The organism is Collinsella sp. LCP19S3_D5, assembly GCF_052121415.1.
Lineage (GTDB): Bacteria > Actinomycetota > Coriobacteriia > Coriobacteriales > Coriobacteriaceae > Collinsella.
On record NZ_JBQKEH010000012.1, the window covers coordinates 1 to 57,671 of the forward strand.

46 protein-coding genes, 1 tRNA gene and 1 pseudogene (1 of these 48 running past the window's edge) are annotated in these 57,671 nt (G+C 61.0%); 6 read left to right on the forward strand and 42 right to left on the reverse strand.

The genetic code is table 11. From position 1 onward, the window contains the following. Positions 1-432: 432 nt before the first annotated feature. The 3 genes from ACTQXO_RS06180 to ACTQXO_RS06190 all read right to left on the reverse strand — a co-directional run bounded on the left by ACTQXO_RS06180 (position 433) and on the right by ACTQXO_RS06190 (position 4,286). Complete coding sequence (locus tag ACTQXO_RS06180; RefSeq protein WP_441038987.1) at positions 433-1,401, reverse strand: SIS domain-containing protein; 969 nt, start codon at positions 1,399-1,401, stop codon at positions 433-435. A 144-nt stretch (positions 1,402-1,545) separates the two neighbouring features. After that, positions 1,546-2,301, reverse strand: coding sequence for a GntR family transcriptional regulator (locus ACTQXO_RS06185; protein ID WP_441031739.1), 756 nt, complete (start codon positions 2,299-2,301; stop codon positions 1,546-1,548). Between the two features lie 2 nt (positions 2,302-2,303). Beyond that, positions 2,304-4,286: a RecQ family ATP-dependent DNA helicase gene (locus ACTQXO_RS06190; RefSeq protein WP_441038988.1), complete on the reverse strand. Its 1,983-nt coding sequence runs from the start codon at positions 4,284-4,286 to the stop codon at positions 2,304-2,306. Positions 4,287-4,594: 308 nt separating this feature from the next. Between ACTQXO_RS06190 and ACTQXO_RS06195 the strand changes: the two are divergent. Further along, positions 4,595-4,660: pseudogene (locus tag ACTQXO_RS06195) on the forward strand (hypothetical protein); the annotation flags it as partial. A 24-nt stretch (positions 4,661-4,684) separates the two neighbouring features. Here ACTQXO_RS06195 and ACTQXO_RS06200 read toward each other — a convergent pair. From ACTQXO_RS06200 to ACTQXO_RS06240, 9 genes are all read right to left on the reverse strand, one after another. Further along, positions 4,685-5,404 carry a GntR family transcriptional regulator gene (locus ACTQXO_RS06200; protein WP_427796210.1) on the reverse strand — a complete coding sequence of 240 codons (720 nt, stop codon included), beginning with the start codon at positions 5,402-5,404 and terminating at the stop codon, positions 4,685-4,687. 142 nt (positions 5,405-5,546) lie between these two features. Then, entirely contained in the window at positions 5,547-6,554 is a 1,008-nt protein-coding gene (locus tag ACTQXO_RS06205; protein WP_441038990.1) for a YitT family protein, read from the reverse strand. Positions 6,555-6,760: 206 nt separating this feature from the next. Then, complete coding sequence (locus ACTQXO_RS06210; protein ID WP_154518552.1) at positions 6,761-7,390, reverse strand: HAD family hydrolase; 630 nt, start codon at positions 7,388-7,390, stop codon at positions 6,761-6,763. Between the two features lie 156 nt (positions 7,391-7,546). After that, complete coding sequence (locus tag ACTQXO_RS06215) at positions 7,547-8,530, reverse strand: SIS domain-containing protein (protein ID WP_229770738.1); 984 nt, start codon at positions 8,528-8,530, stop codon at positions 7,547-7,549. 198 nt (positions 8,531-8,728) lie between these two features. Continuing rightward, positions 8,729-9,562, reverse strand: coding sequence for a PTS system mannose/fructose/sorbose family transporter subunit IID (locus ACTQXO_RS06220; RefSeq protein ID WP_441038992.1), 834 nt, complete (start codon positions 9,560-9,562; stop codon positions 8,729-8,731). 13 nt (positions 9,563-9,575) lie between these two features. Beyond that, entirely contained in the window at positions 9,576-10,370 is a 795-nt protein-coding gene (locus ACTQXO_RS06225; RefSeq protein WP_154518546.1) for a PTS mannose/fructose/sorbose/N-acetylgalactosamine transporter subunit IIC, read from the reverse strand. 36 nt (positions 10,371-10,406) lie between these two features. Beyond that, on the reverse strand, positions 10,407-11,330 hold the full coding sequence (locus ACTQXO_RS06230) for a PTS mannose/fructose/sorbose transporter subunit IIAB (protein WP_154518543.1): 924 nt from the start codon (positions 11,328-11,330) through the stop codon (positions 10,407-10,409). Between the two features lie 183 nt (positions 11,331-11,513). Then, on the reverse strand, positions 11,514-12,596 hold the full coding sequence (locus ACTQXO_RS06235) for a DMT family transporter (protein ID WP_195838625.1): 1,083 nt from the start codon (positions 12,594-12,596) through the stop codon (positions 11,514-11,516). 429 nt (positions 12,597-13,025) lie between these two features. Then, positions 13,026-14,021, reverse strand: coding sequence for an SIS domain-containing protein (locus ACTQXO_RS06240; protein ID WP_441545564.1), 996 nt, complete (start codon positions 14,019-14,021; stop codon positions 13,026-13,028). 203 nt (positions 14,022-14,224) lie between these two features. Between ACTQXO_RS06240 and ACTQXO_RS06245 the strand changes: the two genes are divergently transcribed. Then, positions 14,225-14,947, forward strand: a complete 723-nt coding sequence (locus ACTQXO_RS06245; protein WP_441545565.1) for a GntR family transcriptional regulator — start codon at positions 14,225-14,227, stop codon at positions 14,945-14,947. 21 nt (positions 14,948-14,968) lie between these two features. Here the strand turns inward: ACTQXO_RS06245 and ACTQXO_RS06250 are convergent, their stop codons facing one another. The 8 genes from ACTQXO_RS06250 to ACTQXO_RS06285 form a co-directional block, all read right to left on the reverse strand. After that, positions 14,969-15,559, reverse strand: a complete 591-nt coding sequence (locus ACTQXO_RS06250; RefSeq protein WP_441049011.1) for an N-acetyltransferase family protein — start codon at positions 15,557-15,559, stop codon at positions 14,969-14,971. Positions 15,560-15,637: 78 nt separating this feature from the next. After that, positions 15,638-16,663: a threonine aldolase family protein gene (locus ACTQXO_RS06255; RefSeq protein WP_441545566.1), complete on the reverse strand. Its 1,026-nt coding sequence runs from the start codon at positions 16,661-16,663 to the stop codon at positions 15,638-15,640. 45 nt (positions 16,664-16,708) lie between these two features. Next, the gene (locus ACTQXO_RS06260) at positions 16,709-17,572 is read right to left on the reverse strand and encodes a phosphatase PAP2 family protein (RefSeq protein WP_441545567.1); all 864 of its coding nucleotides are present in this window, start codon (positions 17,570-17,572) and stop codon (positions 16,709-16,711) included. A gap of 56 nt (positions 17,573-17,628) precedes the next feature. Beyond that, positions 17,629-21,261 carry a transcription-repair coupling factor gene (mfd, locus tag ACTQXO_RS06265; protein WP_441545568.1) on the reverse strand — a complete coding sequence of 1,211 codons (3,633 nt, stop codon included), beginning with the start codon at positions 21,259-21,261 and terminating at the stop codon, positions 17,629-17,631. Positions 21,262-21,381: 120 nt separating this feature from the next. Continuing rightward, positions 21,382-22,047: an endonuclease III gene (gene nth / locus ACTQXO_RS06270; protein ID WP_427719497.1), complete on the reverse strand. Its 666-nt coding sequence runs from the start codon at positions 22,045-22,047 to the stop codon at positions 21,382-21,384. Between the two features lie 63 nt (positions 22,048-22,110). Beyond that, positions 22,111-23,913 carry an ABC transporter ATP-binding protein gene (locus ACTQXO_RS06275; RefSeq protein ID WP_441537361.1) on the reverse strand — a complete coding sequence of 601 codons (1,803 nt, stop codon included), beginning with the start codon at positions 23,911-23,913 and terminating at the stop codon, positions 22,111-22,113. A gap of 127 nt (positions 23,914-24,040) precedes the next feature. Further along, a complete protein-coding gene (locus ACTQXO_RS06280; protein WP_427747827.1) occupies positions 24,041-25,396 on the reverse strand; it encodes a DNA recombination protein RmuC in 1,356 nt (451 codons plus the stop codon). Between the two features lie 119 nt (positions 25,397-25,515). Then, entirely contained in the window at positions 25,516-25,938 is a 423-nt protein-coding gene (locus ACTQXO_RS06285; RefSeq protein ID WP_154518493.1) for a hypothetical protein, read from the reverse strand. Between the two features lie 26 nt (positions 25,939-25,964). Between ACTQXO_RS06285 and ACTQXO_RS06290 the strand changes: the two genes are divergently transcribed. Continuing rightward, positions 25,965-26,150, forward strand: coding sequence for a hypothetical protein (locus ACTQXO_RS06290; RefSeq protein WP_441038974.1), 186 nt, complete (start codon positions 25,965-25,967; stop codon positions 26,148-26,150). Between the two features lie 241 nt (positions 26,151-26,391). Here ACTQXO_RS06290 and rbr read toward each other — a convergent pair whose 3' ends face one another. The 14 genes from rbr to ACTQXO_RS06360 all read right to left on the reverse strand — a co-directional run bounded on the left by rbr (position 26,392) and on the right by ACTQXO_RS06360 (position 40,871). Further along, positions 26,392-26,931, reverse strand: coding sequence for a rubrerythrin (rbr, locus tag ACTQXO_RS06295; RefSeq protein ID WP_154518486.1), 540 nt, complete (start codon positions 26,929-26,931; stop codon positions 26,392-26,394). 113 nt (positions 26,932-27,044) lie between these two features. Continuing rightward, positions 27,045-27,950, reverse strand: a complete 906-nt coding sequence (locus ACTQXO_RS06300) for an adenine glycosylase (RefSeq protein WP_441038894.1) — start codon at positions 27,948-27,950, stop codon at positions 27,045-27,047. A 21-nt stretch (positions 27,951-27,971) separates the two neighbouring features. After that, a complete protein-coding gene (locus tag ACTQXO_RS06305) occupies positions 27,972-28,457 on the reverse strand; it encodes an RrF2 family transcriptional regulator (protein WP_154518481.1) in 486 nt (161 codons plus the stop codon). 340 nt (positions 28,458-28,797) lie between these two features. Next, positions 28,798-28,875: transfer RNA gene (locus ACTQXO_RS06310), tRNA-Asp, on the reverse strand. 412 nt (positions 28,876-29,287) lie between these two features. Continuing rightward, on the reverse strand, positions 29,288-29,755 hold the full coding sequence (locus ACTQXO_RS06315; RefSeq protein ID WP_441031870.1) for a YfcE family phosphodiesterase: 468 nt from the start codon (positions 29,753-29,755) through the stop codon (positions 29,288-29,290). 93 nt (positions 29,756-29,848) lie between these two features. Beyond that, complete coding sequence (locus ACTQXO_RS06320) at positions 29,849-30,565, reverse strand: LytR/AlgR family response regulator transcription factor (protein WP_154518646.1); 717 nt, start codon at positions 30,563-30,565, stop codon at positions 29,849-29,851. 72 nt (positions 30,566-30,637) lie between these two features. Beyond that, on the reverse strand, positions 30,638-31,981 hold the full coding sequence (locus tag ACTQXO_RS06325; RefSeq protein ID WP_427794496.1) for a histidine kinase: 1,344 nt from the start codon (positions 31,979-31,981) through the stop codon (positions 30,638-30,640). Then, positions 31,978-33,165: a glycosyltransferase gene (locus tag ACTQXO_RS06330; RefSeq protein ID WP_441031873.1), complete on the reverse strand. Its 1,188-nt coding sequence runs from the start codon at positions 33,163-33,165 to the stop codon at positions 31,978-31,980. The genes ACTQXO_RS06325 and ACTQXO_RS06330 overlap by 4 nt, the downstream gene beginning before the upstream one ends. A gap of 170 nt (positions 33,166-33,335) precedes the next feature. Continuing rightward, positions 33,336-34,595, reverse strand: a complete 1,260-nt coding sequence (locus ACTQXO_RS06335; RefSeq protein ID WP_427728898.1) for an MFS transporter — start codon at positions 34,593-34,595, stop codon at positions 33,336-33,338. 101 nt (positions 34,596-34,696) lie between these two features. Next, complete coding sequence (locus ACTQXO_RS06340) at positions 34,697-35,641, reverse strand: zinc dependent phospholipase C family protein (RefSeq protein WP_441031877.1); 945 nt, start codon at positions 35,639-35,641, stop codon at positions 34,697-34,699. A 92-nt stretch (positions 35,642-35,733) separates the two neighbouring features. Further along, positions 35,734-36,468, reverse strand: coding sequence for a LytR/AlgR family response regulator transcription factor (locus tag ACTQXO_RS06345; RefSeq protein ID WP_427728894.1), 735 nt, complete (start codon positions 36,466-36,468; stop codon positions 35,734-35,736). Positions 36,469-36,507: 39 nt separating this feature from the next. Continuing rightward, positions 36,508-37,893: a sensor histidine kinase gene (locus ACTQXO_RS06350; protein WP_441031879.1), complete on the reverse strand. Its 1,386-nt coding sequence runs from the start codon at positions 37,891-37,893 to the stop codon at positions 36,508-36,510. A 117-nt stretch (positions 37,894-38,010) separates the two neighbouring features. Further along, complete coding sequence (locus ACTQXO_RS06355) at positions 38,011-39,288, reverse strand: metal-dependent hydrolase family protein (RefSeq protein ID WP_154518625.1); 1,278 nt, start codon at positions 39,286-39,288, stop codon at positions 38,011-38,013. 131 nt (positions 39,289-39,419) lie between these two features. After that, positions 39,420-40,871, reverse strand: a complete 1,452-nt coding sequence (locus tag ACTQXO_RS06360; protein ID WP_441031882.1) for an APC family permease — start codon at positions 40,869-40,871, stop codon at positions 39,420-39,422. Positions 40,872-41,594: 723 nt separating this feature from the next. Here ACTQXO_RS06360 and ACTQXO_RS06365 point away from each other — a divergent pair. After that, positions 41,595-42,227, forward strand: coding sequence for a C39 family peptidase (locus tag ACTQXO_RS06365; protein ID WP_441031884.1), 633 nt, complete (start codon positions 41,595-41,597; stop codon positions 42,225-42,227). A gap of 311 nt (positions 42,228-42,538) precedes the next feature. Here ACTQXO_RS06365 and arcC read toward each other — a convergent pair whose 3' ends face one another. From arcC to dnaX, 8 genes are all read right to left on the reverse strand, one after another. Further along, positions 42,539-43,501: a carbamate kinase gene (arcC, locus tag ACTQXO_RS06370; RefSeq protein WP_006235166.1), complete on the reverse strand. Its 963-nt coding sequence runs from the start codon at positions 43,499-43,501 to the stop codon at positions 42,539-42,541. A gap of 684 nt (positions 43,502-44,185) precedes the next feature. Beyond that, positions 44,186-47,725, reverse strand: a complete 3,540-nt coding sequence (nifJ, locus tag ACTQXO_RS06375; RefSeq protein WP_441031887.1) for a pyruvate:ferredoxin (flavodoxin) oxidoreductase — start codon at positions 47,723-47,725, stop codon at positions 44,186-44,188. A 477-nt stretch (positions 47,726-48,202) separates the two neighbouring features. Then, positions 48,203-49,138, reverse strand: coding sequence for an FHA domain-containing protein (locus ACTQXO_RS06380; RefSeq protein WP_441031889.1), 936 nt, complete (start codon positions 49,136-49,138; stop codon positions 48,203-48,205). Positions 49,139-49,141: 3 nt separating this feature from the next. After that, positions 49,142-50,983, reverse strand: coding sequence for a serine/threonine protein kinase (locus ACTQXO_RS06385; protein WP_441537350.1), 1,842 nt, complete (start codon positions 50,981-50,983; stop codon positions 49,142-49,144). Beyond that, entirely contained in the window at positions 50,980-51,882 is a 903-nt protein-coding gene (locus ACTQXO_RS06390) for a hypothetical protein (RefSeq protein WP_441083519.1), read from the reverse strand. Before ACTQXO_RS06390 ends, ACTQXO_RS06385 begins: the two co-directional genes overlap by 4 nt. A 243-nt stretch (positions 51,883-52,125) precedes the next feature. Continuing rightward, entirely contained in the window at positions 52,126-52,722 is a 597-nt protein-coding gene (recR, locus tag ACTQXO_RS06395) for a recombination mediator RecR (RefSeq protein ID WP_099432550.1), read from the reverse strand. 13 nt (positions 52,723-52,735) lie between these two features. Next, complete coding sequence (locus ACTQXO_RS06400) at positions 52,736-53,056, reverse strand: YbaB/EbfC family nucleoid-associated protein (protein WP_427719331.1); 321 nt, start codon at positions 53,054-53,056, stop codon at positions 52,736-52,738. Between the two features lie 221 nt (positions 53,057-53,277). After that, the gene (gene dnaX, locus ACTQXO_RS06405; protein ID WP_441545569.1) at positions 53,278-55,779 is read right to left on the reverse strand and encodes a DNA polymerase III subunit gamma/tau; all 2,502 of its coding nucleotides are present in this window, start codon (positions 55,777-55,779) and stop codon (positions 53,278-53,280) included. 115 nt (positions 55,780-55,894) lie between these two features. Here dnaX and ACTQXO_RS06410 point away from each other — a divergent pair, with 115 nt between their 5' ends. Further along, complete coding sequence (locus tag ACTQXO_RS06410; protein ID WP_441537347.1) at positions 55,895-56,620, forward strand: hypothetical protein; 726 nt, start codon at positions 55,895-55,897, stop codon at positions 56,618-56,620. A 144-nt stretch (positions 56,621-56,764) separates the two neighbouring features. Then, on the forward strand, positions 56,765-57,671 hold the 5' portion of the coding sequence (locus ACTQXO_RS06415) for a serine/threonine-protein kinase (RefSeq protein ID WP_441031900.1). Its footprint extends 947 nt past the window's final position; 907 of the gene's 1,854 nt are visible here — the first part of the coding sequence; its start codon is at positions 56,765-56,767; its stop codon lies beyond the right edge, outside the window.

Below are 57,671 nucleotides of genomic sequence, written 5' to 3' on the forward strand. Positions count from 1 at the left end.
CTCGAAGAGCCCGATCGCCGCCTTCCTGGCCTCGATGTCGTGTTTCACTCTCAAGTCGACACGCATAAAAAGCCTCCCATTTCTCGTGTCCAAGAAATGGGAGGCAGTTCAAACCCACCGGCGTGGCCCGCTTTTTGACTCACGCGACACGCTTGCAGATTTAGGTCTAATACTATTCCCGAGAAGTGAACGAGCAAAAACGAGCCCCCGAAGCATCGGCACTTTGTGGAGACCATTTACTGCAGTTTCATTAAGATTTTCCTGCTGTTTTGGCGTCAAAAAATGTCGATGCTTCGGGGGTCCAAAATAGGTCGTTCACTTCTCGGGAAAAGTATTTGACTTCGTTTTCGACAAACAGAAAGGGGCACCGTAACGCAAACGGGGCCCGCGCTTGGCGAAGGCCCCGTCATGAAAAATCGCGTTCCCCGTTACCTAGTACTGCTCGACGCCCATGTAGCGGCGAACCTCGGGACTGTGGTCAAATACCTTGCCGCGGGCGGCGCGCAGCTCACAGCTCATCGCATAGAAGAAGATCGGCTCCAGGTACGAACGCACGCTGGCAGGCACCTCGCCCACGCCGTACTCAAGCGCATCGAGCACCATAACTGTATCGGTGTGCGTGTTGAGAAATGCCAGTGCGCGCTCCTCCATGGGGCGGCACTCACCAGCGCCAAGCTGCACAAAGTAGAACACGCCGGGCTCGGTAGCCTCGAAGGGACCGTGGAAATACTCGCCGGAGTGGATGTAGCAGCAGTGCTGCCACTGCATCTCCATGAGCGAGCAGATGGCCATGGCGTAGGTCTGGCTAAAGTTGGGGCCGGAGCCCAGGATATAGAAGAACTTGTGCTGCTGGCAGAGCTCGGCAAAGCGATCGCCCAGCTCGGCGTTGACCTTCTCGCGGGCAGCGGGCAGCAGTGTGTCCATCTGCTTAAGGCCGGCATACATGTCGGCGAGCGCCTCGTAGCCCTCCTGCTGGTCGAGCAGCTCGGCGGCGATCAGAGCGCCGATGCCCTGCGGAACTTCGGCTTGCGACTCGCCCTTGCCCCACGGGTAAACCCAGGTGGTCCACTTGCCGTTATCGATCTTGGAGCCCGCGTAGTCAGTCATAGTCACGACCTCGGCACCGGCGGCCAGCGCCATCTCGCAGCCGTCGACGACCTCTTGCGTGTTGCCGCTGTGGCTACAGGCTATGACGAGTGACTTCGGCCCTAGGCTCTTGGGGGCCATAAGGCAAAACTCGCGCGCCGTGTAGACCGTCGAGGTAAACGTGGTTGCCTCGCGCTTGAGCAGCTCATTGGCCGGCATAAGGTCAATCATCGAACCGCCGCAGGCGATCCAAAAGACATTCTCGATCTTACCCTTGCGCTCGATAATTCCCTGAACCAGATCGTGTGCGTTCACGGTGACATTCCTCCCTGTGTGGCGGCTTTGAGCGACGAAAGCTCGTACCTGCGGTCGTTCTATGTTGTCCTATTTATAGCACGCAAGCTGTCGCAGGTGAATTCATTTCACCGAACTTGTTCTGTATTGTTCTATCTATGGACGTTAGATGTCGAACACGTAGCGCGAGCCCACGATCTTTTGGCGCCCGAGCAGCAAGGGCCGCTCGTCCGCATCGGTAAAGTACGCCTCCATATAAAAGAGCGGCTCGCCGACCGGCACCTCCAGCAGCGGGGCCGTCTGAGCATCAGCGAGCGCGATCTCCACGGTACAGGGATCGGACTTGAGCGGTGCGCGGCCCGAATGCACGGCAACGAGCGCAAAAATCGAATTGTCGGCAAGGTCCTCGTCGGCAAGCTGCTGCAGATAGGGATGGTCGGCAAGCACAAAGGCGTTGTTCTCGAGCATGACGGGCACGCCATCGGCCGTGCGCACGCGCTCGACCACGATGAGCTCGCAGCCGGGTTCCACGCCAAAAAACGCCGCGTCCTCGCGCGTCGCCGCAATCACCGTGCGCGACACCAGGCGCGCTCCGGCCGCCATGTCGTTGGCAGCGCAGGCTTCGGTAAAACTCTGGACGTCGCCTTTCTGGACAATCTTGCGCTTGAGCTTGGGCGCACACACAAACGTGCCCCTCCCCTGCTGACGGTTGAGATATCCCGCGCGCGACAACTCCTCAATGGCGCGACGCACGGTAATGCGCCCCACGCCGTAGGACCTCGCGAGCTCCATCTCGGAAGGAATACGCGAGCCGGCAGCGTACACGCCGCGCGCGATCTCGCCCTTTAGGTCGTCCATAACCTGCTGGTACAGCGGCACGGCGGACACGTCAGTACGGTCGGTCTTGCTATCGGCTACCATCGTTACGCTCCATCCCGTGCATGCTCGGATTCAAACTCTTCAATCGCCGCCATAAACTGCTCGCCAAAGGCGTCGGCTTTTTTCTCGCCAATGCCGTTGACCCGGATAAGCTCGTCGCGCGTCTGAGGGCGCAGGCGGCACAGACCGCGCAGGGCCTTATCGGAGAAGACCATGTACGGCGCCATCTCCAGCTCGGTCGAAATCTCCTTGCGGAGTGCCCGCAAGCGCTCGAACAGCTCGGCATCGTCGCCCACGCGCGGGCGCTGATCCAGCTCGGCCTCCTCGCGCAGCAGATCCACCGCACGGCGGGCGCGGGCCGAGGCCTTGCGCTTGGATGCACGACGCTTAACGGTCAAGGCAAACGCCTCGTCCTCGACCTCGCCGGCACGCGGGCCCAGCCCCACGACCGGGTACTGTCCCTGTGAGGTTGCCAAATAGCCGCGGCCGCACAGCTGCCCGATGATATCCTTGATGCGCCCGACCGATTCGCTCGACAGCTCACCGTAGCCGCGGTCCTCGTCCAGATGCATCTGGCGAATGCGCTCGGTGTTGCCGCCGTGGAGCACGTCGGCGATCAGCGACTTGCCAAAACGCATGGGACGCGTAGCCACATAGCGCACGGCGGCGCGGGCCATATCGGTGACGTCCTCGACCTCGAACTGCGTGAGGCAGTTGCTGCAGTTGCCGCAGCCCTCGGCGTCGTCCGTGGCGGCACCGCTAGCACCGGCTGCGGCGGTATGCTCGGCTGCAGCCTCGTCGCCAAAGTAGCGCAGCATGTATTCGCGCAGGCAGCCGGTGGTATTGCAGTAGCCCTCCATCTGGCTGAGCAGTCGATATCGATTCTGGAGCGCCCACGCGCGTTGCTCGTCATCGAGCGCCTCATCGGCAGCATCGCCGCGATCGATCAAAAAGCGACGCATGCGAAAATCATTGCCGTTCCACAGCAAATGGCAGCTGGCTGGGTCGCCATCGCGGCCGGCGCGGCCCGCCTCCTGGTAGTACGCCTCGATGCTCTCGGGCACGTTGTTGTGAATCACGTAACGCACGTTGGGCTTGTCGATACCCATGCCAAAGGCGTTGGTGGCAACCATTACCTGGATATCGTCGTCGATAAAGGCGCGCTGGCTTTGCCGGCGGGCGTCGTTGCCCATGCCGGCATGGTAGCGGCCAACGCGAATGCCGCTGGAGCCCAGCGCCTCGGCAAGCTCGCTTGCCAGCGCATCGACGGTCTTGCGAGTCGAGCAATACACGATGCCGCTTTCACTCGAATGTGCGATCACATAGTCGCGCACCCACGCGGCCTTGGCCTTGTCGCCCATCTCCTCGCAGCCAAAGTAGAGGTTCTTGCGATCGAAGCCCGTCACCACCGTCGCGGGGTTTTGCAGGCCGAGCATCTGCTGAATGTCCGCACGCACGCGCTCGGTCGCCGTAGCGGTAAAGGCCGCCACGATGGGGCGCTGCGGCAGGGAATCGATAAACTCGCGAATCTGCAGGTAGGCGGGACGGAAATCCTGGCCCCACTGGCTTACGCAGTGGGCCTCGTCAATGGCCACGAGCGGCACGCCAATGCCGGCGGCGGCCGCGGCCTCCCGCGCAAAAGCTAAAAAGCGCGGCTCGAGCAGACGCTCGGGCGCCACGTACATAAGCTGGTAGCGGCCCTCGCGCGCCCGCTTGAGCACGGTGTTTTGCTGGGCCGGAGTAAGACTGGAGTTGAGATAGCTGGGTCGCGCACCCGCCGCGAGCAATGCACGGGTCTGATCCTCCATAAGCGACAGCAGCGGACTCACCACAAAGGTGATACCGGACAGCATGAGCGCGGGCACCTGGTAGCAAATGGACTTGCCGGCGCCCGTGGGCATAACGCCCAGCGCATCGCGGCCGGCAAGGATCGCATCGACCATGCGGTCCTGCCCCGGGCGAAACGAGGTGTAGCCAAAATAGGCGCCGAGCGTATCGAGCGCCATCTGCTGCATGCTATCGGTCATGGTTTCCTAACGTCCGAGTCATCTGCCGCCGATTATACGCCGCCACGCGGACCGGTGCCGCACGGTTGCCGGCCACGGGCAATGTAATCCGATGGGAACGAGCGTGGATAATCTCCCACTTTGAGCCCGTACACAAGCCAAAAACGGTGGGTGGTCATTGGGGACATTCTTGACAAGCGCGGAAACGTCGCTGGTTGAGCATAAGTCAGCGAAAACGCCCCTAAGCGAGCAAGGTGACGTGAAAGAGGAGGGAAGCGTACTTCGGTACGCGACCGACGATTGAACGTCAGATTGCCGCTTAGGGGCGTTTGCAGCGTCGACCGGTCCGCCGTTCGTTAGAACGGCGGAACCAAAGGCGTAGCGTCGAGCCGTTACGCGGTTTGGTAAAACCGCGCAACTTATATGACCATGACGTAGCGGCTGCCCACGTAGTACTGCTTGCCGAGCAAAACCGGCTCGCCATTGGGACCGGTAAAGCCGGCACGCAGGTTGAGCAGCGGATCGTGCGGAGCGATGCCCAGCTCGGCCGCCTGCTCGGCATTGGCGCGAACGGCCTCGACCGTGCGGTAGCCAACCGAGGCAATCGGCGTTCCGCCAACACGCTCGACCTCGGCAAAAATCGACTTGTCCTCAAGATCGGCCGTCAACAGCTCACGGTAGGCGTCAAAGGGCACAAAGATGTTCTCCTCAAAGATGGGCTCGCCGTCGGCCGTACGCACGCGCTTGATATGCAGCAGCAGCGCATCCTTCTGCAGGCCAAAGAACTCCATCTCGTTTTGGCGCGCCGGAACGATCTGGCGATCGATTACATGCGCGCCGGCCTTCATGCCATTGTCGGCACACAGCGCGGTAAACGTCTGCAGCGTCGAGGCATGAAACTGGCGGTTGATGTGCGGCGTGGAGACAAACGTGCCACGGCCTTGCTGTTTAACCAGATAGCCATCGGAACACAGCTCCTCTACGGCGCGGCGCACCGTAATACGGCTCACCTCGTACTGCTCGGCAAGCTCAAGCTCGGACGGGATACGCTCCTTGGGTGCATAAACACCCTTCTCGATCGCATCCTTGATTTCGTCGTAAATCTGCTGGTACAGCGGCGCATTTTTGGGTGCAGGCATATCTAATCACTCTTATCGAAATATCGGAATAACAAATACGTATATAACGTCTAGTTTTATGTTACCTCATAACGATAAAACGATACACCTTACCTACCAAAAAGGGACAGGATTGAGCAGAGCCGGCAAAATACCAAATACCTTACTTGCCGTCGTCCTGCTGCAGGCTGTCCTGTTCGCTGATGCGCACCTGCCTGCTGGCCATGCGTGCGGGCTTGTCGGGATCGGGAACGGCCGTGGGCATGGGTTCGTCGACATGACCGCCCCACCAACCGCCCACAAAGTTGAGCGTGTGGAACACGTTGATCACGGCGCCGGGATCAACCTCGCATACCAGCCTGATAATGTCCTGGCTCTCGTAGGTCGAGACAACGGTGTGCAGCAGGTACATCTTCTCGCGGCTGTATCCGCCGACGACCTCGGCGCAGCTAATGCCGTGCTGAAAATGGTTTACGTAGGCAGTCATAACCTCGTCTGCCTTACGCGTCGTGATCTGCAGCGTCACACGATCGTAGCGATGATAGAAACTGTCGATGGTCTTGGTCGAAATAAACTGAAACACAATGGAATACGCCGCCTTGTCCCAGCCAAACATAAAACCAAAGATTGCCAGGATAAAGCAGTTGAAGCCAAAGATGACGCCCCAGATGGTCTTGCCTGTGTGGTTGGAGACCCATAACGCGATAAAGTCGGTGCCGCCGGTGGATGCGCCGGACTTAAGCGCGATGGCAGCACCCAGACCCGAGACCACGCCGCCAAAAATGATGAGCATGATCTTGTCGCCCAAAAATGGAGCGAAGTGAAAGACGTTGAGGAACAGCGACGAGAGCACGACCTGCATCATCGAGAAGATGACGAAGCGCTTGCTAATGCCGCTCCAGCATAGGAGCGCCACGGGGATGTTGAGTGCGAGCATACCGAGCGAGATGTCGATGTGAACGCCGCCTAGCGAGGTAACGCGATCGAGAAGGACCGCGACGCCGGTAAGACCGCTCGGAAGCAGGTCAGCGGGCCGAATGAACGCCTGGATCAGGAATGTCTGGAGAACGGCAGAGACCGTGACCGCCACGGCAGTAATGGCGCGGCGGACGATGGTGAGGCGGCCGAGTACGAGCACGCGGTCCGTGAGCTGATCGATGGCATCCGCCACGCAGGCTCCTTTCGAAGGCAGATATAGTTGTGGGGCATGCCCGCGATTGTAGCATGGAGCGTGCGGGGGCGCCTCAATTCACCCTCTCTCGACAACCATCAGAAGGACTGTGAGGCCGCTCAAAAGAAAAACGCCGTGAAGAGAGCGATCCCTTCACGGCGAATTCGGCATTTGCCCAGTTAAAACCTGCCAAAATAAACCTGTCCCTAAATGGCAGGTAGGATGTCACACAGATTGTCAATGACAACGTCGGCGGCAGACTGGTCCAGGTTGACGCCCTCGTGCGGACGCAGCGCCAGGACGCGGGCGCCAGAGCGCTTGCCAGCTTCGATGCCCAGAGGCGAATCCTCGATAACCAGGCACTCGGCAGGCTCCACCCCCAGCGCCTCCATGGCACGCTGGTAGATCTCGGGGTCGGGCTTAAACGCACTGCACTCGTGACCGCTGATGGTGTAGTCCAGCACGTCGGCGATGCCGGCAATCTCCACCAGCTCGTCGATCAGCTCGCGATAGGACGAGCTCGCGATGGCACACTTCACGCCGCGCTCATGCAGCTCACGCATCACCGGCTCCGTCTGCTCGTTGAGAAGCTCGGCATACGGAACGGGGTGGTGCGGGCTGTAGACCTGCTTGTACTCCACGCGCAGGCGCTCACGCAGCTCAACATCGTCGGGCACCAGCGCCTTCCAAATGGCCGGCTCGTTAGACCCCGAAAGGTCGGGGATCTCGTCAAAGTGGAACCCCTTCTCTTCCATAAACGCCACGCGGCGACGGTTGTAGAACCACTCGGTATCGACCAGCACGCCGTCCATGTCAAACAGCACTGCCTTGATCATACGCATCTCCTCCCACCTGCCAAAAAGGGACAGGTTTATTTTGGTGGGTTTTATCTGGGGTTTGCGGCGCGACAAACAAGCCCCCAAAGCAAAAAAGGGGACGGGGCGAAAACCCCATCCCCTCTCAATCAACCCATAAGGTCTACTTACTTGTGATTAGTAGGAAAGCTTCCACATGTAGCGACGCATGGTCAGCGGGTGCTGACGGGCCTCGGCGATCTGGTTGCCGTACTCGCGCATAACGGCGAGGTGCAGCAGCGGGTTGAAGTAGGTGACGACGCTCGCGGGCACGGCGTCAGCCAGGCCGTAGTCCTTGGAGTCGATCAGAGCGACCTTGGCGCCCATGCGCTCAAGGAAGGTGAGGGCGCGAGCGTCCATCGGACGGGTAGCGCCATCGGACATGAAGAAGACGTAGGGCTTACCCTCGGTGGAAACCTCGAACGGACCGTGGAAGTACTCGCCGGTGTTGTAGGCGGCGGCGTCGATCCACTGCATCTCGGTGAACAGGAAGGCGGCGTGAGAATAAGCCATCTTCTCGGAGGCACCGGAAGCCATGAAGTAGATCATCTTGTCGTCCTTGAAGTCCTCGGCGAACTTCTTGGCGAGCTTCTTGCAGGACTGAGCGGCGTTCTCGCAGAGGTCGAAGACGTTGGTGAGACCGGTGATCATGTCCTCGTAGTGGTCATAGCCCTCGGTCTGCTGAAGGATCTCGAGAGCAAGAGCGATGGCATAGCCGGGCTTCTCGCACTTGGCAGCGTAGTTGGCGTGGAAGCCGTGGATGATGACGTGGTCGGCGTCGACGGTCAGAGCGGAGCCGGCCTTGTTGGTGAGGGAGACGACCGGGCAGTTGTGCTTCTTGGCGGTCTTGTTGGCCTCGACGGTCTCGGGCGTGGAGCCACCGAGGGAGCAGGTGATCACGAAGGTGTGCTCGTTGACCCAGGAGGGCGTGTCGTAGTTGAACTCGTTTGCGGTGAAGATCTGAACGTTCAGCTTGTCCGTGTTGTTGGCCAGGAAGTACTTGGCGGGGTAAAGGTCGGACATGGAAGCGCCGCAGCCGACGAAGGCGACGCTGTGGATCTCGTGGTTGGACAGGACGTCAGCTACGATCTGCTTAGGGAGGTTAAGGTCGATCTCGTACATCTGACACATTCCTTTCGATTTTTGCGGCGCCACTTTGCCGGACGTGCGCAGGGTTACCGTGATTTGGACCGAGTCGCCGGCCCATTGAAGATGTGACATAGGGACTGTCCCTTTGACACATTTAGGGATGGGAGCCTGCCTGGGGTATGGGATGCCAGGCAGGCTCCCCGGGGAAAGCGGTTAGACGCTTGGGCGCGACTAGGCCAGGATGCCGGCCGCGGAGAGGGCGATGCCGCCCACGATGGCGATCACAAGAAGCCAACCGGTGTTGATGTTCTTCTTGATGAGCCAGTACATAAGGCCGGTGAGGCCAAGGGAAATCATCTGGGGCATCATGCCGTCCAGGATGTCCTGGATCACGACGGTGCCGTCAGCGAACTGCAGCGGGGTGGTGGCGCCGATCAGCGTAGCGATCATGCCGCCCACGGACATAAGACCCACGATGCCGCAGACATACATGAGCTTCTCCATGAGGTCGCCGCCCTGAAGCTTGCTCAGGTACTCGTGGCCGCCCTGATAGCCCATCTTGGCTGCGAACCAAGTGATCAGCACGGAGGGCACGATGGAGATGAGCATGGCCAGGATCGGGCCCATGATGGAGCCCTGCTGAGCCAGCTGAACGCCCAGACCAAAGGCGATAACGCGGATGGTGCCCTGGAAGAAGGAGTCACCAATACCGGAAAGCGGACCCATGAGGGAGGTCTTGACCGCGTTGATCGAATCGGGATCGAAGTTCTCGGGATCCTTGGCGTACTCCTCCTCCATGGAGGCGGCGAGGCCCAGGACGAAAGCGCTCGTCTGCGGAGTGCAGTTGTAGAACGCCATGTGACGGCGATAAGCCTCTTTCTTGGCAGCGAGCTGCTTGGGGTCGGACTCATCCGGATAGAGGCGATCGAGCGTGGGAACCATGCCATAGAGGAAGCCCATGTTCATCTGACGCTCGTAGTTCCAAGAGGCCTGGATGGCCCAGGAGCGCCAGAAGAACTGGCTGACCTTCTTGTTCAGGGACACGTCCTTGGTTGCGGTTGCCATAGTGTGTTCCTCCTTAGTCTTCGTCGTCTTCGAGCGGATCGTAGTCGGAATCGACACCGGCGGCTGCATGGGAACCGTTGAACTTGAAGCCCATGAAGACGACAGCCAGGCACACACCGATCAGAGCGACCGCGATGACGGACAGGTTGAGGTAAGCGGCGAGCAGGAAGCCGATGAACAGGAACGGAGTCATACCCTTCTTGATCATCATGGTGAGCAGCAGGGCCAAGCCGTAGGCGGTCATGATCTTGGTCGAAACGTTAAGACCAGTGGACAGCCACTCGGGGACCATGTTGACGATGGCCTGAACCAGGTCGGTGCCAACAAAGACGGCGAGGAAGATCGGCAGGAAGTACATGACGGCGTACAGACCAGTGCCGACGCAGATGTGCATACGGTAGGCAGTCTTGAACTTTCCGTTATCGATCGCGCTATCTGCCACATGGGTGAGGGCGGCGATGATGGAACGGAACACGATGCCGAGGAGCTGACCCAGGACGGCGACCGGGATGGCGATCGTCATGGCGGTCTCGGCGGAAGCATCGGTCAGGCACGCAAAGGCAGCGGCCACGATGCCGCCCAGGACCATATCGGGCGGAACGGCAGCACCGACCTGCACCAGGCCCATGGACACGAGCTCGACGGCGGCACCGACGGCAAGGCCGGTGGGCACATCGCCCAGCAGCAGACCGACGAGCGTAGCGCCAACGAGGGGCTGCTCGAAGTTAAGACGACCGAGCAGGCGGGAGTCCCACATGCAGAACACGCCGACAAGGCCGACGAGCACCGCACTGATGAACGTATTCATACCCTTCTCCTTTCAGTCAGGCAAAAGCCTGGTTGACTACAGCTTGGCGTCGATGTCGACGCTCTGATACGTGGGGGTCTGCTGGACATAGAGCTTGATGCCCATGTCGAGCAGCTGGTTGATGTCGGCCTTCTGCGTGGCGTCGAAGAAGACGGAGCTGTCCTTGCCGCCGACCTGATCGGCACCGTCGTGGTTGGCGGTAGCGCCCAGGTTGATGGCGTCGAGCTTGTAGCCCTGGCAGAACTGCAGCATCTCGGCAGTGTTGCCAAAGACGAACATGACGCGCTCGCCGAGGGTGTTGAGCTTGTCCATCTTGGCGAGGGCACGCTCGACGGTGAAGACGTTCAGGCGCACGCCCTGGGGCTTGGCCAGCTTAAGAGCGCCCTTCTTGATGTCATCGTTGGCGGCAGCGTTGTCGACGACGATGATGCGCTCAGCCTGAACCTTGGTGGTCCAGGTAAAGACGACCTGACCGTGCAGCAGACGGTAGTCAAGACGTGCGAGGACGATCTTGGCGGGACCGGAGCTGTGACGGGACGCCTTGGCCTTCTTGGCGGGAGCCGCGACGGCCTCGACCGGTGCGTTGGGGTTGGTCAGACCAGTGCGGGCCTCGTTGATGAGGGCCGCGAGCTCGGTGCCCTTGACGGGGGCGGGGCTCATAGCGAGCGTGAGCGCCAGCGGGATGTTGAAACCGCTGACAACCGTGAACTTCGTGCCGTTCTTGGAAAGCTCGACCATGCTGTTGTTGACCGAGCTGCCGAGCATATCGGTCAGCACATAGACGGTGTCGTCCGCGTTGAACGTGGCGATCATGGCGTCCACCTTATTGGTGATGGGCTCCTTGTCGTCACGAGCAAGCGACACGACGTGGACGTTCGACACGTCGCCGAGAACCATCTCGAGCGTGTCTTTGGCGCCTGCGGCCAGGCCGCCATGAGATGCGAGAATGATCTGATTCATCTTGCCTCCTCCTTTTCGTTATGGTCATTATAACGTCTTATACGCTACTTACATTGATAATTAGTATAAAGACCGTTCGCGGTTAAAAATCGACCGTTTACGGGTTTAACGTGCTCGAAACATTGGGGCTGGGTAGGCGGGCACTGGCTGGATAACCCCAGGTCGGATGCCGCACGCAATTCCCTATCGCACGAAGTACCAGGGACTTTCCTGTACGGTGGGCTCCAGCGCGATGCCGGTGCGTTCCTTAAACAGATCCATGTCCTGCGATTTCTCCGTCCACCACGCGTTGGGCTTAAAGGTCATGCTCTCAATGACATGACCGACAAACACACTGTTGCGCAGCTTGGAGAAGTCGGTATTCATAATCAGGATGGACGCGAGCACCAGCACGATGCCCAGGACTTTGATCGCGCCGGCGGGCTCGGCGTAGACACCAATGCCCAGCAGTACGGTGACAACTGTCTCGAATGACATTACGACGGGAACTTTCGACGTCTCGAGCCCCATGGACAGACCCTGCATATATAAGATGTAAGCCACGGCTGTGGGGATGAGTCCAAAGCCAAGGAACAGCAGCAGCAGCTGTGGCGACATTGCCGCGGCGACATCCGGCCACGGAGCCGCGATAGCTGCCATAACCGCACCGCCAAAAACAAAGCCCCAAAACGTGACAGCCAGTGGGTGGACCGTCTTGGTTGCTATTCGGCTAAACACCGCGAGCGACGCACCACAAAGGCCTGCAATCACACCCGACGTGACGCCCCAAACCGAAAAATGAAAACCGGAAAGGTCGCCATTGGTCACTGCAAGCACGCAGCCAACGATATTAAAGACAATGGCAACGAGCTTGTTAGGGGTCACGTCCTCGCGATAAAGCACGCGGCCGAGCATGACGCCAAACACCGGCGAGGTGTAGAGCAGCACCGAGGCCGTGGACATGCCCACCTCGCCCATGCACTCGTAATAGCAGGTGTTGGCGGCGGCCAAACCGACGATACCGACAAGCGCGCAGGGAACAAGCTCTTTAGGGCTTGCCTTGAACAGGGCCAGCGGACCCTGAGCCACGGTAGACCCCTCACCCGGGCGGCAGCCCATAAACATCAGGACCGGCGCCAAGATAAGCGCTCCGACCAACAAGCGAAAGGCAGCCATGCTCTGGGACGAAACGCCCATGGCCGAGATGCCGTTTACAAAGATTCCGATGCTGCCCCACATAAGCGCGGCGATCAGCACCAGCACATAGCCCAGATTGCTTTTCTTCAACGCAGCCTCCTCGGTATTGTTTCCAATATGTTTCACACTACGTTATAGTCGTTATATACATTTTTCAAGCCACAAATCGCCGAACGGAAAAATCTGCTCCCCCACATACTCATTGGGGACGTACTTAAACGACTAGTCCTTAAACGACTAGTCATTGGGGACGTTCCTGAATGACTAGTCGTTTAAGAGCGTCCCCAACGACTAGGACCAACTTGGTGCAAAGTAACCCGCCCCCAATGCACCGGCCCCTTGACAGACACGGCGACGCCGACGTTTTGGCAACGTCAGCGAGCGCCCGTCATTTGAGCCAAGGTGCCGTGAAATGAAAAGGCGCTGACCTTTTGGTCGCGCCTTTGAAATTGAACGGCAGATTGGCCAAATGCCGGGCGCGCAGCGTCGGCTGGTCCGCCGTTCGGTAGAACGGCGGAACTAATACTCGAGCTTCCACATGTAGCGGCGCGTCATATAGTCCTTGTGGGTGACGGCAGAGAGTGCACGCATGTAGACGTTGTTGAGGATCGGCGCGAAGATCAGGTGGTTGAAGTACTCGCTCACGCTGTCCTTGATGTCGTTGAGGCCGAGCTCCTTGGCGTCGAGCTGATAGACGCGCTCGCCACCGTACTGGTTGACGAAGCGGATGCCGCGCTCGTCGTTGCAGCGGCTGCGGCCGACGCTGATGAGCTGGAACAGCGAGGTACGCTTGTCCAGGATCTCGAAGGGGCCATGGAAGAAATCGCAGGTGTTGATGGTGCAGGAGTCGATTTGCAGCATCTCCTGCACGTTGCAGATGCTAAAGACGTAGGCGGCACCAAAGAGCGGACCCTGAGCCATCACGTTGATGCAGGGCTTGTCGGCGTTCTGCTCGGCCCACTTGGCAGCAAGCGGACGGGTGTACTCGACGGCCTTGCGATAGATGGGGTCGACCAAGTCGAAGGCGGCCATGGCGGTCTCGTACTCGGCATAGCCCTCGGTCTGCTGCATGAGCTCCATGGCGATCATGGTCACGACGGCGGAGTTGGTGCGGCCCATGCAGGACTCGTCGACGGCCAGGCTGTCGTACTGGATCTTGTAGTCGCAGACCTCGGTGAGGGCGGATTCGTCAACATAGATGGCGATGGTGCTGGCGCCGTGGTCCTTGGCGACCTGGGCGGCGACGATAGTCTCCTTGGTGCCGCGCATGGACACGACGACGGCTAAGGTGTTCTCGTTAACGTAGGCAGGGGTGGCGTGCACGAACTCATTGCTGGTGTAGCTGGAGCTCACGACCTGCGTGGCCTCGTGCTCCATAAAGTACTGGGCAGGATAGTTACCGCCGTTGGATCCGCCGGCGCCAATCCACACGACGCGCTTGATGCCGCCCTTGTCTGCCTTGTCGGCCAAAACCTGGGAGACGACATCCTTAACCTGTTCCTGAGTAGTCATCATGCATCAGCCTTTCTTCTCGTTTGATGCTCATCACAGGCATACAAGTTACATACATGTTTTGGTTATGTCGACTAGTTGTATGCTATATTTGTCTTAGAAATTTTACTGCTGTGATTTTCGGTAGCTTGTTACCAGCAGTTTTATTGTTTTATTGAATACATGCTTGCTTAGGTAAGCATACAGGTTAGATATAGGTTGGCAATATGGGCGTCACATCTAAAAAGAAACTGACCCAATACGAGCGCTTGGCGAGCACGCTGCGCGATCGCATCGCTGCCGGCACGTATGCGCGCGGAGACAAGCTGCCCTCCGAGATGGAACTCATGGACGAATCGGGGCTGTCACGCAGCACCGTACGCCACGCCCTTAAGGTGCTCGTTGATGAGGGCCTGGTGCGCACCGAGCGCGGGCGTGGCGCCTTTGTGGCCGACACGCCCGCGCTCCACGAGAACAACCTGGTGTTTTCGAGCTATACCAAGCAGGTCGAAGGCCAGGGCATGAAGCCCACCACGCGCACCGTGGACTCGGGCTTTGCCAAGGCGGCCGGCAGCATAGCTAAGTTCTTTGACGCCGCCGTGGGCAGCAAGCTCGTCAAACTTGTCCGCCTGCGCTACCTGGACGACGCGCCGCTGTGCCTGGAGACCACCTACCTGCCGCCAAGCTTCGAGACGCTCATCGATCGCGATATCAACGGTTCGCTCTACGCCACGCTGCGACAGGAGTTCCATCGCGCACCGGCACAGGGGCATAAAACCTTTGAGGTGTGCTATGCCTCGCAAAACGAGGCGTTTTTGCTCAACGTTGAGCGCGGGCAGGCGCTGATCCTAATCACCGACTACGTCTACGACACCGACGGCCGACCGCTCCATGTCTCCAAGCGCATCCAACGCACCGACCGCGCCAAATACACCGAACCCATCGGCTAACCTGCCAAAATAAACCTGTCCCTAAATGGTAGGTTTGGGGAGGTCGGGGAACCAGGTTGGTTTGGGCTGGTTGGGTGTGCGCTCGGCCAGGACCAACTCCATCCAACACATGTCGTACCAGCGACCGAACTTTTGGGCGCAGCGGTCGAAGGCACCCACCAGGCGGTAGCCCATATGGGCATGGAAATCCTGACTGTTGTGCGTCAGATATTCGTCGTCCTTGTCGTGCGGCACGGCGATGAGGGCGCACATGTTGGTGATGCCCATCGCAATCAGGCATTGCTTGAGCGCATCGTGCAGCTTGCGGCCCAGCCCGCCGTGGCGCACATCGCGCGCCAGGTAGATCGACGTCTCGACCGACCAGTCGTATGCCTCGCGGCTGTTGAGCGGGCTCACATAGGCATAGCCTACCGGACGCCCGTCCAGCTCCATCACCAAATACGGGTAGCGCTTGAGCGTACGCTCGATACGCCCGGCGAACTCCTCAACGCTCGGCACCTCGTATTCGCAGGTAATCGCCGTATGGCGCACATACGGCTCATAGATGGCAAGCAACGCCGGCGCATCGTCGGGCGTCGCCAGGCGAATCGTCGGCTCGGACATTTCGGTCATACAACCCTTCCCCCTCAAAAACAAAGGCTGCCCTGCGCCAAGCTCAGGCGCAGGGCAGCCCCTTGTCACTACATCAGGCTACAGGACAGCCGCCAACGCGTCGATGTCCTCCTGCGTCGTGGCCCAGCTGGTGCAAAAGCGCACCACCGTGTGGGTCTCGTCGTACTTTTCCCAGTACTCAATCGAGGCATGCTCGCGAATGCGGCCCATGTCCTCGTTGGGCAGAATCACAAACTGCTGGTTGGTCGGCGTCTCCAAGAAGAACTGGTAGCCGCGCTCGTGCAGCACGCGACGCAGCGCCTGAGCGGTCTCGATCGCCTGGCGACCAATCTCAAAATACAGGCCGTCGGTAAAGAGCGCCTCAAACTGCACGCCCGTCAGGCGGCCTTTGGCAAGCAGCGCGCCATGCTGCTTAATACGCGGAATGGGATGCGCCGGGGCGTGCATACCGCAGAACACCACAGCCTCGCCGCAGAGCGCGCCGCACTTGGTACCGCCGATGTAGAACACGTCGCACAGCTGCGCCAGCTCGGGCAGGGTAATGTCGCACTCATCGGCCGCCAGCGCATAGGCCAGGCGGGCGCCATCCACAAACAGCGGAATCTCGCGCTTCTGGCACACTGCGTGAATCGCCGCGAGCTCGGCCTTGGAGTACAGCGTGCCGTACTCGGTCGATAGGCTCACGTACACGGCACCCGGAAACACCGTGTGCTCGTAGCTCTCGTTTTCGTAGAACACCTGGATATAGTTCTCAAGGTCCTCGGCGTGCATCTTGCCCTCGTAGCCGGGGATGGTGAGCACCTTGTGGCCGCCAAACTCGATGGCGCCCGCCTCGTGGCAGGCGACGTGGCCGGTCTCGGCAGCAACGACGCCCTCGTACGGCGCGAGCAGCATGTCGATCACCGTCGCGTTGGCCTGCGTGCCGCCCACCAGAAAAAACACGTCGGCATCGGGGGCCTGACAGGCCTCGCGGATAAGCTGCTTGGCACGCTCGGTATGCGCATCGGTACCGTATCCGGGCTGCGGCTCCATATTGGTGTCGACGAGCGCCTGCAGCACCGCCGGGTGTGCGCCGTGGGAATAATCGTTGTTAAACGCGAGCATGGCAATCCTCTCTTACCGGGTATCGGCCAGATGATTCAAACGGAGCTATTGTACGCCGCTGGGATAGGCAATGCGCGCGGCAAGGCACTCAAGTGCCAGCACCAGAGCAAAACCGCAGCTCACATCACTCAAAAAGTGCGCTCCGATCACGATGCGGCCAAACGCGACGAACGCCACAACCGCAGCCGCCGTCCAAAAGACCACACGACGACGCGACGGCTTTTCCTTAAAGGCCGCTGCGGGAAGCCCGGCGAGCATAAGGCCGATCGCCGCGTGTGCCGCGTGTCCGCTCGCAAACGACTTAAAGCCGTCCTTGACTACACCGGCGGCAATATAGGCCCGCTTGTCGGGGTTGCCGATCACCCACCACGGCTGAAACTCGAGCCCCGGCGTCACCTCGACCACGCGCATGCGCGGGCGCGACCACAGCGGCTTGACGATCACGTTGAGGATGATGGCCTGAGCGACCCACACGGCAAGCACCATGAGCGCCCAGCGTGTGAGCTCGTCGGTCTCGGTCGTGCGCGTGAGGCGATAGACGATAAGGTTGGCGACGATGGCCAGCACAAACGTCAGCACCAACTGAGCCACGATGAGTTTGCCGCCAACCCTCAGGGACGAAACGATCTCGTAGCCGGTCAGGCCAACATTGACGAGGATGCCGAGCACGGCGAGCCATTTGCTCCCCCTGGAGTCGGGACGCACCGCGCGCACGAGCATAACGCCCGCGACGCTCGCCGTCAGCTCAAACGGCAGCTCGCCGGTCGCCTCGATAAAGCGGCCGTACATACTGCCGATGTTGAACAGCGCGCTCGAGATCTGATAATCGAAGAAACTGCCCACGCCCAGGCAGAGGGCAAGGATAACCGCGATAGCAGCGGCATCTTTCTTATAGATGTACCCGAACATGCTTTCCTTTCGATGGAACCAGATTGCCCAAATGGGGCGTTTACGACGTCGACCCGTTAGTCATCGTCGGACGTACCCAGCTGCTGCAGCAGCATGAGTGCCGCGGCCACGGGGCCGGTACCGTCGTTGGCGTCGAGACCGCGACCCAGGCCGCTGCCCGCGCCGGCGCCCGCCTTGTAGGGCACCGACAGTTTGCGGCTCTTGGGGAAGTTTACCGCGCCATAGCGGGTCTTAAGCTCATAGGCCACCTTCTTGGGAACGTCGACGCCCAAAAACGTGATGCGACCGCCGCTGAGCGTAACGCTCTCGAGCCCCAGGCGCTCGCCGCGAATGCGGATTCGCGCGCGATTGAACAGGTTGAGTCCCGCCAACGGCAGCTCGCCATGCGCGGCCTCGGTCTCTTCCTGCACCTCGTCGATGCTCTCCAGGTCCCCGGCCGCCGCAAGCTTACGGTATACGAGCACGCGCTGATCCACCGCCGGCAGGTACTCCTCGGACAAGAAGTAGTCGGCCGGCAGGTTAATACCCACGCTCGCCGCCTCCACACCGGCATCGTCGTCGCCGCGCGCCTCGACCACGGCCTGGCCCAGCATCTGCGTAAACAGGTCAAAGCCCACGCTCGACAGGTTGCCGTGTTGCTCGGCGCCCATGAGCGAGCCGGCGCCGCGGATCTCCAGGTCGCGCATGGCGATGCGCATGCCGCTGCCCAGGTCCTGGAACTCGGAGAGTGCGGTCAGGCGTGCCGTAGCCTCCTCGGTGAGCGGCAGCTCGCCCGGGAACATAAAGTACGCGTAGGCTTGCGTGGCAGAACGGCCCACGCGGCCCTTGAGCTGGTAGAGCTGCGCCAGACCCAAGCGCTGCGAATCCTCGATGATGAGCGTGTTGGCGGTCGCGTTGTCGATGCCGCTCTCCACGATGGTCGTGGCGATGAGCACGTCGATCTTTTTGGTCGCGAACTCGATCATCACGTCCTCGACCTCGCGCGGGCTCATCTTGCCGTGCGCCACGCCCACGCGCGCCTCGGGCGCGGCCTCGTGCACGCGTGCCACGGCGTCGTCGATGGTCTTGACGCGGTTGGACACGTAGTACACCTGGCCGCCGCGGCCCACCTCCAGGCGAATCGCCGCGCTCACCACGTCGGGGTCGTACTCCCCCACGTGCACGATCACGGGGCGTCGCCCGGTCGGTGGCGTGGTGATCAGGCTCATGTCGCGCACGCCGCTCGTGGCCATCTGCATGGTTCGCGGAATAGGCGTTGCCGAAAGCGTGAGCACGTCAATCTGCTCGCGCAGGTTTTTGAGCTGCTCCTTGTGCTGCACGCCAAAGCGCTGCTCCTCGTCGATGATCACCAAACCTAGGTTCTTGGGGTTCACATCGGCCGAAAGCAGGCGGTGCGTGCCGATGAGCACGTCGATCGTGCCCTCGGCAAACGCCTTGAGCGCGCGCTTCTGCTGCGCCGGCGTGCGAAAGCGGCTGAGCACCTCGACCTCGAGGCCAAACGGGGCAAAGCGCTCAAAGAAGGTCTCGTAGTGCTGTTGGGCCAGAATGGTCGTGGGGCAGAGCACCATGACCTGACGGCCGGAGTCCACGCACTTAAACGCCGCGCGCAGGGCAACCTCGGTCTTGCCAAAGCCCACGTCGCCGCACAGCAGGCGGTCCATGGGCTTGGGCGCCTCCATGTCGGCCTTAATATCGGCGATAGCCTCCAGCTGGTCGCGCGTCTCGTCGTAAGGAAAGCTCTCCTCCATCTCGATCTGCTCGGGCGTGTCGGGCGGGCAGGCGATACCGGTAATCGAAGAACGGCGCGTATACAGATCGACCAGGTCAAACGCCAGCTTTTTGGCGTTCTTGCGCGCCTTGTTGGTGGCACGCGTCCAGTCGGCGGTGTTGAGCCTAGTCAGGCGCGGCTTGTCGCCGTCGGGACCAACATAGCGCGTGATGCGGTCGACCTGCTCGAGCGGCACGTAGAGCTTGTCGCCGTCGGCATATTCCAGCAAAAAGTAGTCGCGCTCCTTGCCGCCCACTTCCTGGCGCGCGATCTCGCTAAAGAGCGCGATGCCGTGGGTAGCGTGCACCACGTAGTCGCCCGGCTTAAACGGAAACGTAATCTGCGTAATGTCCACCTTGCGACGGCTGCGCACGCGGTTGGCGTCCATGCGGGCATTGAGATCGGCGATCGAGAACACGGCTAGGTTGGCATCGGGCACCACCACGCCCTGCGGCAGGGCAGCATCCACAAAGGTCACGCGTCCGCGCGAGATGGTGGGTACGGCAGCACCGGCGGCAGCCTGGGCGGCGCCCGCCTCGAGCGATCGGGCGTTGAGCGCATCGACGCGGCGCTCGCGGATCGAGGCATGGGCCTCCTGGCGGGCAGCACGGTCGGCAGAATCTGCCGCTGCCACGCGTACGCGCTCGCCAATAACACCGGCGTTTTCGGGGGCGGCCGTCAGCGACTCCTCAAAGGTAATGCCCTCGTCGCCAAAGGTGAGCTCCATCGACTCGCGCGCTCCGCGGTCGGGAATGGCAAACACGCAGGCATAGCGCTTGCCCACGACTTCCTGAACGCGCGTCATAAAGCGGTTGTCCGAGCCCGCGATAGCCGGCTGCTCAATCTTGAGCTCTGCCGTAACCGCACCGCCGGCGCGGATCAGACTCACGTAGTTCAGGCGCTGCTGAGCACCAAAGTCGAGCTGCTGGGCGCGCACGTACAGGCCGTCCAAGCGGTCAATCCCCGCCTCGCCGGCGCGCGCCTCGATATCCTCGTAGGCACGCAGGCAGTCGTCGAACAGCGAGCGCGGCTCGGACAGAACCACAAGCGCCTTGCCGCTCACGTGCGCCAACGGGCTCACGGTCTGGCCGTACATCACCGGCAAAAAGCGGTCGAGCTCGGGTGTGACGATACGCGCATCAACCATCTCGAGCAGTGCCGCCAGCTTGCTGTCGCTCTGGCTTGCGCGATAGAGCGCCACGTGCATGTTGTGAACGGCTTCGTCGGTAAGCGCCAGCTCGCGGCACGGGAAGATCTCGATGCTGTCCTCGTTGCCGATGGTTTGGCCCGTAGAGCTCACCATACGGCGAATGCGATCAATTTCGTCGCCAAAGAACTCAATGCGCACGGGCGCTTTCTCTTGTGCGGGGAATACCTCGACGGTGTCGCCGTGCACGCGGAACAGGCCGGGTGCGTCGGCGGCGCCGGCATTGGTATAGCCCATGCCCACCAGGCGCTGCGGCACTTCGCCAAAAGGAATCTCCTCGCCCACCGCAAAGGTCGTGGACTCCCAGTAGCGGCTCTCGACTGGCGGCACGCAACGCAGCAATGCACGGGCCGAGGCAACCATGATGCAGTTGTCCCCGCGCACGATACGCCCCAGAGCCTCGCAGCGCTGCGCCACCACGGCATCGTCGGGCGCCTGCTCGCGCCACGGATAGTCCTTGCGCTCGGAAAAGCGGCACACGTGCGCCAGGCCCACGTAGGCGGCCAGGCTGCGCGCGGCGCGATCGGCCGCGTCCTCGCCGCTCACAATGTAGACCGTAGGGCGCGGGCGGCGCGCAAACTGAGCAGCCGCCATAAGCGTGCGGCCCGACTGCGACACGGCCAGCGTCACATCCTCGCCGGCGTCGAGCCCGGCCTCGACGGTCTGCAAGGCCTCGGCAGTGTAGAGCTGCGCGGCTATACGGTGAATGAGCATGCTGTTCCTCCGGCATCGCAACGCCAAAAGCCCGCCGGGGCAAGCTCGGCGGGTCTTACGTCAAAAGTATTGATTATCATTGTAGCGCATGAGGTGAACACGCCAGCGCACGCCAAACAGCTACCCCAAAACGCGCATGCTCGGGCAAAGATCTGCCAGCGGGCACTCGTCGCACTTGGGTTTGCGGGCGTCGCAGATCTCGCGGCCAAAGGTGATCCACTGGTGGTTGACCGACTCCCAATACTCGTGCGGCAAGATCTTGAGCAGATCCTGCTCGGTCTTGAGCGGCTCTTTGGCGTGCGTCTTGGGACTCAGCATCAGACGGTGCGCGATGCGGTTGACGTGCGTATCGACCGCGATGCCCTCGACAATGCCAAACCCCACGTTGAGCACGATGTTCGCCGTCTTGCGCCCAACGCCCGGCAGCTTGACAAGCTCCTTCATGTCGGCCGGCACCTCGCCGCCGTAATCGGCGACAATCATCTGTGCGGCCTCCACGGCGTGCTTGGCTTTGCTCTTATAGAAGCCGAGCGACTTAATGGTATCTGCCACATCGGCAACGCTCGCCCCCGCCATGGCCTCGGGCGTGGGCCACTGGGCAAACAGCTTCGGCGTCACCTTGTTGACCTGCGCGTCGGTCGTCTGCGCCGAGAGCAACACCGCTATGAGCAGCCTATAGGGATTCTCGTGGTCCAAAAAACACTCAACCGGGCCATAGCGACGGTTAAGGCGCTCGCACACCTCAACGGCGCGCTCGCGCTTGGCGGCATTGGTCTCGCGTGGCATAACGACTCCTCGAATCAGCGGCATAACTTACCTATGGGCACGATTGTCCCACGTATGGGGTCTTTACGCCTCCAAAAATGCGCCGGTCTGGCGGCCCCACAAGCTTGCGTACTCGCCGCCTGCCTCGACAAGCTGCGCATGCGTACCGTCCTCGACAATCTCGCCGTCCGCCAGCACCACGATGCGGTCGAGCGCCGCCACGGTGGACAGGCGATGTGCCACCACAATGGAGGTACGGCCGCGCATCAGGTTCTCAAGCGCCTCCTGCACCAGCGCCTCGGACTCGCTATCCAGGGCAGAGGTCGCCTCGTCGAGCACCAGAATCGGCGCGTCGGTGAGGATGGCACGGGCGATGGCCACGCGCTGGCGTTGGCCGCCCGAAAGCTTAACGCCGCGCTCGCCCACCATGGTGTCAAAGCCCCGGGGCAGGCGGTCGATAAACTCCAGGGCATTGGCCAAGCGGGCCGCCTCGCGGATCTGTTCGTCGGTGGCGTCGGGGCGGCCGTAGGCGATGTTCTCGCGAATGGAGCGGTGAAACAGCAGTGCCTCCTGCGGCACGTAGGCAACCTGGCGGCGCAGGCTCTGCTGCGTGCAGCGCGAGACATCCTGACCGTCCACGAGTACGCGACCCCCCTGTACGTCGTCCAGGCGCAGCAGCAACTTGGTGAGCGTCGTCTTGCCCGAGCCCGATTTGCCCACCAGGCCCACGCGCTGACCCGCCGCCACATGGAGCGTCAGGTCGTCGAACACGCTCTCGCCCGCCGCGGCGTCACGGTATGCAAAGCTCAGGTGCTCAAAATCAATCGCGCCCTCGCCCACCTTGAGCTCGGGAGCGTTCTCGTCGTCTGCCACCAGACGCGGCTCGTCCAGCACGCGCGTCATCTCGGCCGCATCGCCCAGCGCGCGGTTGATGCGCTGCATCATGGAGCTTACGTAGTTCAGACGCATGGTGAGGTTGTACGTATAGGTAAAGATCATGACGAGCGCGCCGGCAGAGATGCCAAACCACGCGTTGCCGCCCGCGACGAACACGCTCACCACGGCCATGGTGATGACGATAAGGCCCGAGGTCGTAAAGTTGCGCTGCATCATGGCGTGCATCGAAACCGTCTCGGCGTCGCGCGCGGCGCGGTCGGCGCTATCGAACAGGTCGCGCTCAAAGTCTTCGCGCCCGCAGGTCTTGACGGCCAGGATGTTCGTGACCGCGTCGGAAAGCACGCCCGACAGCTTGTTCTGCGCGGCGGACGTCGCGGCCGAAAGCGGCATGATGCGCTTATACATGAGCCAGACAAACGCAATGTAGACGACCATAATGCCCACCAGGATCACGGTAAACGTCGGTACCACCGGAGCGAGCGCCGCCACCGTGCAGACAACCGAGGTGATAGTGGGAATGAGCGAATACACCGTCACGTCCACCAGCCCCGTGTAGCCGCTCATAAAACGGCTCGTCTGGCTCACAAGCGATCCACCAAAACGGCTGGTGTGGAATGTCATGGATTGATTGGAGAGCGTGTCGAAGCACAGGCGCGCCAAGTGATAGTTACCCGCAATCTCGAGCTTGTAGACGGTGTAGTCCTGCAGCTTGGAGAGGATTTGGCCCACTAGGTTAACGAGCACAAGCGCCAGAATGTAGGGGCCAAAGACCTCAAACACCCGGTCGCCCGCCACGGGGCCGGCCTGGACGCGGTCGACGATAAGCGCCATCACGTAGGTGTTGGCAAACGTGAGCAAAAAGATGTAGCCCGCCGACGAGAACACCGAGAGAAAGACGATCAGCGGCTGCGTGCGCGTGACGCCCCAAAAACGCTGTAGCGTGCGGCGCACGGTTGAGCGTTTGAGCGGACTGGTGCTTCTCTGTGACATGGGCTTCCTTTCACATCTGGCGGGGCTAAACGTCATTGTTGCATACTAAAGCGCACTTCAGGCAAGCACGATGCGAAAAGCAGCGGGGTGCCCGCGTTTGCGCCGGCGCCCCACCGTCTTGTTGTAATTATTCCTCGTCTTCTTGATCTGTGAGAAGGCCCGCGGGCGTGAGTCCCAAGATCTCATCAGCTTGGTCGGCGTCTTCCAGCGCGTCGATGTCCTTGAGCTTGCGCTCCATGACGTTGGTGCGCGTGGTGATGATGCCCTCGACCGTCTTTCCCGCGGTCTCGATTTGCTGCTGGGCGCGGCGCAGCGCCGCCTGATAGCGCGGCAGCTCGGCCTTGACGGCAGAAAGCACGCGCAGCACGTCATCGGTGCGTTTTTGCAGCCTAAACGTCTGGTAGCTCATCTGTAGACTGTTAAGGATAGCCGCCATGGTGCTGGGACCGGCAACGTTGACGTGATAGTCGCGGCCCAGGGTCTCGATAAGTCCCGGACGACTGACAACCTCGGCGTACAGCCCCTCAAACGGCACGAACATAATGCCAAAGTTGGTCGTTGCCGGCACACTCAGGTACTTTTCGCAGATGTCCTTGGCCTCGCGCTTGACCATGGCGTCGAGCGTCTTACGCGCAGCGGCGACGGCCTCAGCGTCACCCGACTCCTGGGCGTCGAGCAGATGCTCATATGCGTCACCCGGGAATTTGGAGTCGATCGGCAGCAGCACGGGATCGCCCTCGTCTACCGGCAGCTTGACGGCAAACTCAACGCGCTCCGAGGCGCCGGGCTTGGTGGCGACGTTTTCCAGATACTGGTCGGGCGTGAGGATGTCCGCCAGGATTGCACCCAGCTGCACCTCGCCCAAAATGCCACGCGCCTTTACGTTGCCCAGCACGCGCTTAAGGTCGCCCACGCCGGTGGCGATGGACTGCATGTCGCCCAGGCCCTTGTACACGGCCTCGAGCTGGTCGCTCACCTGCTTAAACGATGCCGACAGGCGATCGTTGAGCGTGCGGGAGAGCTTCTCGTCCACCGTCGCGCGCATCTGATCGAGTTGCACGTTGTTGTCTTTGCGGATAGCACCCAGCTGGGCATCGACCGTCTCGCGCACCTTGTCCAGGCGGTGCTCGATGCCCTCGCGGTTGGCACCGAGTTGTTGGGCCGTCTCGCGGCGCAGGTCATCCATCCGGTCACCAGCTTGCGAAAACTCGCGTGCGATGTTCAGGTAACGTTGCTGCTCCACGGCCGCATCTGTCGTCTGCTGCTGCGCGATGGCATTGGCCGTGCGGCGGGTTTCTGCCAACGCGACGTTCAGGGCATCGAGCGCGTTGTTGGCCTGCTCGAGTGCCGCCATCGCCTCCGCACCGCCATCGCTGCGCTCTCGCAGCTCGGCGCGAAGGCCCTTGAGCTGCAGGGCGCAAGCCACAGCCACTCCTACCGCTACCAAGGCGATCACGACCAGCACAATATCAACAGCAGACATAGACTCCGCCCAACAAACCCAATCGAACAATAATCGAACCGCAATCAATCTTACCCTGTCATATGCAGCGCGTGGCCGGCGGCGCATCAAGTTACCTTTGCGCTATGAATACTGGCACGCTAACTCTCCCAGCCGGCGCGGATGGTTGTTACGACATCGCCCAGGCGCTGGCCGAGAGCTGTCAAATGTTGGAGCACTTCGCTGGGCGAAGCGCCGTTGAGAATGCACGTAAGGGCATATGAGGCCAAGAAGATTGCCGCGAGTCCCAACGGGATCAGCACGATCATCGCCAGCGTACGCAGGCGCTGGGCCCAGCGACGGCGACGCGCACGACGCTTGTCGAACGCAAGCTCCTGCGCATATGAATCTTGCTGTACGGAATAGGCTCCTGGGTCCACCTCACCCGCAGACGATACCGCGGGCGCGGCGTTTTGCGCAGGAGGCTGGACGGCTGCCCCTTGCATTTGCATCTCCATAAGCCGCTGCTGTTGGCGCAGCATGCGCTCGGCTTGTTGCTGCGGGGTCTCAAGAAACAGATCCATGTTGGCCTCCTCAATAGGAGCATTCGATGCTTGCGCCCAGCATCCCGCACCATCGCGGCCGCGACAACGAAATCCGCGGCAATAGCCGCAAAGATTCTTTTGTCAGAAAACTGTCGAAAAGTTCAACAACTCCCCTACCAGCACTTTCTTTGAGCTTTTTTCGCCAGCAATCTTTTACCCTTTCGCCCTTGCGCCATCCGACCAAAACCTAACCAAAAGCTTGACGGAAATTGTGAAGACAGGGACCCCACACAAAAACGTGCCGCCCCAAAAGGGGCGGCACGCAAACTTCTAATCAGCTTTTCTGTAGCGAGCACGCAACGACCCAACGCCGGGGCGCGGGGAGGGAGGCCGGATTGCCTTCCCTCAACGCGACCCTGCGGAGCCGTGAGCGGGGAGGGAAGGCAATCCGGCCTCCTGCCCCGCGCCCCGCAGTCCACGTTCGTATCGGCGCTAGTAGTTCACCACCTGCTCCTCAAAGTACGCCTTGGGATGGTTGCAAACCGGGCACACCTCGGGCGCCTTGGCACCAACATGCAGGTGCCCGCAGTTCAGGCACTTCCACACCTTTACGCCCTCGCGCTCAAACACCTCGCCCGATTCAATGCGCTCGACGAGCTTGTTATAGCGCTCCTCATGAGCCTTCTCGACAGCGCCAACGCCACGGAACTTCGCGGCGATCTCGGCAAAACCCTCCTCTTCGGCGGTCTTGGCGAACTCGTCATACATCGTGGTCCACTCGTAGTTCTCGCCCGCGGCGGCATCGCGCAGGTTGTCCAGCGTATCCGGAACAGCACCGTCGTGCAGGTACTTAAACCACAGCTTGGCATGCTCGGACTCGTTGCCCGCCGTCTCGGCAAAGATATTCGAAATCTGAACGTAGCCGTCCTTTTTGGCCTTGGATGCATAGTAACGATACTTGGTGTGCGCCTGGGACTCACCGGCAAAAGCGGTCTCGAGGTTCTTCTTGGTTTGAGAATTCTCAAAATCCATAGGTGTACTTCCCTTCAATACGCGCCGCCCATAGACTTTGAGCGGCATTGCCTTTAGGATACCCTCATGCCGAGAATCTAAACCTTACTATCCTGTTCTGCAAATTCGCGTCATTACACACTCAGCCAGCGCTCGCCTTCGGCACGACAAAAGCCTTCGCGCTCCAGGTCGGCAAGAATGCCCGCAATAAAATCGCAACCAACCGGTTCGCGACCCGCTGCGGCCTCCATCTTGTTAACGTCTGCAACAGCTTCAACAAGCGTTATGCCCGCCGGCTGTCCGTCGCGAGCTGCAAGCAGCATGCGCACGATATGGGCACGCTTTTGCCGACGCGAGCCCTCAAACTTGGACTGGCGGCTGTAGCCCGCCGAGCGCCTAGACGGATTGGGCAGCGTCTTTTTGAGATACGCGCCGTAATCCAGCAGCGCGTAATACCACGCGCGCGGCGTATCGGCATCGTCGAGCGGCACGGCAAAGGGAGCGACCTCATCCGCCGCCGCACCGGGCGCCGCCGGGCAGGCCGCCTGGATCAACGGCACCAGCTCGCGATCGGGAACAGACGGAACGTCAGGAAAAAAGTGATGCAGAAAGACCGTGCGCACATTGGTCTCCAGGTACACTCCCGGAAGATCAAACGCAAACGACCGAATGCCCTGCGCCGTTGCGGGCCCAATACCGGGCAGCGCGACCAGGTCGCGTGTATCACGCGGAAACTCCCCATCCCAGTCCTCCACGAGTCGCTGCGCAGCCTTATGGAGCGCCAAAGCACGGCGGTTGTAGCCCATGCCCTGCCAAGCGTCCAAAACATCAGAAGGAGCGGCCTGGGCGAGAGAATGCACGGTCGGAAAGCGGTCGAGCCATGCCGGCATGCGCGTCTCTACGCGTGGAACCTGCGTCTGCTGCAGCATGACCTCGGAAAGCCAGATGATGTACGGGTCGCGTGTGCGGCGCCACGGAAGGTCGCGATAACGCAGAACCCCTTCCGAACGAATCATCGAACGAAAGGGGTCCTGAATCATAGCTATGCTCCTTATGCGGCGCTACTCCTCCCGGCAAGCACACGCGCAAACGGCATACTCGGGAAAGGCGTCGCGGTCGGCGAACTTGGGATCGACGGCGGGGAACTGGCGGCGAGCGACGACATCGTCCAGCGAAACGGAATCGAGGTAGTCACGCATCAGCGCCTGGGCCCCAGCCCACAGGGGATGATAGCAGCACGTGCCCCTGCGTGCACAGTCGCCATCGAGTGCCGTGCAATCATTCATAACCATAGGGCCCTGAACGGCCTCGACGACCTGACGGATAGTGACCTCGCTCGGGTTGACCTTAAGACGCATACCGCCGTGGACGCCACGCAGGCTCTCCACAATACCGGCCTGAACCAAACCGTGTTGGATCGAACGGGCAAACGAATACGGAACATTGACCTCTTCGGCAGCAGTGCGAACAGAAAGCAACCGCTCCGGCTCCTCGGCAAGCATCGCAAGCATGCGGAGGGCATAATCAGTCTTCCTCGATATGTCCATGTTTCCCCTTTCAAGGAATACGAACAGCTCGAACGGGCTCCGGGGCCGAGCTTACGTCGAGACGCTAAATAACCGCCGGGACAACCAAATAGTGAATTAGATGTCCGCTGAAGGTCGAATCCAAAGCAAATTACATCAGACTAGGCCTGCAGTGGAATTTAGTATAACCTAACCCCCTGTTTCATTGAACGAGTGTTGCGCAACAAACCCCCCTTGTTTAAACCGATATACTTAATTCTCTTCCGCATCTCGGAAACAAGGAGCTGAATGAAAGGGGCGACCGAGCGGTTGTCCTATTAAACGCAAAAAGCCACGTCCGAAGACGTGGCTTTAATTGCGTTGGCGGGAAGTACGGGGCTCGAACCCGCGACCTCCGACGTGACAGGCCGGCGCTCTAACCAAACTGAGCTAACTCCCCAGACAGTCGTTCGCGTTTGTTTCCGCTCGCGCGCGCTGCGGGGATTAGTATACACAGAAGTCTGTTCGCCGCGCAACAACTTTTTTGAAAATATTTTTAGGGTCCCTCCGGGAGGGTCTCCGGGGCCGGCTGGCGCGGGTTAAGTTTGCTGCTCTACAGTCCTGCGCAAGACGGAAAGCACATTAAGTGCTTTCCTTTGCGTGCGGAACTCGCGACAAACTTAACCCGCGCCAGCCGGCCCCGGAGACCCTCCCTGTCGTCACTATGTTCAACCAGTTTTGCGGGCGTGCGCCGCTGCGCGGCTAGCCCGCGTGCTCCTCGGCGGGGTTGGTCTGATTGTTCTTGTTGAAGCTCGGCCTTTGGCTCAAATGGAAACGGGGGATGCATTGTGCATCCCCCGTTTTTGTTGCGGTTAATCTAAGTCAATAAACTTGACGCTTAAGACCTTGCCGTCCTTGACGAGCATTCTGGCCATGGTGGGGCCTCGGGTGCCTCTGGGGTAGCTAGCACTGCCGGGGTTGAGGACCAAGCAGCGGCCTACTTGAGTTTCTTTGGTTACGTGAGTGTGACCGTTGATGGCTACGTCCACGGATCCCACCGGGAGGTCTTCGCGGTAGTGGGCTACGGCAAACTTAAGGCCCTCGTAGCTAAAGAGCGCCAGACGGTCCACTTCGGGGCCGTAATCACGGTAGTAGTCGTTATTGCCCAGAACCGCTCGCACGGGGGCAATGGTTCGCAGATGTTCGTAGTCCATCTCCGACGTAAGATCGCCGGCATGGATAATCAGGTCCGCGCCGCTCAACTCATCTAAAAGCGCGGGCGACAGATAACCGTGGGTGTCCGAGATGATGTCGATGCGCTTGGCGCTTGCACTGTTCATGGGATCCCTTCCGCAAAACGATTTGGTGCATTCATACAAAAGCCCCGCGGCTCCGCAGACGATTTTGGTCTACAGGGCTGCGGGGCCGGTGTGCTAGAGGCTCAGGGCCTTCTTGAGCGGTACGACGCGACGGCGCGAAACCGGTACGCGTTCGTCGACGCCCGTAATGCCCAGCTGGATAGCGCCCGAGGGAACCGTCTCGACGTCGGTAACACACGCCAGGTTAACGATATAGCGGCGGTGAACGCGGAAGAAGCCAAAATCACAGAGCTTGGCCTCGAACTGTGCCAGCGAGGTCGTCGACAAAAAACGGTCGTCGACGGTATAGATACAGGAGTAATCGTCCTTGGCCATAATGAAGCGAATGTCGTCCACGGGGATGAGCACCTTGCGGCCGCCCTTCTCCACCGGGATGCGCTCGATGGTCACCTTGCTGTCCGCAACGGGCTTCGTGCGCTGCATGACCTTCTCGATTGCACGATCCAGGCGGGCTTCCTCTACCGGCTTCATCAGATAGTCGACGGCATCCACATCAAACGCCTCAACCGCATGATCGCTGTACGCGGTCACAAACACGATCGCCGGCGGATTCTTAAGCTTATGCAGCGCCTCGGCAAGTTGCAGACCCGAAGCGCCAGGCATCGAAATATCGAGGAACACGACATCAACGCGACTCTCCATAAGCATCTCGATGGCGGAGCGAACGCTCGACGCTTCTGTGATCGTGCCGATCTTGCCCGTCTGCTCGAGCAAGAAGCGAAGTTCCGAACGGGCCGGGGCCTCATCATCCACAATCATCGCACGCAGCATGGGGATAAAACCTTTCGTCAACTAACTACGTCGGGCATACGCCAACCGGCGTTAAGCCCGTGACCAATTATTCTACTCTTGAATGTCGAAGATGCTCTCCGACAAATCGAGATGTAGGAGCACTTTAGCGCCCTTACCCGGCGCCGATTCGACGCGCGTATAGGAGTGCGGCCCATAAAAGCGATGAATGCGCTCCGAAATATTGTGCATGGCAACGCCGGCGCCGCCACCCTGCGGGGAGCTGGCGTCGGGGCGGGCAGAGCGCTCGTCAAACAGTCTGGCAGCGATGCCCTCGTCCATGCCCACACCGTCATCGGCCACCGAAATCAAAATCGCATCGTCACCATCCCTGCGCACCGTCACGTCAATCTTCAGCGCACTGGCATCACCCATGCCGTGACGCACGGCGTTCTCGACAATCGGTTGGATCACAAATGCCGGAACCAGCGTGTCCTCGACGTCCTCGGACACGTCAAAGGTCGCCAGCACGCGATCCTCGCCAAAGCGCGCCTTCTCAAACGTCAGGTAGCGCTTGGTCTGTGCGACCTCGCGCGACACGGGAATGAGCGAACCCGAATTGTCGAGCGTTGCGCGATAGAACGAGGAGAACTCGCGCAGCAGCTCGCGGGCGCGCAGCGGGTCGGTACGCGTAAACGATGCGATGGTGTTGAGCGTGTTGAACAGGAAGTGCGGGTTAATCTGCGCCTGCAGGGCACGCACCTCGGCACGGGCCGTGAGCTCCTTTTGCACCTCGAGCTCGTGAATGGCGAGCTGCGTGGACAGGATTTCGGCAAAACCCGAGGCGAGCGCATACTGGGTACGGTCGACGGCACGCGGGGTCTTGTAATAGAACTTGAGCGTGCCGACGGTGCGGTCGCCCACCTTGATGGGTGCGATGATGCCAGCGGGGACCTGGTTGTGTGAGCCATCCGAACCCACCACGTCCACCACGCGGTTGAACGACTGGACGATACCGTGTTCGATGACGTAGCGCGTGGCGAGCGTATGAATGGGAGAATTGGGCAGCAGCTTTTCCTCAAACTCGCCCGCGCAGGCCAGTACGTTGCTCTCGTCGGTAACGGCAACTGTCATGGCGCGTGTCTCGGGCAAAATGCGCTGGCACACCAGACGTGCCGACTCCTGCGTCAGACCGCCTTTAATGTCCTCGAGCATGGCCGAGGCCACCGAGAGCGTCTCCTCGGTGTACTGTGAGCGAACCGAATCGGGATTGAGCGTCAAAAAGATAAAGATACACAGAAAGATGCATAGCAGCGTACAGGCGACCACGGTCGCGATTGGCTCGATTCCAGTCGCCAGGGCAAAAACAAAGTACACCAGCACACAAATGGCGCAGGATACGGCAATGATGCGAAAGATTGACATTGAACTATCGCGCTGGGCGCGGCGGTCGATCATTCAGTCCCCTCCAGGATGCTGGTCAGCTGGGCGTCACGCCAGAGCCCATCCATAATCTTGGGCCAGAAGCTCTGGAAACGCAGGTAGCTTGCGGCGTTTTGGCGTGCGTAGGTCCTGGCCTCGTCAATACCGTGGCGCCAAATGCGTAGGTATCCCTCGTGCTCGCGGGTAAACATGCTGCGGACCATGGCAGTCTTACGCACGCGATCGTCAAGCTCGCGCGAAATCCACGGGCCCGGATAGGGCATGAGAGACGCGGCTGTAACGGGAATGAGCTCTTTCTGGTGCGCGGCAAACGTTAGCTTGGCACGTTCGTAGTACCAACGGTACACGTCCTGCATAAAGCGCGGCGAGCGTTTCTCGGACTCGGGCGGCAGATGGCGCACGGTCCACTCGTTATCAAACCATACGTCGTAGCCAAACATGCGCATATTAAAGAGGTAGTCCAGGTCCTCGCCACGAGTGATAAACGGGTCAAATGCCACGCGGGTAAAGGCGCGGGCATGGAGGGCCATAAGGCCGCCGCACACATAGTTTGAACGCGAAATACGGGTGCCCGAGAGCGCCTTTTTCATCCAGCGATTGAACTCAATACGCTTGGTCCACCAACGGTGGCAGATGCCCACCTTGTCCGTGGGGGCCAGCGGCGATCCGTCTCGATCGTAAAAGTAGCCGCTCTTAGCCAAGATTGGCAGGCCCTGACGCGTCTGCTGCCCCAACGCGTAAGTCGCGCGTTTCATAAAGTCGGCATCGATGACAGTCTCGTCGTCATCCAAAAAGATGACGGCATCGTGACCCAACACGGCGGCACAGGCAAGTCCCATATTGCGGATGGCGCCATAGCCGCGCAGGCTCACGCATTCTCCCGAACCCTTGGGCGCAATCTGCGCTACGCGGTCGGCGATACGCGATGCCTGGGTATTGGTGACTACGGTAACTTTGAGCGTAGGGTGCGCGTCGACGATTTCGCGTACGCGCTTCGACACATCCGCCGTGGCCGAGATGGGACAGACCACCAAAAGGATGATTCGCGGAATATCGCGTACCTGCTCGAGCGAAGCAAGACAGTGATCGAGCTCGGGATTGGCGGCGTTGAGATTCGTCGAGTGGTCATAGACACCGGGAGCGTTTGCATGGGCATCATCGCCCGCCCAATATGTTGGAATCACAACCGTGGCGTTCATGCCTTCCCTCCCTGCAACACAAAAACGAGGCGCCGCCAAACACAGGCGACGCCCCGCGACCTAGCTGATTCCATCATACCCACTTGGGCAAATCATTGCTCGCAAGTCGCAATGTTTATTGCGGATAACCCCAAAAGAGTACCGCGGACAGGCACAATAGCCGCCCGCTCCTATGCGGCATGCTCTGCCGCTCGAGTCATGCGAGACAGGCGGGCCAGCAGCATAAAGCCAACGACCAGCAGCACAGCAATGGAAAGAACGCCCAGCGACGGGTTGCCGGTCAGCGAGGTGACGACCGACACCAGAAAGGTGCCCATAACGCTTGCATAGCGCCCAAAGATGTCAAAGAAGCCATAGTACTCGTTGGACTTTTCTTTGGGGATGATGCGGCCAAAGTAGCTACGGCTGAGTGCCTGCACGCCACCCTGGAACAGGCCGACCATAATGGCAAGCACCCAGAATTCAAAGGCGGTCTTGAGGAAAAACGCGGCGAACAGCACAATGCCCATGTAGGCGGCGACCGCCACCAGGATCATGTTGAGCGTGCCCACGCGTCCGGCGAGCTTGCCGTAGATGATGGCGGACGGAAAGGCCACGAACTGCGTAACGAGCAGGGCCAGTACCAGCTGGGTCGAGTCGATACCCAGAGCCGAACCGTAGCTGGTTGCCATGGAAATGACCGTGTGCACACCGTCGATGTAGAAGAAGAACGCGATCATGTAGACCAGCACGGTCTTGTTGTGGGCGATCTCGCGCATGGTGTGTACGACCTCGGAGAACACGCCGCCCACGATGTGGCCGATGGTGTCCTCGGGACCGCGCTCGCGACCGTACTTTTGCTTATAGGTGCGAATGAGCGGCAGGGTAAAGATGAGCCACCAGGCACCAGTGATGACAAACGACAGACGCGTTGCCAGCATGGTGGGGACGCCAAGAGCGGGACCACCCATGATAAGCGCCAGGCAGATGATGAACGGCACGGTGGAACCGATGTAGCCCCAGGCATAGCCCGAGCTGGACACGGCGTCCATACGCTCGTCGGTGGTAATGTCGGGCAGCATGGCGTCATAGAACGTCATAGAAGAGTTAAGGCCGATGGTGCACAGCACGTACACGGCCAAAAATGCCATGGCGGACATTGGGATAGCCTGCGCCAGGCAAAGCACCAAGCCCGTGAGGAAGAAGCCCAAGAAAAACTTGATCTTGTTGCCGGCGTAATCGGCAAGCGCGCCCAGAATGGGCATGAGCATGGCAATGACCAGCGAGGCAATCGTCTGCGCGCTACCCCAAGCGACCACCAGGTCGGCCGAGGAAGCACCGGTATTGATGGCGTTAAAGTAGATGGGCACCACCGAGGTGTTGAGCAACACGAGGGCCGAATTGCCCACATCGTACATAACCCAGTTACGCTCGAGCTTGGTGTATTTCATGGACAGGGACCCTTCGTGTTCGCCCGATATGCAGCTAGTTCATCGTACCCCAATTGTCCAGAACCGCCGGTAAGGATTCGGCAAAGGGACACGCACGAACCCTACTCCTCGCGGTCGAACTCTTCATCAGCGCCGAGCACGCGACCGCTGTAATTGACGTGGTTGGTCACGGCCTCCATGTCGCCGGTCTCGATAAAACGTGCGACCGTGCACTCGTAATCGACCAGCGCGCGATCAAAGACCTCGGGGAAACTCTCGTTCGAGACCTCGTCGGTAAAGGGATTCTTCCATGTCAGATGGCCCAGATTGCCGGTGCGCTCGGGCGGCTCGGTCGTCACGCGGTGAGCAAGGCCATCGAGCAGGGAGTAGTCGTGTACTAGGCCCTCGACCAGGGCAATTGCACGCGTCTTGGCCGAGCCCGCCGGTTCAATGGCGCGATAGAGCAGCTGCATGTCGGCAACGGCGGCACCGTACTCCCCCGCTGGGATATCGATACCGTACACACGCCCGGCAACATAGCTCATCAGCACGCCGGCCACGCGATTGATGCGGTCGGTGGTGACGATCTCGCCCGCCGGCGGATAGTCCTCGACCGTGGCCCCGTCGCGCTTGAGCTGCAGCATCAACACGTCCAGGTCACTTTCGAGCACCGCATGGACCTGGCTGCCCGAATCCCCCAGCTCGGGATCGGACTCGACAATGCCAAACTGCTGCTCGTAGACAAAGGGGTGGGCATTACGGTCGAGCACGTAGTGCGACAGCAGGCCCAGCGCAAAGGCGCGGCCCAAGTTGGCATCGCGCGGGAGCAGATGGGACACGCCGTCGCGCAGGCACGAGAACTGGCGCGACATGCGCGAGCGATGCATGGCCTGCGCCAGCAGCGTGCAGTCGGAAACGCGCGGCGTCAGGATGTGGAAGAAAAACGGGTCGGGACCCTGGTTGCCCAGGATAAAGGCAATGCGTTCCTCGTCGGACGTAATGACGCCCTGCGGCAGACGATCGATGCTTTCCTCGCCAAACAGATGATGCGTAATAAGCGCAGGCATAATGATCCTTTCGATTTCATTCGATGTCACCCATTATGCCCACCGCGCGCCCATGCCAAACCTGCGTCGGCAAACGATGGCATGCGGACCGTCTACACAAGCCCCAGGCGCGCCTTAACCTCGGCAGCGCGACGACGGGACACGGGCACCGTCGAGGTTACGCGATCGAGCCTGAGTTCCATAAGACCCGTAGAACCGATCTCGACATTGTGCACGTCTTCCAAATTGACCAGATAGCTGCGGTGGACACGGATAAAGCCCTCGGAGGCCAGGCGCCGCTCGAGCGATGAAATCGACTCATTGATCAGATATGTTCCCTCGGCGCAGACGGCGTTGCAAAAATCGGCGCGCGCCTCAAAGTAGCAGACATCCGCCACGGGAATGAACACCTTTTTACCCCCACGATCCACCGTCAGGCGCAAAGGCTGGTGCGGAGCATGGACGACACGGCGTGCGCCCAGGGCGGTCTCGATCTTGTCGAGCGCCTTTGACAGGCGAGCATCCTCGACCGGCTTTACGATGTAATCGACGGCATCGAGGTTATAGGCATCGGCCGCATACTCGGCAAATGCCGTCACAAACACCACGACCGGCGGTGTCTTTAGGTTCTGAAGCGTCTCGGCAAGCTCAATTCCCGAGCGACCGGGCATGGTAATGTCTAAAAACAGCACGTCGGGCTTGTTCGACAGAATCGATTCCACGGCTTCGGTGACATTGCCCGCCTCAGCAATCTGGCCCACACGCGCATCCTTTTCCAACAGATAACGTAGCTCAGCCCTAATTGGAGGCTCGTCATCAACCACCAAGATATTCCAGCCTTCGGACATATGCGCTTCCCCTCTTTTTTCTCTCAATCCAACCGCGTGCTACACCGTTAGCGGCGCCGGCTCATGCGGCTCGCCGTTCAACTCAACGATGACCTGCGTTCCCACGCCCTCCTGGGACTTCACGCGCATGCCAGAATCTTCTCCGTAAAAGAAATGGATGCGCTGAAGCACGTTGAAGAGCGCCAGGCCGCAGCCTCGCTTGACGGAGCCGTCGGCGGTAATGCTTTCGGGCTCCTCTCGGCGATGCTGCTCAAACAGATGCGCGCAGACTTCTTCGCTCATACCGATGCCGTCATCTTCGACGATGATCTCCAAGCCGTCATCGGTCTCAAAAGCCCTAACACGAATGGAAAGCGGCTCGGTCTCGCGCTGCGCATGCTTGATACAGTTTTCGAGCAGCGGCTGCAAGATAAACGGCGGCACCAGGCTGTCGCGCACCTCAAAGTCGATGTCGACCGAAACGCGCAGACGGCCGTCGCCATACCGGGCCTGCATAAGATTGATATAACGCGTGCCCTGTTCCACCTCGTGCTCGAGCGTGGTGAGCGTATCGGAGTCAGAAAGCGTCTGACGATAGTAGTTGGAAAAGTCGATCAGCAGCGATCGTGCCTTGTCGGGCTCGGTTCGAACGAGCGAAACGATCGTGCTAATGGTATTGAATAGAAAATGCGGATCGACCTGCGACTGCAGAGCGCGGAGCTCAACGCGGGCCGTGAGCTCATCCTGGCGCTCGAGCTCAAAGCTGGCGAGCTGCGTGGAAATGAGATCGGCGAAACCCGAGGCAAGCGCCGTCTGGCGCATATCGATGCTGCTCAGGCGGGGGTAATACAGCTCGAGTGTGCCCACGCAATGACCGCGCACGCTAAGCGGCGCGACAATACCAGCACGCAGACGGGGAAAATAGCCGCCCGTCTCATTGGAGGCATCACGCGAAAACACGCTCTGCTCGCCCGTCTCAATCACGTCGAGCGTGGTCTTGAGCACTACCGGGGTTCCGGCAGGGCACTTTGCCGAGTCCTCGCCCCAGCTTGCCAGCACCTGCCTGCCGTCAGTAAAGCAGATGGCAGAAGCGATGGTCTCGGACAGGATGATTTTAGAGGCACCCAGGGCCGCTTCGGGCGTAAGGCCGCGCGACGTGTAGGCAAATATTTTTGATGCGATGGCGAGCGTGCGGTCGGTTGCGCTCGATGTGAGGTCATCGGGGACCACAAAGACATACGAGAAGAAGAAGCACAGCATGACCAGGCCGGCAATAACGACAACGCCTGGAACGGGATTGGGATTATCGGTTAAATCCCAGATAAGCAGCAAGATAAGCGCCGGAACGACAACACCGAGTAGGATGGCCTGAACCACATGCTGGGCCGTACGAAAGACCTTGGTAGAGTTGTAACTCTTGCCCAGATTCAGCCTGTTTAAATCCACCGTCATCCCCTCTTGTCCGTAGTACCGATAGCAATAAAGAGGGCCGCAAGCGACCCTCTCCATTGCATTATGCAATCAAAAACTGTGTTTTACATCCAGCCATCGACAAACGGTAGCTTAGGCGCTGTACTTGTTTGGCTCGCCGAAGGTGCCGGCCTCGACAATCCAGCCGTCCTTCATGATGACGTCCATGTTGTCGGTGTTGAGCACGTGAATGTCGGCGGCGACGTCACCGTTGACGACCAGCAGGTCGGCGCACTTGCCGGCCTCGATGGAACCGGTCTCGTCCTCGATGTGGCACATCTTGGCACCGTTGAGGGTGGCGCAGGTGATGGTCTCGACCGGGGTGAAGCCGATCTTGTCGACGAACTCGTACATCTCCTCGATGGAGCAGGTGCCGTACGGGGTGACGAAGGAGAAGGAGTCAGAGCCGATCGTCATGACGACGCCGCGCTTCTTGGCCTCGCGCAGGCAGTCATAGTTGCGCTGCAGCTCCTTCTCGACCAGGGTACCCTCGTACTTGTCGTGCAGCTCGGGGACATAGACGGGAGGATAGGTGGCGTACCAGGTGGGCAGGAAGGCGATCGTCGGGGTGAAGAAGGTGCCCTGCTCGGCCATAAGGTCCATGGTGCGCTCATCGATATCGAAGCCGTGAATCAGCTGCTCGCAGCCAAAGCGAACGGAATCGTAGGCGGCGGCGTGGTTGTTGTAGCAGTGGCTCCACACGGGGATACCGACCATCTTGGCCTCTTCGACCACGGCCTGGATCTCCTCGGAGCAATAGTGCTGGTCGCGACCGGAGTCCCAGCGCCAGATGCCGCCACCGGTAGCCCAGATCTTGATGGCATCGGGGTTCTCGCGCAGGCGACGACGGACGGCCTTGCGCAGATCCCAAGGACCGTCGACCTGGTCGCCCCAGGGATGGGATTCCTTGTTGAGCTCCTGGGTGCAGTGGTGGGAGTCACCGTGACCGGCAACACGGCAGAAGCCGAGGCCGGTGGCCAGAACGCGCGGGCCCTTAAAGACGCCCTTGTCGATGCAGTCGCGAATCTGGATACCAAAGCGGCCGATCTCGCAGACGGTGGTGAGGCCGTGGGTGAGGCAGTCGTAGGCCTGCTTGACGGCGACGGCCTGCTTCTCGAGGAGCGGCTGCATGACCCAATCGGTGTCATCGTCGGTCAGGTTGCCCGAGAAGTGCAGGTGGGTGTCGATCAGGCCGGGAAGGACAGTCTTGCCGGCGGCGTCGATAACCTCAACGCCCTCGGGAAGGTCCTGCATAACACCGGCGTACTCGATCTTGCCGTTATCGTCGACGAGAACGAGGGAGTTCTCGACCGGCTCGGCACCGGTACCGTCGATGAGCTTGCCGCCAACGATTGCATACTTAGTGGACATGGTTCCTCCTTATGGATCCATATAGTGGGTGAGGCCGTGTTGGGTTAAGGCCTCACAAAGCTACCCAAGTGATGCCGGGTTCGGTACGCGGGAGAGAGGGCACCGCGCACCCAATCCGCCCCGGCTCGGCGTTACTTTTTACGGGAATTGGTGAAAGCCATGAGAGCCAGGCCAATAGCCAACCAGCCGATCACGATGCTCCACTCCACCATGTTGAGGGAGGCGGGAGAGAACGGAATCACGAGCAGGCCGATGATGATGGCGCAGGCAGCGATGGCGAGGCTGATGCCAAACTTGCCGCCGGGCACCTCGTAGGGACGAGGTAGGTCGGGCTCGGTGAAGCGCATGCGCAGGCAGGCAAGAGCGACCATGCCGCAAGAGAAGATGAAGGCGAGAGCCGACACATTGGTCAGAGGGATGAGCATGTTCTTGCCCAGGAACGGACCGACGACGGTGATGATGGCCAGAACGACGCAGGCGAGCTTGGGAGCGCCGGAATTGGGATCGACCTCGGCAAACTTCTCGGGCAGCTGGCCCTTGCGGCCCATGGCGAGCATAATGCGGCTCGTGGCGCCGTAGAAGGAGTTCATCGGGCCCATGGGTCCAAGCGTGGCGATGACGAGCATGGCCAGGTACAGGAGCATGTTGATGCCCTTAAGACAGGCAAGCGCGGGAACCGGGCTCTTAACAAACTCATGCCAGTCAAGGATAGTGCCGAACGAGTAAATGCAGACCATGTAGAAGCCGCCGGCGGCCAGCAGGGCCAGGGAGATGATCTTGCCGAACTTGTTCCAGTTAAGGCCCTCGGCTGCTTCCTCAGCCTGCTGAGGAATGGTGTCGAAACCGGCGTAGAAGAATGGGGTCAGAACCAGGACCGACACGATACCGGCGAACAGGCTGGTGCCCTCGGTGGCGGCCTTACCGCCGCCAGCACCGGCGACCTGGGAGAACACAGGCATGGCGTTGTTCGGCGAGCCGGTGAACAGCGAGACGCCCATGGCGAGTAGCATGCCGCAGAGCAGGGCCTTGGTCAGGAAGGCTTGGAGCTTGGCGGCCGAGCTGGCACCGCGGAAATTGAGGAAGATGACGTAGACTGCAAAGCCGAGCGCGATCAGCGTCGGGAACAGGTAAACGTCGGCGCCCAGGATGGTGTAGAGCTTGATGGCGCGCAGCCACTCAAGACCGGGCAGGCTACCGAACATCTCGGACACGAGAGTCGAAATGGCAATGGCCTCCCACGGGCACAGGATGCCGTTGCCCAGGGCCAGGAGCCAACCGGTAATGTAGCTCATTGTACGGCCAAAGCTACGATCGACATACTCGACGATGCCGCCCGAGATGGGGATAGCAGCCGTAAGCTCACCGAAAACAGCTCCGACGGGCACGAGGAAGATTGCACCCAAGAGGAATGCGATCATAGCGGGAACGGGACCGCCGCCCACGACCATCCAGTCGCCGACCTGCAGAACCCAACCGGTACCGATGATGGCACCGAAACCGATGGTGAAGAAGTTCCAGAGCGAAAGCGTTTTCTTCATGCCGCCGGTATCCTCGACTGCAACTTCTGCGTTCTTGTCCGCCATTGTTCCCCTCCTTTCCTTTCTGACGCCCCTTGGCGTCACCCCTTGCACGGCCTGTTTTGCCGCGCACTTTTTATTTCATGGCTTTAAGATACGGCCTTGGCACAGCAACGCCACTCGTAGCTCGACCGAAGGCAGAACTGCAAAACGAGCGGCGCCGTTTTTGGGACGAACGGCGAGGGGCGCCACTCGGTGCGGGCGTCCGTTTTGATGACGCGACTCAATCGCTCGCGGAGGGCGTCGCTTTATGACGCCAGGCTCGCTCCCGTCCATGCCGCTTACCGAGGTTTTGGTGTATGTCCTCATTTGCTGCACGTCTTTTTTGTAGGATGGACGGGTTATACATGAGACGAGGCGGTGCAAATGGCATACGAATACAACGGCGGCGAACGACAGCGAAACGTTCGCCTTGCCGGGCGTACCACGCCAGCATCCAGGAGTGTTTCTGACAACGACGGGCCGCAGCGTCCGCAGGATCGCCCCTTGTCGTCTATGCCGCAGAATACCAGCACGCGTCAAGCGGATCGCCCACGCTCGGGCACCCGTCAACGCCGGGCCGAAGTGCCTCGGCGGCAGAAAATCGATCGGCGAAAGTCTGACAACCACATCAGCCGTTTCTTTTCGAAGCCCCGCGGCGGACGCGGCGCAAAGCAGCCACGGCCGCTGGGACGCGGCCGGGCCGCCAATCCGCAGATTCATCGTCTCTGTCTTGCCCTGTGCTCCATCATGGCATGTCTGGCATTTGTGTATCTGGGGTCGTGTGCTTCGCATGGCTCTGCCGGCCTAGAGCCCACCGCCGAGGAAAAGCTCCTCAAAGCCCCAGTCGCACTCGGCTACTCGTTTGCTTTTTCGACCCCACGTTCGCAGTGGAGTGCCGGCACCATGCCGCATATTTACCAGATCGACCCCGCATGGTCGGAGCTGCCCTACGCCGGCGGAACCATCCGCCAAAACGGCTGCGGACCCACCTGCCTCACCATGATCTACATCTTTAAAACGGGGCGCACCGATATGACGCCGGTCGATATGTGCGCCCTTTCCGAGGCGGGCAACTATGCCCCCACCGGTGCCACCGAGTGGTCGTTTATGACGAGCGGCGCATGGCAGCTGGGGCTTAACGGGACGCAGCTCTACAACGACCAAGACTCGATGGCCCAGGCCTTGCGCTCGGGTGCTCCCGTAATCGCCGTCGTGCGTCCCGGCACGTTTACCAACGTGGGTCATTACATCGTGCTCTACGGCATTGACGACGCCGACCAAATCGGTGTCTACGATCCCAATTCGCCCAGCCGTAGCGCCCGCCGTTGGGGCATCGTAGAAGTCCTCAACGAAATCGAAGCCATGTGGGCCTACTACTAGTCATTGGGGACAGACTTAAATGGCCAATACTAGTCATTGGGGACAGACTTAAATGACCAGCCATTAAATGACTAGCCACTGGGGACGGTCTTTGCAGACGACCGCTCGCGCTGCCGAAAAGGACTGTCCCAAGATGCCGGCAGAAAAGGAACGTCCCCAAGTGCCGGGTTTCCGCGGTCTTCAGCGCTTCTCATGAACAGTCACCTCAATAGCAAAAGCCCCGCAGTCGGAGCGGACTGCGGGGCTCATGAAGAGAGGCTAGTTTGTGGGCGCTTTGCCTGGCGCCCACAAGAGAGGCAACAGAGTAGAGACTACTCGTGGATGCGGGTACCGGAGAGGCCGGCCATGGTCTCGGCGGCCTTGTCCAGGGCGCCGATAATGCAGGTGCGGCCCTTGCGGGAACGGGCGAACTTGATGGCAGCGCGGACCTTGGGCTCCATGGAACCCTTACCGAACTGGCCCTCGTCGGCTAGGCGCTCGGCCTCGTCGGCGGTGAGGTCCTCGAGCTCCTCCTGGTTGGGCTTGCCAAAGTTGATGGCGACATGCTCAACGGCGGTCAGCAGGAACAGAACGTCGGCGTCGCAGTCCTCGGCCAGCAGCTCGCCGCCCAGGTCCTTGTCGATGACGGCGGGAACGCCCTTGTAGCAACCCTTGTTCTCGTAGTCGCGGACGACGGGAATGCCGCCGCCACCGCAGGCGATGACGATGAACTCGTTGTCGAGTAGGTTGAGGATGGAGTCGGCCTCGACGATCTTCTTAGGATCGGGGGAGGCGACGACGCGGCGCCAGCCGCGGCCGGAATCCTCGACGAAGACCTTGGAGGGATCCTCGGCCATGAACTCCTTGGCCTGCTCCTCGGTGTAGAAGGGGCCGATCGGCTTGGTCGGGTTCTTGAACGCGGGATCGTCGGGATCGCACTCGATCTGGGTGACGACGGTGGCGGCGTGCCAACGCTTATAGCGCTTGTGCATCTCGCGGCCGATGCCCTGCTGCAGGTGATAACCAATGTAGCCCTGGGACATGGCGCCGCACTCGGGCAGCGGCATCTCGGGAGTGCCGATGGCGTCGTGGGCGGCGGCGAAGGCATTCTGGATCATGCCGACCTGCGGGCCGTTGCCGTGGGTGATGATGATCTCGTTACCCTGCTCGATGAGACCAAGGAGTGCGTGGGCGGTGTTGCTCACGGCCTCGATCTGCTCGACGGGGTTGTTGCCGAGGGCGTTGCCGCCAAGGGCGACGACAATACGATCGGGCTTGCCAAGAGGCTTAGACATTGCTGGAATCCTTTCTGTAAAAGGCCTACATCCCATTAATAACCCACGTCCGTGCAATACGCGAGTTTATTAAGGTTTATATTCTCTTTATCGCTCATTTTATTCATTTTGAAAACTGTTGAACGGTGAACGGTCGTTTTTACCCGTTCAGCGTAAAGATGCCCAGCTCAAGCATATCTAAGCTATTTACGTGCGACTTTATTATGATATAGCAGGGATTAGACCAGATTATGCAAACTATATCCTTGCTAAACACAAAACAGACAGCACAATATCTTACTCGCACTATACGAGATTCTATACATTTATAAGACGAGTATGCACCCCAACAAAAACATGGGGCTTTTCATCCAGCATAAGGAATATAGACGAGCTCCAAAAAGCAACCAGCCCCAAAGCACGGGGATAGAAGGCAACAACAGCCAAAACCTCCATCCATCCCCAAAGTGGCGCGAGCTTTCACGGCAAAGCCGCGAAACAGCGAAGGGGACAAAAGGCGCCCTCAGCCACGTCCTTCATTCAGCCCCACAATCCGAGGACGTAGTCGTAGCAGGATCTGAGGGCTAACCTTCGCGGACATTTCGCAGGACGAAAGAACCCCCGCCGCACGTAGTGCGCAGCGGGGGTTCTTTCATGTCCGAGGACATCCGCGAAGGTTAGCCCTCAGATCCTGCGGTGGGAGACCTAGGCCTCGTTGTACACCGTCTTGAGCTTCAGCAGGTGAGCGTAGCGGTCCATAGCGGCCTGCTCGTTCTCCTTGAAGAGCTCCTCGGCGCGCTCGGGGAAGGAACGCGTCAGCGAAGCGTAACGGGCCTCGTTCATCAGGAACTCCTGATAGCCGCCCGCGGGCTCCTTGGAATCGAGCGAGAACTTCTTGCCGGCAGCAGCCTCGGGGTTGAAGCGGAAGAGGTTCCAGTAACCGCACTCGACAGCCTTCTTCATCTCGGCCTGGCAGTTCTGCATGCCGCCCTTCTTGATGGAGTGCATCTCGCAGGGGCTGTAGCCGATGATGAGGGACGGGCCGTCATAGGCCTCGGCCTCGTGGATGGCCTTGAGAGTCTGAGCCGGGTTGGCGCCCATGGCGACCTGCGCCACGTAGACGTAACCATAGCTCATAGCGATCTCGGCCAGAGACTTCTTCTTGGTCACCTTGCCGGCAGCGGCGAACTGAGCAACCTGGCCCAGGTTCGAAGCCTTGGAGGCCTGACCGCCGGTGTTGGAGTAGACCTCGGTGTCGAAGACGAAGACGTTGACGTTGTGGCCAGAAGCCAGGACGTGGTCCAGACCACCGAAGCCGATGTCGTAGGCCCAACCGTCGCCACCGAAGATCCAGAAGGACTTCTTGGTGAGGTAAGCCTTGTCGGCGAGGATCGCCTTGGAAGCGTCGCAGCCGCACTTCTCGAGCTCGGCAACGTAGGCGGCGGCAGCAGTCTTGGAGGCCTCGGCGTCGTTGACGGAGTCAATCCAAGCCTGACCGGCGGCCTTGAGCTCGTCAGACGGACCGTCTGCGGCGATGAGCTCCTGGGTGGCGGCGATCAGCTTATTCTGGACGGCCTCGTAACCGATGGCCATGCCCAGACCGTGCTCAGCATTGTCCTCGAACAGGGAGTTGTTCCACGCCGGGCCGTGACCGTCCTTGTCCTTGCAGTAAGGAGCGGTGGCAGCGGGGTTGCCCCAAATGGAGGAGCAGCCGGTGGCGTTGGAGATGAACATGCGGTCGCCGGCGACCTGGGTCACCAGACGTGCATAAGCGGTCTCGGCGCAGCCGGCGCAGGAGCCGGAGAACTCCAGGTAGGGCTGCTTAAACTGGCTGCCCTTGACGTTGGCCGCGATGAGCTCCTTCTTCTCGGAGACGTTCTTGACCATGTAGTCCCAAACGGGCTGCTGATCCATCTCCTGCTCGGCGGGAACCATCTCGAGGGCGCCCTTGGGGCAGACCTTGACGCAGTTGGTGCAGCCCATGCAGTCGAGCGGGGACACAGCCATGGTGAACTTCATGCCCTTGGCCTTGGGACCCATGGCGTCGAGCGTACGGGTAGCCTCGGGCGCAGCGGCAGCCTCGTCCTCGGTCATCGCGAACGGACGGATGGTGGCATGCGGGCACACATAGGCGCACTGGTTGCACTGGATGCACTTGGTCTCGTCCCAGTGAGGAACGACCACGGCGACGCCGCGCTTCTCGTATGCGGAGGCGCCCAGCTCAAACTGGCCGTCGGCGCAATCGACGAAGGCGGAAACGGGCAGGCTGTCGCCATCCATGCGATCGATGGGCTCGAGCAGGTTCTTGACCTGCTGGGCGATAGCGGACTTGGTCTCCTCGGAAAGCTCGACAGGAGCGGCGTCCTCGGCGGTAGCCCAGTCGGCCGGAACCTCGAACTTACGGAAGGCGGTAGCGCCGGCATCGATGGCCTTGTGGTTGGCGTCGACGATGGCCTGGCCCTTCTTCATGTAGGACTTGGTGGCCGCGTCCTTCATGTACTGCAGGGCGTCCTCGGCGGGCAGGACCTTGGCCAGCGCGAAGAAGGCGGACTGGAGCACCGTGTTGGTGCGCTTGCCCATGCCGACCTTGGCAGCCAGGTCGATAGCGTCGATCAGGTAGACGTTGACGTTGTTGTTCGCGATGTAGCGCTTGGCCACGGCAGGCATGTGCTCGGCGAACTCCTCATCGCTCCACTGGCAGTTGACCAGGAAGGTGCCGCCCGGCTTGACGTCGCGGACCATCTTGAAGCCCTTGACGATGTAGCTGGGGTTGTGGCAAGCGACAAAGTCGGCCTTGGTCACGTAGTACGGCGAGCGGATCGGGGAATCACCAAAGCGCAGGTGCGAGACGGTAACGCCGCCGGTCTTCTTGGAGTCGTACTGGAAGTAGGCCTGAACGTACTTGTCGGTGTGGTCGCCGATGATCTTAATCGAGTTCTTGTTGGCGCCGACGGTACCGTCGCCACCCAGACCCCAGAACTTGCACTCGATGGTGCCGGGAGCTGCGGTGTTGGGCGCATCCTCGGCCTCGGGCAGGCTCAGGTTGGTCACATCATCGACAATGCCGATGGTGAACTCGCGCTTGGGCTCGTCCTTCTTGAGCTCCTCGAAGACGGCAAACGCGGACGCGGGAGGCGTGTCCTTGCTGCCCAGGCCGTAACGGCCGCCGACGACCTTGATACCCGTCTTGCCGGCCTCGTAGAGAGCGGAGACGACGTCCTGGTAGAGCGGCTCGCCGATGGAACCCGGCTCCTTGGTGCGGTCCATGACGGCGATCTTCTGGACGGTCTCGGGGAGAACGTCCACGAAGTGCTTGATGGAGAACGGACGGAACAGGCGAACCTTGACCAGGCCGACCTTCTCACCGTGAGCGTTGAGGTAGTCGATGACTTCCTCGAGCACGTCGCAGAAGGAGCCCATGCACACGACGACGCGATCGGCATCGGGAGCGCCGTAGTAGTTGAACAGGCCGTAATCGGTGCCGAGCTTCTCGTTGATCTTCTTCATATAGCCCTCGACGACGGCAGGGAGCTCGTCGTAGACCTTGTTGCAGGCCTCGCGGTTCTGGAAGAAGATGTCGCCGTTCTCATGGCTGCCGCGGGTGTGCGGGTGCTCAGGGTTGAGCGCGTGGTCGCGGAAAGCCTGGACGGCGTCCATGTCGCACATCTCGGCAAGATCCTTGTAGTCCCACATGGCGACCTTCTGGATCTCGTGGCTGGTGCGGAAGCCGTCGAAGAAGTTGAGGAACGGGGTCTTACCCTCGATGGCGGCAAGGTGAGCCACCGGCGAGAGGTCCATGACCTCCTGGACGTTGCCCTCGGCGAGCATGGCGAAACCGGTCTGGCGGCAGGCCATGACGTCGGAGTGATCGCCAAAGATGTTCAGGGCGTGGGAAGCGACGCAACGCGCGGAGACGTGGAAGACGCCCGGGAGCTGCTCGCCCGCGATCTTGTACATGTTCGGGATCATCAGGAGCAGGCCCTGAGAAGCCGTGTAGGTGGTGGTCAGAGCACCGGCGCCCAGCGAACCGTGAACGGTACCGGCTGCACCCGCCTCGGACTCCATCTCGACGACCTTGACCGGGGTGCCAAAGATGTTCTTGCGACCCTGGGCCGCCCACTGGTCGACATGGTCGGCCATCGGGCTGGACGGCGTAATGGGATAAATTCCCGCTACCTCGGTGTACGCATACGAAACATATGCGGCCGCCTCGTTGCCGTCCATAGACTTAAACTTACGCGCCATATACCCCTCTCCTCTCATATAGGTATACAGGCCCCGGCGATTACCGGGATGTTGGCGTGATGGGATTTTCGCTGTTGCTTCCAGTCATCTGACAGGCGGACTCAGCAGCAGGTACATGGCGTGGAGAGAAGGCATGCCGAGGCGAGGAGGGCTGCACGCGCTCCACAGGCCCAGCTACCCGTCTTGCACATGATCGAGCGCCGCAAAGGCCGCATGCCGGATGCTCCCGGGCACGCCCCGGTGATGGGAAGCGCCCGCAACGGAAATCCGCATGCGGGTTTATTGTACCCCGCCGTCAAGTGTAATTTCGACAAATATAGGTGGGCGGTAAAGGTTTACCCCGAGCGACCATCAAGGGCAAAATTTATCCTTCCGTCACCGAGGGACCAAATGGCAGCTGCGGTGAAATAGGAGCTGTTTTTGCCGGCCGTAGCCTTAAACAGTCCCTATTTCACCGCAACTTATTTAGGAGATGAGTCAGAGGGCGCCGAGGAGGATGGCGTAGGTTGTGGATTCTCCGAGCCTGAGCTCGTCACCGGGGTTGAGCTGAGCGGAGCGGCCGGGCTCGACCTGGGTGCAGACGTTCGTCGCGCCGTTTACCACCACAGTTCCGTTGGTGGACGACAGGTCCTCGACGTACCAGACATTTTGGTCATCGCACCACACGTGGGCATGGCGAGCCGAAACGTCATCGCCCACATCGGTGATATCGCCCTCCCCCGTCGCCAGCGCGCCGATCTCGACGCCCTCCTCACTCGGCTGAATCCAGCGCGGGGTGCTCACCACGTAGCCGTTTTGCACGCGCAGCAGTCCCAACGGGTGCGCAGGCGCCTCGTGCTCGCCCGTGACCGTCGAGGTGCTCAGCGAGCGCGGCGTCGATGTGGCGCCGCCACAGGTCGCATGAGCGTAGTCGAGGGCATAGGTCACCGACGAGCGGACATCTGCCGAGCAGCCCACGGCGACAAACAGCACCAGGATGGCCTCGGCGCGCTCGGCGGGCATGAGCTCAGCCGCCTGCGACAGGCGCTCGAGCGCATTGCGATAGAGATTCGTGTCCTGATGGCATTCCTCGAGTGCCCTCACCATGGGCTCGCCAGCGGGGCCGCACACCATGTTGGTCACGGCCGCGGCGTCCATGGGATTGCGGCGGCGCAGGGCCAGCTGCGACATAATGCGCGCGGCCGAGGTGCCGTAATCGGCAAAATAACGTTCCTGCAGCGTGCCGACCGGCGCGCGCACGATAAAGCGCGAAACCCAAGAGCGATCGGCAGCACGGCTCTGCGGACTACGGCCGTCGACGAGCGGGCGGCTCGAGAGCACCAGGCCGCACAGTTCGATATGGCTCAGGTGCGCTGCGCGCTTAAAGATGTCAAACATTGCCCCGCACGGGGTGAGCTCAGCTTGAGAAGCCATGGCTTAGCCCTCCTTGGTCGCAGAGATAGTGTCGGATACTTCGGCCGGCCCGCCAAAGGCGCGAGCAGCCGCGGCTCCGCCGGCAAGCGGCGTCGCCATGGAAATTTTCGCACGTCGCGCTGACACGACGGGAAGCTCAAAGGCAAACCCCATCGCCAGCAAAAACCACGTGAGCGCATAGGTTGCAATTAAGGCGGCAACGAAGCCGCTCGCTACGGCGCGTTGGGAAAACACGGTGCATGCAACCGCGATCAGCACCGGAACCTCGCAGGCAGAAAGCGCCAGTACGCCTTGCAGGAACCCCGTGCGACGATCGTGTGCCATGGCGCCGGCAGCGATGCCCACCATGCTCGGCGGTGCCAACGCCAGTGCGGCGATAATGGCCGGCAGCTTCCCGGACCACATAAGCGGTCCTACGACGAGCGTCACATGGGCGCCCGACGCCAACAGCGCAGCTGATACCACGACCACAGCCCAAAGCACGCCGCATACCGCCGTCGCACCAACCATCGCCGCACGCCGGGCCGTGTGCCCCGATACCTCCATCGGGCACGGCATGAGCGGCTCGGCGCGAAGCGAGCGGGCGACATTTTGCGCATAGTGGTCGCAAAATGCCGAGAGCGCCGCCTCCACCGCAGCCGGCTCGGGACGATCTTCCTGATGGCAGGACAGGCAGGCCATGACCACGTCGAACAACTGGGCATCGACAAACGCCAGCGCATCGCGCAGATCCTCGGAATTTGGATCGAGTCCGAGCTGCTGAGCCTGTTCGGCCGCGGCAAGTGCCACATCGGGCTCGCGTCGCAGCAGTTGCGTCAAGTCGCAGCCGGGCGCGTGGGCGCCAACGGGATAATCGGGCAGCGTATCCATCTTGAGGCGATAAGGGCTGGCGATATCGCACGTCTTTTTGCGCGAGCCCGAAGTACCCGACGCACCCGGCGCCACTTCGTACGGCGCGACACCGGCGATGAGCTCGTAGACCGTACTCGCCGCTGCATACACATCGATTGCCGGCGACATGCGAAGCATGCGCAGGTCGGGGATATCGTCGGTGAGCATCTCGGGCGGGGCGTAGGCCACCGTCGCGCGGCGCAACGTGGCATAGCGCTCGGTAAACGACGCCTTGCCGCCGGTGCCGGCCACCGCAGAGGCGGGCTCGAGCGCCAGCGAAGAGCCAAAGTCGATCAAGCACAGGTCGAAGGTGCCTTCGGCAAGCTGTCGGTCGAGCGGCAGGCGCGCCGTGCGCACCATAATATTAGCGGGCGAGATATCGCGATGGACGAACCCCTCGCCTACCAAGCTCATGCGGCAGAGCAGATCGAACAGGTCGCGACCCAGGCGCGCCGCCACGAGCGGCGACAGACGCCCGGCCTCGTCCACGGCAAGGCGCGAGCGCAGGCGAGCGAGCGTCTCGCCCTCGACCCACTCCATGACAATCGCGGGCACGCCGTCAACCTCGCCCCATCCATACAGGCGGGGAAAGCCTCTAAGGCCCGAAAGGGCGCGATGGCATTCGTATTCCTCGCGAAACGCCGCCTTGAACTTGGTGACCAGCGCCTCGTGGGCGACATCGTCATCAAATTCGTCGCGCGTTGGCAAGATGAGCTGCTTGAGTGCCACGGCCTCGCCCTGCGCGTTGACGGCACGCGTCACACGGCCGATACCGCCGCGGCGCATGGTGGCGTCATCGGCAAACAGCATCGTAAAACGGCGCAGGTAGGCGGGAAGCTCGTCCGGGCCCAGCGCAATGGCGGGCTCAAACCCTCCAACGCGCGCCAGGCGCAGGCCCACCATAGGGTCACGGCTGAGCGACTGGGTTGCCACAGAAGCAAGGCTATTCGTCATAGGGCGATCGCCGCCACTTTGGTATTGAAGTTGTTGAGCGCGACGTCGTCATCGCCATAATGCCCCACCCATTGGCACAGATTGGTGTAGCAACCCCATAGGTTGGCGTATTGCTGATACCACTTTGACTTGGGAGAAAACGTTTGCCGGCCAAACTCGGCACGGATGACAAACATATCGTTGGTCAGGCTATCGCACGGTCCGGTATCGCCCGTAGCGTTATAGGTCGAAACCACGCTGTTGGCGCGGGCGACATAGCCATCGAGCATGTTGTATTTGGTCACGAGCCAGCTGTGAATACTCTCCTCCTCGGCAGCCGAGAGACCACCCGAGCCCGTGTCGCCGCCGGCACCGCCGTCCGTCGAGCCATCACTCGAAGATCCACCGCCAGAGGCGGAGCCCGAACCGGAACCGCCGCCCGACGAATCGGAGCTGGAGCCAGACGAACCCGAACCGCCGGGCTGGCCTGCCTGTTGGGCGTCCTGCCCCTTCTGCTGCTCGGCCTTATTGACGACAGAAGCCACACTGTTGTTGGAAAGCTTCGTAATGACCTTGGTGTTGGTGAGCACGATGGTCTTGCCGTTTGCCAGCGTAACCTCGTTGTCCGATGTTTCTGGACTGTCCGCATCGTCGCCACCGAACACAACATGCGAGACCACGCTCGCCCACGCATATCCGGTTGTCGTTCCCAAGTCGCTTTTGGCCTTGCGCCCAATATGCAGCTCGCGCTCAGCATGCGCCTGTACCATGGACGGCACCGTCATGCCATAAGCCGAAACACCGGCTATGACCAGCACGAGCGAGCAAGACAGCAGCACGTACGCCCGAGGCGCCAGGCCCAGCCGGCGTCGAATGCGCACCGCGGCGCCATGCTTTGTCTGAGTGCTAGCGGGCCGCATGCGTTCTCCTCCAACAAAAACACGCCGCTTAAAAGCGGCGCATTCTTTCATATCCACATTTGAGTGTATCAGCGAACCCAAAAGGTTGTGCAACGAATGGGCAAATACGAGGTGCGAGTGGACCCATCCACGCGATAAGCGGATGAAAAGCAGGTTTGTTGTACAACAAATGCATGAACGCGTGCCCAATTATGAGCGCCCCGTGCGGCAGGCCGACGGGACATGCCGCGGAGCTGACGCCGCCTAGATCGCACGACGGGCCTCGATAGCACGGCCGAGCGTAAGCTCGTCAGCATACTCCAGGTCGCCTCCCACGGGCAGGCCGCTCGCCAGACGCGACACCTCGACGCCCAGAGGCTTGATGGTGCGGGCAAGGTAGCTCGCCGTGGTCTCGCCCTCAATGTTGGGGTTGGTGGCGATAATGACCTCGTGGATGTCCTCGTGGCCCAAGCGCGCCAGCAACTCGCGGATGTGCAGCTGCTCGGGGCCGATCTTGTCCATGGGGCTGATCACGCCGCCCAGCACGTGGTAGAGGCCGTGGTAGCTGCCCGTGCGCTCAATCGCCTGGACATCGCGCGGCTCACCCACCACGCAGATGCGGGTGGTGTCGCGCATCGAGTCTTGGCAGATGGAGCACTCGTCAGCGGTGGCGTAATTAAAGCAGCGGCTGCAAAAATGCACTTCCTGCTTAACCTCTAGAATGGCCTCGGCCAGGCGGCGCGCCTCCTCGGCGTCGGCCTCGAGCAGGTAGTAGGCGATGCGCTGGGCCGATTTGGGGCCAATGCCCGGCAGACGGCCCAGCTCATCGAGCAGTTTTTGCAGACTATGGTTGGCACTCATATATGTGCGCGTCTTAGAACGGCATGCCCGGGATGTTGAGGCCGCCGGCGATGGCGCCCATCTGCTTGTTGGCGAGCTCGTTGACGCCGCGGACGGCCTCGTTGACGGCAGCCATAATCATGTCCTGCAGCATATCGACGTCCTCGGGATCGAGCGCATCGGGGTCGATGGTGAGGTTGACGAGCTCCATCTCGCCGTTAACGGTCACCTTGACCATGCCGCCGCCGGCAGAAGCGTCGACGGTCTGGGACTTGAGGTTCTCCTGCGCGGCGGCAAGCTGCTCCTGCATCTTGCGGGCCTGCTTCATCATCTGCTGCATGTTCATACCGGCCATGATGGCTCCTTTACGTGTGGTCGCGCGACAAGCTGCAAGGGCAGCCGGGCACGGCGGGACTTTCAAACTCAAAAATCGTACCACGGCGCGGGGCATACGAGCGGGGCGGTCGCGCTAACTCAGTCGATGTACATGTCCTCTAGCGTGACGCGCCGCCCAAGACTATGCAAGGTCGAATTATGCAAGGTCGCACAACTCGGCGTATATACCCGCCCGCATAGTTACTCCACCGGCTTGAAGATGGTGGACTGGCCAAAGACACTACGTATGAGGGCTTTGGCCTCGTCCTCGGTCTGCGGGATGCCCGGGGCTGCGCCCTGGTGACCGAAAGGACTGCCAGCACCGGGGCTGGACTCCCAAGGGGCAGCGAGGGCGTCGTCACTTGCAGGAGCGGACGTCGCAGCCGCGGGAGCTGCGGCCGAAGCGGCAGGGCTGGGCGCAGGCGCCGCGGCAGGCACGTCGAACGGAGGAAGATCTTCTCCGCTCGCATCGCCGGCGAAGCCGCCGACCATGGCGTCGTCGTAGGGTACCTGCTCGGATTCCCATGGCGCAGCCTGCACAGACGGCTGAATCTTGGGAGCAGACGCGCACTCGGGCGCTCGGGGCGCGGGCTCGGTCGGGAGCTTGCCCGTGGCAGGAGCACCGGCAGGGTTGTCGGAGCGCAGCCAGGGGGCCTTGGCCAGGTCGGATGACTTGGGTGCAGGCGCGGCAGCGGGCTTGGACGCGGGGATCGGAGCAGCCGGTTTGGGCACGGCGGGTTCAGTCACCGACGGGATCGGTGCCGCTACCGGTGCCGCTTTTGGCTGCGTCGCGCTGGCGCTCGAGGATGCAGGGGCCGCCGAGGACACGGGTTGCGGGTCCGCAGATGCCGCAGCCCGTACAGATGGAGAATGCTCCTCATGTTGAGGAGCCGGCCTGACACCCCCATCCAGGACATAGTCGACGGTGCGACGACCGAAGACCGCACTGACTGTCGGCAAAAACACCGCCTGTGTATCAGCACGCCCGAGCATCTTGATAGCAAATGCCGTAGGGAACGAGACCGTGAGCTTAGAACCATCGTCTGCCGTAGCGCGAGCGTTCAACAGGAGTGCCGCATAAGAAGGTTGTTGGGCCTTGACGCGCTCGACGACCTCGACCCATTTGCGCTGGAGCTCGCCGGCATCCTCGACCGCAGGGGTCTCGGCGGCGCCGGCGGCAGCAACCTGAGCGGCAGTGTTGGGCTGGGGCTTAGGCGCCGGCGCAGCGGCAGGTACGGGAGCCGAAGCGGCGGTGGGCTGGGGCATCGGAGCCGGGGCAGGCCGAGGCGCAGGCGCCGCAGGCTTGGAAGCTGACACGGACGCAGGCTGCGTCGCCGGAGCGGCGGCGCCGCGATCCCAAGGCATGCCGCCCTGGCGCGCGGGCGTAGCAGTGGGAGCGGTGGATGCCACAGGGGCAGCAGCTCGGGCACCCGAGATCAGCGTCGGTTGTTGTGTCGCCACAGGTGCAGCCGCGACAGCCGCAGGCGCAGCACCAGCAGCAGCCACGCTCGCCGGCACCGCGGCGTTGGCGACCATGGCCTCCAAGCGTGCCACGCGCTCGGCCAGGGCCTCAATGGTCAGATCGGCCTCGGGACGTGCCAGGCGCGTGCAGGCGATCTCGAGCACCAGGCGCACGTCGCTCGCACCCCTCATCTCCAACGCGGCATCGTCGAGCACTGTCAGCACGCGGGCCAGACGGTCGGCCGGATGCCCGCCAAAGGCAGCGGCCTCGGCAGCAAGCGCCTCGGCCTGCTCGGCCCCGCCCTCAAACAGCTCGGCACGGGTACCGGCAACGCAGGCCACATACACGTCGCGCACGTGCGCCACCAGGTCGCGCGTCAGCTCAAGCAAGTCATTGCCCTCCTCGACCTGTGCGCGAATGAGCCCATAGAGTTCAGCAATATCACGCTCGGCGATGGCGCGGGCAAACTCGCCCAGGATCTGGTCCGAAACCTCGCCCAAAAGCGAGCGGGCATCGTCCGCATGCACGGCGCCGTTGCCAAAAACGCTCAGCTGCTCCAGCGTGGAAAGCGCGTCGCGCATGCCGCCCTTGGCATGGCGCGCCACGATGGCCAGCGCCTCGTCGTCGTAATCGAAGCCCTCCTGCTCGCACACGTAGGACAGGCGATGCTCGATATCCTCGTTGCCGATGCGGTGGAAATCGAAGCGCTGGCAGCGCGAGAGGATGGTCTCCAGAATCTTTTGCGGATCGGTGGTGCACAACACAAAGATCACGTGCGCCGGCGGCTCCTCGAGCGTCTTGAGCAGCGCGTTAAACGCCGCCGTCGTGAGCATATGGACCTCGTCGATGATATAGATCTTGTACTTGCCACGCACCGGGGCAAAGTTAACGGAGTTGATGATCTCCTCGCGCACATTGTCCACGCCCGTACGGCTTGCGGCATCGAGCTCGTAGACATCGGGGTGGTTGCCCTCGGCGATGAGCTCGCACTCTTCGCAAGTGCCGTCGGGCATGCAGCCGCTTGCGCCCTCGGCGCGCGCCGCCTCGGCATTGCGGCATAGCAGCGCCTTGGCCAGAATGCGCGCCATGGTGGTCTTGCCCGTGCCGCGCGGTCCGCAGAACAGGTACGCGTGGGACAGGCGTCCCTCGGTGATGGCGTGCTCGAGCGTCGAGACGATATGCTGCTGGCCCACCACGGAGTCGAAGGTGAGCGGGCGATACTTTCGGTACAACGATTCCATGGGTGCTCCCCCGGGTATACTGAGTTTTGTTGCCGCGACGGCCATGCGGTCGCACGGCATACTGCACTCATAATAACCCGTACGGCGAGCCCGCCGCGATAGGAGTCCAAAGAGCATGGCAGACGCAGAGAGCAACCTCGTTCCCTCCGAAGTAGCCGACCAGGTCGAGGTCGCGCTCGAGAAACAGGCAGCAGCCGACGACGGCATCCTGTACCTCAACGAGTATCAGTACGAAAACGACCTCGTCACCGACTTCGCCCGCTTGGTCGCCTCGCCCAGGCGTCGCGGCTCGCTGTATGTCGCCGCGGCAATTGCCGCGCTGCTCGGCATCGGCATGTTGGTGGCCGGCGGCAACTGGATCAAGTTTGGCGTCGTCCTGATCGTGTTCGGCGCCTTTTTGGCCTGGTGGAGCAAAAACCTGCACCACACGCTCGCCCGCGACTTTATCGACGCCGTCGAGGCCGACAAGTCCATGGGTGGCCGCTATCGCCGCGTCGCCGCCAACGAGGACGGCTTGATGGTTTGGGGCAAGAGCGGCAAGTCGCAGTTCTTCCCGTTTGAGAAGCTCGACCACGTACTCGACGGCGAGCGCATCTTTGTTGCCATGTTCGCAGACCAGGGCGTGACGATCCCCAAGGACACCTTTGTTCGCGGCGATGCCGAGCAGTTTGGCTCCTTCCTTAAGGCGCGCATCAACAAAAAGCTCCGCATCGAGACCAAGAAGAAGAAAATGAAGGCCGAGAAGGCTGCAGCCGAGGCCAAGCAGGGAGACAAGGCAGACAAGCCCCAGGACAACAAGGGCAAGCAGTGCAAGCAGAAGAAGGGCAAGAAGAAGCGCTAAGGCCAAGTCAGACAGGCAGCCTCGCATCCCGCTATCCTCCCCATGCACCAGAGCGTGCTACACTAGCAGCATCTATGCCACCGCGAATGGCTCGGCTCCGCGCCCGCCGCTCGCAAACGAACTTTAAACGCACGAGGGTTGGCCATGCCGCTTTTCTCGCAACATACCGCCCGGTTCTCGCCGGACGTCCCTTTGGAGGGCACCAGCTCTCGCGAGCTGCTCAAGCGGTACCAGCCGCTCGAGACGCTTGCGACCGGCGGTTTTGGCTCCATCGAGATTTGCCGCGACACGCACCTGCGCCGTCGCGTGGCCATTAAGCGCATCCCTCTTATCAACGGCTCCGGCATGCCCGCCAGCGACATCATGGATGTACTGCGCGAGGCACATACCGCCGCCATGCTTCAACATCCCAATATCGTGCAGGTTATCGACTTTACGCATGACACCGCCTATGCCTACCTGGTCATGGAGTATGTCGACGGCATGTCGCTGGCCGAGTTTTTGCATCGCGTGGACGGCCACTCGCTCACCTTTGACGAGGCAGCGACCATTGCCGACGCGTTGGGTCAGGCGCTCACCTTTGCCCATGCAAACGGCGTGCTTCATCTGGACATAAAGCCCGCCAATGTGCTCATTGACCACTCGGGCAATGTAAAGCTCACCGACTTTGGCATGGCGCGGCTGTCATCTGCCGGCGGCTTTGGCGGATCGCGCGGCGGCACCATCGGCTACATGCCGCCCGAACAGCTCGATATCGAGACCGGCACGGTCGACGAGCGCGCCGATGTCTTTGCCCTTGCCTGCGTGATCTACGAGGGCCTGTGCGGCAGCGCCCCCTTTATGGCGGCAACGCCTGCCGACTCGCTCGACCGCATCATCGGCGGCGCCACCTACCCCAGCGAGCTGATCCCGCACTTTCCCCCGGGGGCCGAGGCAGCGCTCATGAGCGCCCTCTCCCCTATGCCGCAAGACCGCCCCGATAGCATCGAGGCATTCTGCGACCAACTCCTTGCCGGCTTGGGGAGCGTGCGCGAAGGCCGTCGCAGCTTGG

Bases quoted from the DNA above. Each gene is read 5' to 3' on its own strand.
- ACTQXO_RS06185 (WP_441031739.1), bottom strand. From the start codon at position 2,301: ATGGTAGCCGATAGCAAGACCGACCGTACTGACGTGTCCGCCGTGCCG.
- ACTQXO_RS06190 (WP_441038988.1), bottom strand. From the start codon at position 4,286: ATGACCGATAGCATGCAGCAGATGGCGCTCGATACGCTCGGCGCCTAT.
- ACTQXO_RS06200 (WP_427796210.1), bottom strand. From the start codon at position 5,404: ATGCCTGCACCCAAAAATGCGCCGCTGTACCAGCAGATTTACGACGAA.
- ACTQXO_RS06210 (WP_154518552.1), bottom strand. From the start codon at position 7,390: ATGATCAAGGCAGTGCTGTTTGACATGGACGGCGTGCTGGTCGATACC.
- ACTQXO_RS06215 (WP_229770738.1), bottom strand. From the start codon at position 8,530: ATGTACGAGATCGACCTTAACCTCCCTAAGCAGATCGTAGCTGACGTC.
- ACTQXO_RS06220 (WP_441038992.1), bottom strand. From the start codon at position 9,562: ATGGCAACCGCAACCAAGGACGTGTCCCTGAACAAGAAGGTCAGCCAG.
- ACTQXO_RS06225 (WP_154518546.1), bottom strand. From the start codon at position 10,370: ATGAATACGTTCATCAGTGCGGTGCTCGTCGGCCTTGTCGGCGTGTTC.
- ACTQXO_RS06230 (WP_154518543.1), bottom strand. From the start codon at position 11,330: ATGAATCAGATCATTCTCGCATCTCATGGCGGCCTGGCCGCAGGCGCC.
- ACTQXO_RS06240 (WP_441545564.1), bottom strand. From the start codon at position 14,021: ATGATGACTACTCAGGAACAGGTTAAGGATGTCGTCTCCCAGGTTTTG.
- ACTQXO_RS06245 (WP_441545565.1), top strand. From the start codon at position 14,225: ATGGGCGTCACATCTAAAAAGAAACTGACCCAATACGAGCGCTTGGCG.
- ACTQXO_RS06250 (WP_441049011.1), bottom strand. From the start codon at position 15,559: ATGACCGAAATGTCCGAGCCGACGATTCGCCTGGCGACGCCCGACGAT.
- ACTQXO_RS06255 (WP_441545566.1), bottom strand. From the start codon at position 16,663: ATGCTCGCGTTTAACAACGATTATTCCCACGGCGCACACCCGGCGGTG.
- ACTQXO_RS06260 (WP_441545567.1), bottom strand. From the start codon at position 17,572: ATGTTCGGGTACATCTATAAGAAAGATGCCGCTGCTATCGCGGTTATC.
- mfd (WP_441545568.1), bottom strand. From the start codon at position 21,261: ATGCTCATTCACCGTATAGCCGCGCAGCTCTACACTGCCGAGGCCTTG.
- nth (WP_427719497.1), bottom strand. From the start codon at position 22,047: ATGCCACGCGAGACCAATGCCGCCAAGCGCGAGCGCGCCGTTGAGGTG.
- ACTQXO_RS06275 (WP_441537361.1), bottom strand. From the start codon at position 23,913: ATGTCACAGAGAAGCACCAGTCCGCTCAAACGCTCAACCGTGCGCCGC.
- ACTQXO_RS06280 (WP_427747827.1), bottom strand. From the start codon at position 25,396: ATGTCTGCTGTTGATATTGTGCTGGTCGTGATCGCCTTGGTAGCGGTA.
- ACTQXO_RS06285 (WP_154518493.1), bottom strand. From the start codon at position 25,938: ATGGATCTGTTTCTTGAGACCCCGCAGCAACAAGCCGAGCGCATGCTG.
- ACTQXO_RS06290 (WP_441038974.1), top strand. From the start codon at position 25,965: ATGCTTGCGCCCAGCATCCCGCACCATCGCGGCCGCGACAACGAAATC.
- rbr (WP_154518486.1), bottom strand. From the start codon at position 26,931: ATGGATTTTGAGAATTCTCAAACCAAGAAGAACCTCGAGACCGCTTTT.
- ACTQXO_RS06300 (WP_441038894.1), bottom strand. From the start codon at position 27,950: ATGATTCAGGACCCCTTTCGTTCGATGATTCGTTCGGAAGGGGTTCTG.
- ACTQXO_RS06305 (WP_154518481.1), bottom strand. From the start codon at position 28,457: ATGGACATATCGAGGAAGACTGATTATGCCCTCCGCATGCTTGCGATG.
- ACTQXO_RS06315 (WP_441031870.1), bottom strand. From the start codon at position 29,755: ATGAACAGTGCAAGCGCCAAGCGCATCGACATCATCTCGGACACCCAC.
- ACTQXO_RS06320 (WP_154518646.1), bottom strand. From the start codon at position 30,565: ATGCTGCGTGCGATGATTGTGGATGATGAGGCCCCGGCCCGTTCGGAA.
- ACTQXO_RS06325 (WP_427794496.1), bottom strand. From the start codon at position 31,981: ATGATCGACCGCCGCGCCCAGCGCGATAGTTCAATGTCAATCTTTCGC.
- ACTQXO_RS06330 (WP_441031873.1), bottom strand. From the start codon at position 33,165: ATGAACGCCACGGTTGTGATTCCAACATATTGGGCGGGCGATGATGCC.
- ACTQXO_RS06335 (WP_427728898.1), bottom strand. From the start codon at position 34,595: ATGAAATACACCAAGCTCGAGCGTAACTGGGTTATGTACGATGTGGGC.
- ACTQXO_RS06340 (WP_441031877.1), bottom strand. From the start codon at position 35,641: ATGCCTGCGCTTATTACGCATCATCTGTTTGGCGAGGAAAGCATCGAT.
- ACTQXO_RS06345 (WP_427728894.1), bottom strand. From the start codon at position 36,468: ATGTCCGAAGGCTGGAATATCTTGGTGGTTGATGACGAGCCTCCAATT.
- ACTQXO_RS06355 (WP_154518625.1), bottom strand. From the start codon at position 39,288: ATGTCCACTAAGTATGCAATCGTTGGCGGCAAGCTCATCGACGGTACC.
- ACTQXO_RS06360 (WP_441031882.1), bottom strand. From the start codon at position 40,871: ATGGCGGACAAGAACGCAGAAGTTGCAGTCGAGGATACCGGCGGCATG.
- ACTQXO_RS06365 (WP_441031884.1), top strand. From the start codon at position 41,595: ATGGCATGTCTGGCATTTGTGTATCTGGGGTCGTGTGCTTCGCATGGC.
- arcC (WP_006235166.1), bottom strand. From the start codon at position 43,501: ATGTCTAAGCCTCTTGGCAAGCCCGATCGTATTGTCGTCGCCCTTGGC.
- nifJ (WP_441031887.1), bottom strand. From the start codon at position 47,725: ATGGCGCGTAAGTTTAAGTCTATGGACGGCAACGAGGCGGCCGCATAT.
- ACTQXO_RS06380 (WP_441031889.1), bottom strand. From the start codon at position 49,138: ATGGCTTCTCAAGCTGAGCTCACCCCGTGCGGGGCAATGTTTGACATC.
- ACTQXO_RS06385 (WP_441537350.1), bottom strand. From the start codon at position 50,983: ATGACGAATAGCCTTGCTTCTGTGGCAACCCAGTCGCTCAGCCGTGAC.
- ACTQXO_RS06390 (WP_441083519.1), bottom strand. From the start codon at position 51,882: ATGCGGCCCGCTAGCACTCAGACAAAGCATGGCGCCGCGGTGCGCATT.
- recR (WP_099432550.1), bottom strand. From the start codon at position 52,722: ATGAGTGCCAACCATAGTCTGCAAAAACTGCTCGATGAGCTGGGCCGT.
- ACTQXO_RS06400 (WP_427719331.1), bottom strand. From the start codon at position 53,056: ATGGCCGGTATGAACATGCAGCAGATGATGAAGCAGGCCCGCAAGATG.
- dnaX (WP_441545569.1), bottom strand. From the start codon at position 55,779: ATGGAATCGTTGTACCGAAAGTATCGCCCGCTCACCTTCGACTCCGTG.
- ACTQXO_RS06410 (WP_441537347.1), top strand. From the start codon at position 55,895: ATGGCAGACGCAGAGAGCAACCTCGTTCCCTCCGAAGTAGCCGACCAG.